Annotated in this window: 47 protein-coding genes and 3 tRNA genes (1 of these 50 running past the window's edge); 10 read left to right on the top strand and 40 right to left on the bottom strand. The window is 43.8% G+C overall.

The features are described from left to right. The 12 genes from BR06_RS0110965 to BR06_RS0110910 all read right to left on the bottom strand — a co-directional run. A protein-coding gene (locus BR06_RS0110965) for a response regulator (protein WP_034602996.1) crosses the window boundary here: on the bottom strand, positions 1 to 1,372 show its 5' portion. It extends 542 nt beyond the left edge of the window; only the first 1,372 of its 1,914 coding nucleotides appear in the window; the start codon lies at positions 1,370 to 1,372; the stop codon falls past the left edge of the window. Between the two features lie 101 nt (positions 1,373 to 1,473). Next, positions 1,474 to 1,839, bottom strand: a complete 366-nt coding sequence (divK, locus tag BR06_RS0110960; protein WP_031482886.1) for a DVU0259 family response regulator domain-containing protein — start codon at positions 1,837 to 1,839, stop codon at positions 1,474 to 1,476. 142 nt (positions 1,840 to 1,981) lie between these two features. Further along, positions 1,982 to 2,335 (bottom strand): DVU0259 family response regulator domain-containing protein, encoded by a 354-nt coding sequence (gene divK, locus BR06_RS0110955; protein ID WP_031482884.1) that lies wholly within the window; start codon positions 2,333 to 2,335, stop codon positions 1,982 to 1,984. 87 nt (positions 2,336 to 2,422) lie between these two features. Next, positions 2,423 to 3,316, bottom strand: coding sequence for a universal stress protein (locus BR06_RS0110950; protein ID WP_031482882.1), 894 nt, complete (start codon positions 3,314 to 3,316; stop codon positions 2,423 to 2,425). 58 nt (positions 3,317 to 3,374) lie between these two features. After that, complete coding sequence (hmcF, locus tag BR06_RS0110945; RefSeq protein ID WP_031482880.1) at positions 3,375 to 4,769, bottom strand: sulfate respiration complex iron-sulfur protein HmcF; 1,395 nt, start codon at positions 4,767 to 4,769, stop codon at positions 3,375 to 3,377. Positions 4,770 to 4,808: 39 nt separating this feature from the next. Next, positions 4,809 to 5,486: a sulfate respiration complex protein HmcE gene (gene hmcE, locus BR06_RS0110940; protein ID WP_031482878.1), complete on the bottom strand. Its 678-nt coding sequence runs from the start codon at positions 5,484 to 5,486 to the stop codon at positions 4,809 to 4,811. A 38-nt stretch (positions 5,487 to 5,524) separates the two neighbouring features. Continuing rightward, on the bottom strand, positions 5,525 to 5,656 hold the full coding sequence (hmcD, locus tag BR06_RS0110935; protein ID WP_031482876.1) for a sulfate respiration complex protein HmcD: 132 nt from the start codon (positions 5,654 to 5,656) through the stop codon (positions 5,525 to 5,527). Between the two features lie 20 nt (positions 5,657 to 5,676). Next, positions 5,677 to 6,849, bottom strand: a complete 1,173-nt coding sequence (gene hmcC, locus BR06_RS0110930; protein WP_031482874.1) for a sulfate respiration complex protein HmcC — start codon at positions 6,847 to 6,849, stop codon at positions 5,677 to 5,679. Further along, the gene (gene hmcB / locus BR06_RS0110925) at positions 6,849 to 7,904 is read right to left on the bottom strand and encodes a sulfate respiration complex iron-sulfur protein HmcB (protein ID WP_031482873.1); all 1,056 of its coding nucleotides are present in this window, start codon (positions 7,902 to 7,904) and stop codon (positions 6,849 to 6,851) included. Before hmcB ends, hmcC begins: the two co-directional genes overlap by 1 nt. Positions 7,905 to 7,923: 19 nt before the next feature. Then, a complete protein-coding gene (gene hmcA, locus BR06_RS0110920; RefSeq protein ID WP_031482871.1) occupies positions 7,924 to 9,588 on the bottom strand; it encodes a sulfate respiration complex hexadecaheme cytochrome HmcA in 1,665 nt (554 codons plus the stop codon). A 766-nt stretch (positions 9,589 to 10,354) separates the two neighbouring features. Next, complete coding sequence (locus BR06_RS0110915) at positions 10,355 to 10,801, bottom strand: hypothetical protein (RefSeq protein ID WP_051677021.1); 447 nt, start codon at positions 10,799 to 10,801, stop codon at positions 10,355 to 10,357. Between the two features lie 286 nt (positions 10,802 to 11,087). Continuing rightward, positions 11,088 to 11,161 (bottom strand) — tRNA-His (locus BR06_RS0110910). A gap of 261 nt (positions 11,162 to 11,422) precedes the next feature. Between BR06_RS0110910 and BR06_RS19740 the strand changes: the two genes are divergently transcribed. Continuing rightward, positions 11,423 to 13,591 carry a methyl-accepting chemotaxis protein gene (locus tag BR06_RS19740; RefSeq protein WP_051677020.1) on the top strand — a complete coding sequence of 723 codons (2,169 nt, stop codon included), beginning with the start codon at positions 11,423 to 11,425 and terminating at the stop codon, positions 13,589 to 13,591. Positions 13,592 to 13,708: 117 nt separating this feature from the next. Here the strand turns inward: BR06_RS19740 and BR06_RS0110900 are convergent, their stop codons facing one another. Then, the gene (locus tag BR06_RS0110900; protein WP_031482865.1) at positions 13,709 to 15,592 is read right to left on the bottom strand and encodes a sensor domain-containing diguanylate cyclase; all 1,884 of its coding nucleotides are present in this window, start codon (positions 15,590 to 15,592) and stop codon (positions 13,709 to 13,711) included. 333 nt (positions 15,593 to 15,925) lie between these two features. Between BR06_RS0110900 and BR06_RS0110895 the strand changes: the two genes are divergently transcribed. Next, complete coding sequence (locus BR06_RS0110895; RefSeq protein WP_031482862.1) at positions 15,926 to 17,524, top strand: sigma-54-dependent Fis family transcriptional regulator; 1,599 nt, start codon at positions 15,926 to 15,928, stop codon at positions 17,522 to 17,524. Positions 17,525 to 17,696: 172 nt separating this feature from the next. Here the strand turns inward: BR06_RS0110895 and BR06_RS0110890 are convergent, their stop codons facing one another. From BR06_RS0110890 to nifH, 11 genes are all read right to left on the bottom strand, one after another. Further along, a complete protein-coding gene (locus BR06_RS0110890) occupies positions 17,697 to 18,965 on the bottom strand; it encodes a radical SAM protein (protein ID WP_031482860.1) in 1,269 nt (422 codons plus the stop codon). A 46-nt stretch (positions 18,966 to 19,011) separates the two neighbouring features. Beyond that, positions 19,012 to 20,385 carry a nitrogenase component 1 gene (locus BR06_RS0110885; protein WP_031482858.1) on the bottom strand — a complete coding sequence of 458 codons (1,374 nt, stop codon included), beginning with the start codon at positions 20,383 to 20,385 and terminating at the stop codon, positions 19,012 to 19,014. Next, positions 20,378 to 21,763, bottom strand: coding sequence for a nitrogenase iron-molybdenum cofactor biosynthesis protein NifE (gene nifE / locus BR06_RS0110880; protein ID WP_031482856.1), 1,386 nt, complete (start codon positions 21,761 to 21,763; stop codon positions 20,378 to 20,380). The genes BR06_RS0110885 and nifE overlap by 8 nt, the downstream gene beginning before the upstream one ends. Before the next feature lie 10 nt (positions 21,764 to 21,773). Beyond that, entirely contained in the window at positions 21,774 to 22,235 is a 462-nt protein-coding gene (locus BR06_RS0110875) for a GNAT family N-acetyltransferase (protein ID WP_031482854.1), read from the bottom strand. Positions 22,236 to 22,244: 9 nt separating this feature from the next. Further along, positions 22,245 to 22,547 (bottom strand): (2Fe-2S) ferredoxin domain-containing protein, encoded by a 303-nt coding sequence (locus tag BR06_RS0110870; RefSeq protein ID WP_031482852.1) that lies wholly within the window; start codon positions 22,545 to 22,547, stop codon positions 22,245 to 22,247. A gap of 40 nt (positions 22,548 to 22,587) precedes the next feature. Beyond that, positions 22,588 to 23,733 (bottom strand): radical SAM protein, encoded by a 1,146-nt coding sequence (locus BR06_RS0110865; protein WP_031482850.1) that lies wholly within the window; start codon positions 23,731 to 23,733, stop codon positions 22,588 to 22,590. A 117-nt stretch (positions 23,734 to 23,850) separates the two neighbouring features. After that, positions 23,851 to 25,224, bottom strand: coding sequence for a nitrogenase molybdenum-iron protein subunit beta (gene nifK, locus BR06_RS0110860; protein ID WP_031482848.1), 1,374 nt, complete (start codon positions 25,222 to 25,224; stop codon positions 23,851 to 23,853). A gap of 16 nt (positions 25,225 to 25,240) precedes the next feature. Then, complete coding sequence (gene nifD / locus BR06_RS0110855; protein ID WP_031482846.1) at positions 25,241 to 26,881, bottom strand: nitrogenase molybdenum-iron protein alpha chain; 1,641 nt, start codon at positions 26,879 to 26,881, stop codon at positions 25,241 to 25,243. Positions 26,882 to 26,901: 20 nt separating this feature from the next. Further along, a complete protein-coding gene (locus BR06_RS0110850; protein ID WP_031482844.1) occupies positions 26,902 to 27,276 on the bottom strand; it encodes a P-II family nitrogen regulator in 375 nt (124 codons plus the stop codon). Continuing rightward, positions 27,276 to 27,623 (bottom strand): P-II family nitrogen regulator, encoded by a 348-nt coding sequence (locus BR06_RS0110845; protein WP_031482842.1) that lies wholly within the window; start codon positions 27,621 to 27,623, stop codon positions 27,276 to 27,278. Before BR06_RS0110845 ends, BR06_RS0110850 begins: the two co-directional genes overlap by 1 nt. A 47-nt stretch (positions 27,624 to 27,670) precedes the next feature. Further along, positions 27,671 to 28,501, bottom strand: coding sequence for a nitrogenase iron protein (gene nifH / locus BR06_RS0110840; protein ID WP_031482840.1), 831 nt, complete (start codon positions 28,499 to 28,501; stop codon positions 27,671 to 27,673). Between the two features lie 339 nt (positions 28,502 to 28,840). Here nifH and BR06_RS0110835 point away from each other — a divergent pair, with 339 nt between their 5' ends. The 4 genes from BR06_RS0110835 to BR06_RS0110820 all read left to right on the top strand — a co-directional run bounded on the left by BR06_RS0110835 (position 28,841) and on the right by BR06_RS0110820 (position 32,622). Continuing rightward, a complete protein-coding gene (locus BR06_RS0110835) occupies positions 28,841 to 29,956 on the top strand; it encodes a LeuA family protein (protein ID WP_031482838.1) in 1,116 nt (371 codons plus the stop codon). 146 nt (positions 29,957 to 30,102) lie between these two features. Next, positions 30,103 to 30,843, top strand: coding sequence for a molybdate ABC transporter substrate-binding protein (modA, locus tag BR06_RS0110830; protein WP_031482837.1), 741 nt, complete (start codon positions 30,103 to 30,105; stop codon positions 30,841 to 30,843). Further along, entirely contained in the window at positions 30,836 to 31,594 is a 759-nt protein-coding gene (gene modB, locus BR06_RS0110825; RefSeq protein ID WP_084154109.1) for a molybdate ABC transporter permease subunit, read from the top strand. The genes modA and modB overlap by 8 nt, the downstream gene beginning before the upstream one ends. Before the next feature lie 77 nt (positions 31,595 to 31,671). After that, entirely contained in the window at positions 31,672 to 32,622 is a 951-nt protein-coding gene (locus tag BR06_RS0110820; protein ID WP_031482833.1) for a hypothetical protein, read from the top strand. A 9-nt stretch (positions 32,623 to 32,631) separates the two neighbouring features. Here BR06_RS0110820 and BR06_RS0110815 read toward each other — a convergent pair whose 3' ends face one another. After that, a complete protein-coding gene (locus BR06_RS0110815) occupies positions 32,632 to 34,377 on the bottom strand; it encodes a uracil-xanthine permease family protein (RefSeq protein ID WP_084154107.1) in 1,746 nt (581 codons plus the stop codon). A gap of 350 nt (positions 34,378 to 34,727) precedes the next feature. Here BR06_RS0110815 and BR06_RS19735 point away from each other — a divergent pair, with 350 nt between their 5' ends. Continuing rightward, on the top strand, positions 34,728 to 35,561 hold the full coding sequence (locus BR06_RS19735; protein ID WP_031482829.1) for an EF-hand domain-containing protein: 834 nt from the start codon (positions 34,728 to 34,730) through the stop codon (positions 35,559 to 35,561). A gap of 111 nt (positions 35,562 to 35,672) precedes the next feature. On the opposite strand, the gene BR06_RS0110805 is transcribed toward BR06_RS19735, so the two are convergent. From BR06_RS0110805 to BR06_RS19730, 3 genes are all read right to left on the bottom strand, one after another. Continuing rightward, entirely contained in the window at positions 35,673 to 36,920 is a 1,248-nt protein-coding gene (locus BR06_RS0110805) for a BamA/TamA family outer membrane protein (protein WP_169738239.1), read from the bottom strand. Between the two features lie 417 nt (positions 36,921 to 37,337). Next, the gene (locus BR06_RS0110795) at positions 37,338 to 38,315 is read right to left on the bottom strand and encodes an HD domain-containing phosphohydrolase (RefSeq protein ID WP_031482825.1); all 978 of its coding nucleotides are present in this window, start codon (positions 38,313 to 38,315) and stop codon (positions 37,338 to 37,340) included. A 250-nt stretch (positions 38,316 to 38,565) separates the two neighbouring features. Continuing rightward, positions 38,566 to 40,851: a PAS domain-containing protein gene (locus BR06_RS19730; protein ID WP_051677018.1), complete on the bottom strand. Its 2,286-nt coding sequence runs from the start codon at positions 40,849 to 40,851 to the stop codon at positions 38,566 to 38,568. Positions 40,852 to 41,280: 429 nt separating this feature from the next. On the opposite strand from BR06_RS19730, the gene BR06_RS0110785 reads away from it, so the two are divergent. Then, a complete protein-coding gene (locus BR06_RS0110785) occupies positions 41,281 to 42,792 on the top strand; it encodes a hypothetical protein (RefSeq protein WP_031482821.1) in 1,512 nt (503 codons plus the stop codon). Positions 42,793 to 42,967: 175 nt separating this feature from the next. Here the strand turns inward: BR06_RS0110785 and BR06_RS0110780 are convergent, their stop codons facing one another. From BR06_RS0110780 to BR06_RS0110755, 5 genes are all read right to left on the bottom strand, one after another. Further along, positions 42,968 to 43,891, bottom strand: coding sequence for a formate dehydrogenase accessory protein FdhE (locus BR06_RS0110780; protein WP_031482819.1), 924 nt, complete (start codon positions 43,889 to 43,891; stop codon positions 42,968 to 42,970). 61 nt (positions 43,892 to 43,952) lie between these two features. After that, positions 43,953 to 44,687, bottom strand: coding sequence for a 4Fe-4S dicluster domain-containing protein (locus BR06_RS0110775; protein WP_031482817.1), 735 nt, complete (start codon positions 44,685 to 44,687; stop codon positions 43,953 to 43,955). A 47-nt stretch (positions 44,688 to 44,734) separates the two neighbouring features. Then, the gene (gene fdnG, locus BR06_RS0110770) at positions 44,735 to 47,773 is read right to left on the bottom strand and encodes a formate dehydrogenase-N subunit alpha (protein WP_156952703.1); all 3,039 of its coding nucleotides are present in this window, start codon (positions 47,771 to 47,773) and stop codon (positions 44,735 to 44,737) included. Positions 47,774 to 47,915: 142 nt separating this feature from the next. Further along, a complete protein-coding gene (locus BR06_RS0110760; protein WP_051677017.1) occupies positions 47,916 to 48,335 on the bottom strand; it encodes a winged helix-turn-helix domain-containing protein in 420 nt (139 codons plus the stop codon). A gap of 10 nt (positions 48,336 to 48,345) precedes the next feature. Further along, positions 48,346 to 50,034 carry an FmdE family protein gene (locus BR06_RS0110755; protein ID WP_051677015.1) on the bottom strand — a complete coding sequence of 563 codons (1,689 nt, stop codon included), beginning with the start codon at positions 50,032 to 50,034 and terminating at the stop codon, positions 48,346 to 48,348. 510 nt (positions 50,035 to 50,544) lie between these two features. On the opposite strand from BR06_RS0110755, the gene BR06_RS0110750 reads away from it, so the two are divergent. Further along, a complete protein-coding gene (locus tag BR06_RS0110750) occupies positions 50,545 to 50,829 on the top strand; it encodes a hypothetical protein (RefSeq protein WP_031482807.1) in 285 nt (94 codons plus the stop codon). 201 nt (positions 50,830 to 51,030) lie between these two features. Here the strand turns inward: BR06_RS0110750 and BR06_RS0110745 are convergent. The 6 genes from BR06_RS0110745 to BR06_RS0110720 all read right to left on the bottom strand — a co-directional run bounded on the left by BR06_RS0110745 (position 51,031) and on the right by BR06_RS0110720 (position 56,602). Then, positions 51,031 to 51,107 (bottom strand) — tRNA-Pro (locus BR06_RS0110745). A 330-nt stretch (positions 51,108 to 51,437) separates the two neighbouring features. Next, the gene (locus BR06_RS0110740; protein ID WP_031482805.1) at positions 51,438 to 51,788 is read right to left on the bottom strand and encodes a DsrE family protein; all 351 of its coding nucleotides are present in this window, start codon (positions 51,786 to 51,788) and stop codon (positions 51,438 to 51,440) included. A 229-nt stretch (positions 51,789 to 52,017) separates the two neighbouring features. Further along, positions 52,018 to 52,911: a M23 family metallopeptidase gene (locus tag BR06_RS0110735; protein ID WP_031482803.1), complete on the bottom strand. Its 894-nt coding sequence runs from the start codon at positions 52,909 to 52,911 to the stop codon at positions 52,018 to 52,020. Positions 52,912 to 52,975: 64 nt separating this feature from the next. Then, positions 52,976 to 53,920 (bottom strand): ornithine cyclodeaminase family protein, encoded by a 945-nt coding sequence (locus tag BR06_RS0110730; protein ID WP_031482800.1) that lies wholly within the window; start codon positions 53,918 to 53,920, stop codon positions 52,976 to 52,978. A gap of 285 nt (positions 53,921 to 54,205) precedes the next feature. Next, positions 54,206 to 56,263 (bottom strand): amidohydrolase, encoded by a 2,058-nt coding sequence (locus tag BR06_RS19725; RefSeq protein WP_051677014.1) that lies wholly within the window; start codon positions 56,261 to 56,263, stop codon positions 54,206 to 54,208. A gap of 262 nt (positions 56,264 to 56,525) precedes the next feature. Then, positions 56,526 to 56,602, bottom strand: a tRNA-Pro gene (locus BR06_RS0110720). A gap of 282 nt (positions 56,603 to 56,884) precedes the next feature. Here BR06_RS0110720 and BR06_RS0110715 point away from each other — a divergent pair. Beyond that, on the top strand, positions 56,885 to 57,367 hold the full coding sequence (locus tag BR06_RS0110715) for a hypothetical protein (protein ID WP_031482796.1): 483 nt from the start codon (positions 56,885 to 56,887) through the stop codon (positions 57,365 to 57,367). Positions 57,368 to 57,385: 18 nt separating this feature from the next. Here BR06_RS0110715 and BR06_RS0110710 read toward each other — a convergent pair. Next, the coding region (locus BR06_RS0110710; protein WP_031482795.1) for an IS3 family transposase at positions 57,386 to 57,671 on the bottom strand (286 nt) is incomplete at its 5' end.

The following is a 57,671-nucleotide window of genomic DNA, read 5'->3' as shown; positions in this document are numbered from 1 at the left end:
TAGTCGCAGCATCTATGCGATCTTGATCCTTTTTTCGAAGTCCTGATTCCAAGCGATATATACCACCATCTAGCGCAGTCAGCATTCCTTTGACTCCATGGGACATGGAACCAAGCATGAATCCGAGAGATGTCAGATGATCTTGCAAGCGGCGTATTTCGGTAATATCTGTGGACATTTCCATGACCTGAATAATTTCACCATAGGCGTCGCGTATAGGGGAAGACCAGACAATAACATTTTTTTGTTCACCTTTGCTGGTGGTTACCACTGTTTCCATCTGGTGAGATTCGCCATCTTCAAAGGTAAGTTTTACTGGGCATTCAGTGCAAGGCTGATCACCTTGCTTATATGTCTTGAAGCAATGTGAGCCGGGGGCTTCGACGAAATCTTCTTTAAATCGGCGATTGACTTCAGCAATGGTGAAATCTTTATTTTGAACTGAAATGTAGCATGGAGCTTCATCAAAAAGGCGTTCGAATTTGTGCTGAGTGGTAAGCAGTTCATCTTTAAGACGCTGCAATTCAGTCATATCGACAGAAATATCTAGTACAAGCTCAATCTCGCCCTCTTTGTTGGCGATAGGAGCAGTATAAACTGTAACGGGAATCTCTTCACCGTCTTTGCCAAGAAAAGTTTCTTTACTACGTTGTCCTTTTCCCGTTTCAAAGGTCTTTTGAACAGGACAGGCGTTGCCGGCAGAGTTGCGGTCTGAGTAGATATCAAAGCTATTTTTACCAACAACATCACCAAGGCGTTCTTTAAGAAGCTGGTTTGCTGAGACAATTTCTAAATATCTATTATGGATAGAAACAAGACATGGTAATTCATTGAAGAGTCCAGATCCCATTTCTACTTCACTTGATGCACTCGAAAGAGCTCCGCTGAGTCCTTCAATCACCTGACAAGCAGCATTTTGACGTTCTAGTTCAACGATGCGCTCGGTTTTTTCATCAACTAAGCGTTCTAAATTCTCGGTATACTCGCGAAGTTTAACTTTCATCTGGATCTTTTCCAGAACGCGTGTAAGTGAAATTTCCAGAACTTCGTCGTTTATGGGCTTGGTAATAAAATCAGCGGCATCCAATTTGAGGGATTCAATGGCAAGATCAAGATCTCCATGCCCAGTAAGCATGATTACCTCAATTTCAGGATTTTGGGATTTAACAGTTCTGAGCAGCTCCAGCCCATCCATTTGGGGCATTTTGATATCTGTAAGAATGATTGCAGGTTTGAAAGTCTTAAGACGTTCCAATGCCGCGTAACCATTTTCAGCAGTCTCGACAATATATCCGAGGTCTACAAGTGTGAGTCCGAGAAAGCGTCTGATACCTTCTTCGTCGTCTACAAGCATTAGCTTTTTGCTGTTCATCCCATCCCTCCAAAAACATAATGCGGCTCCGGGATTAACTCCCGGGAAAAAATTTCGCTACATAATCAGTAGCTATCCTTGCAGCAACAGAGCTGGTCAGGCTAGTCGTTCGGATCACCAAGAGCCTCTCTGACAATCTGAATAACGTCAGTTGGGTCAAAAGGCTTTTTAATAGTTGCCACAGCGCGTTTGATAGCCAAGTGTATGCCGGATAATCCGCTGATAACTATGACAGGTATATCTGAAAATTGTTCTTCTTGAGTCAGTCTACGGTAGAAGCGAGGACCCCATTCATGAGGCATTTCTAGATCAAGTGTAATTAAATCAGGCTTTTCAGCCATTGCTACGTCGTAAGCTGTAATTCCATCTGATGCGCGGCAGGTAAGGTAGCCGTGATCTTCAAAAACATTAATTAAGTAGTCAACGATGTCTGGATCGTCGTCAACGACCATGATTTTCTTGGGCATGCTTGTCACCTGTATGATAATTTGTCCGGGAGTTGAATCCCGTTGTGGGGAAAAGCGGGACCTTACCAGCGAGCCCTTTTAATGTAAAACCGACTGACATGCGAGTTATTGCATGTCAGTCGGTCTTATAATCATAAGATATTTAGCCAATTGTTTCTTTAACAATGGCTATCAACTGATCTGCGTCGAAAGGCTTAGTCAGTGTAGCAACTGCTTTAGGAATTGCGTACTGGTTAGCATTAAGACCACTAATTACGATAACTGGAGTTCTTTTCAAAGCTTCGTTCTGGCTTAGCTTACGGTAGAAGCGTGGGCCCCATTCGTTAGGCATTTCTAGATCAAGTGTGATCAAATCTGGAGTCTCTTTTTCAGCAACTTCGATAGCTACTATACCATCTTCCGCTGTAACGGTTTCATAACCGTTGTCTCCGAATAGTTCGCTCAAGTAAGAACGAATTTCCTGATCGTCATCGACGATTAAAATCTTCTTAGACATAATAATCCTCCTGATGAAGCTAGATTTACTGGCAAATATTAAATTCCGCATCCGTCCGAAATTAGTCGGATGCGGATTTTAGTTGTATTAAACTTTGTCCGGCTTGCTGACGCTGACGACCGGGCAGTTAGCCCTAACAATAACCTGTTCCACTGTGGAACCGATTTTTGCTTTTTCAGCATCAAGTTCGTGTGCGTGATGGGCCATAACGATCAGGTCCACCTGCTTTTCACGAGCAAGCTTGACGATTTCCACGTAAGGAGCTCCTTCCCAGACTTCGATATCGAAGTTCTTAAAGTCACCCATCAGCGGAACATAAGTTGCGCGGATACGTTTGCGGGCAGCAATAAGCTTTTCTTCAATCTGATCCTGGTCGAGAACCTTACCACTGATATCCAGTGCGTGGAAAAGGGTCAGGTCGCAGTCTAGTTCGCGGGCTGTGCTAAGAGCAAATTTAAATGCACTTGTAGCCTGCTTTGAGAAGTCAGTTCCAAATAGGATGTTGGAGAAGCCACCCCAGTAGGATGCGGACTCACGGTGTACAGTAAGGACAGGGCAGCGAGCTGCCTTGGCTACTTTCTGTAATGTGCTTCCAGGGTATCCTCTCTGGTACTTCGCGCTATCACCTGAGCTTGCGCCCATAACGATAAGGTCAGCATCCTGATTACGTGCTTCACGGAGAATTTCGCGTGGCGGCATTCCGGTAGCGAGCACGATTTTAGCATTTTCTGCACCAGCGAATTGTTTTGCGTAAGTGGTCTTGAGTTCTTCTTCAACCCAAGCGAGATAATCTGCATCCACTTCAATTTCTTCGCCGGTACGGACGTCGTTTACTACATGAGAGAAAGCCTTGGTAGGCACTCCCAAAACATGGAAGATCGTTACTTCCGAACCGTATCTTTTAGCCATATCGAAAGCTACGCGAGCAGCTCCGAAGCTTGCCGGAGAACCGGTGGTGGCTAATATAATTTTCTTAAACATGTGACACCTCGTTAGTTGCGGACTGTTGATGCTACACTCTTGCCAATAAAGGTCGGAGTTATTCTTCGTCCTTTGGCAACATATGCTCAGGCACATCCAGCATACCAATGATCAGCGGTTTAAGGAAGGACCAGCGAATTCCGATCTCATACTCTTCCTCAAGATCTCGAATAGCATCCCAGCAGTTATGACAAGGAGCAATAACCAGCTTACAGCCGGTGTCGATAATCTGATTCATCTTTGTACGTAGAGCAACGTTACGCTGCTCGCGGTACATGCCGATTCCGTTGAATCCGCCACCACCACCACAGCAGTAGTTGTGTTCTTTGGTAGGTGACATTTCAACGAAGTATCCAGGTTCAACGATATAACTGATGATTTCTCTAGTTACATCTTTAAGTCCCTGGTTACGCACGTAGTTACAGGAATCCTGCAACGTTACAGGCTCTTTGATTCTTTTTGCAGGATCAATTTTGAGCTTGCCTGTGCGAAGTGCTTCAGCCAACCATTCTACATAATGAATGTATGGAACAGGAGGCAGACCGTCTGGACGACCTGTCCAGTATGGTCCTTCGATAACAGTCGCACGATGTGCATGTCCGCATTCGGTTCCTGTTGCGCGCTTAGGATTTAAGCGTTCAATAGCGTCGTATACGTTCTGTACATTATCCTTACAACATTCCCAGTCACCTGCAAACATGGATAGGGAAGTTTGTTCCCAACCTTCTGAAGGTACGGTCCAGTTTTCACCGGCTACGTGGAAGAGGATAGCTGCTTCAGCTACATCTTCAGGGTAATGCTTAGGTTCGCGGGCATTACAGGTATACATGATGTCTGCATTCTGCTTGTCCACGGGAATTTCAAGACCTGGCCATTCTTCTTCGGTTTCTTCCGCCATCCACTCACAGGTTTCAACCCAGTCTTCAGTGGTAACGTCCATCTGCGCGCGATAAACGCGATGCATTCCGGAACCGATTTTAAGTTCCCAAGGAACGAATCCCTGAGAGTAAAGAAGGCCGCGTAGGTAACCAAACATGACACCCATGTCGATTCCGTGCGGGCAGTACATGCCGCAACGGTTACAACATGTACATTGTGACCATGCTACATCCATGCAGTGACGCATGAATTCGTTGGTAACTTTACCTTTCTTTTTAACAATTTCGCCAAGTGTTGACTGAATCTTGTATGACGGAACCTGCTGAGGAATCCGACCATTAACTTGATACAGAAAACAACTATTGGCGCAGAGTCCGCAATGGGCACAGATTTCAAACCAGGTTTTGGTCCTGGATTTCATTGTCTTCTGTATTAGCGCCCAGAGAGCGTCGGAATCAACTTCCAACTCTAACATCTCTGCGTAGTATTTAGTACCGCGACTATCAGAAAGAGTCAGCTTAAGCTGCTCATCTGTTTTAATCGGGGTCTTATTACATAATATTCCTTCAGGCATTGTGCTTCTCCTCTATGAGTCTGAATGAATCGGTTCCTGTTACCAGGACAGTGAGGAACCCTTCATGCCACCGCGTTTGATACCGTAATCCATTCCGAGCTGTGCGCGGGACATGAAAAACAGAACAACGTGGCTGAGCTTAGTGAAGGGCAGGCTCAACAACCAAATTTCACCAGTGATGATGTGGGCAGTAAGCCAGAACTGATAGTCACCGATTCCGTATCTAGCCAAAAGGCCAGTTACGAAAGGAGCTAGAGTTATCACCATCATCAGGTAATCATAGCCAGTAGTTAGAATTCTTACTTCAGGGAAAGCAACGCGGCGCAAGGTCAATAATAGACCGGCTACGACTGCTGCCCAAGTCAGGATGTCAGCTACACATGTTGGTAGAGCTGGCAGGCTGATACCGAGGTTCTCTTGTAGCATTACATTATGGGCGATCAGGAAAATCGGTGTAACCACGATCCCAATATGAAATACAAAGAACATCAGTGTGAATCCTGGACGAATCCTCCAGAGGCGTGCCCCTACAGGGTTCAGGAAGCTTATGATTGAATTAAACGCACCTTTCAACCCGTAACCCATGTGAGCGCGGTAAGCGACACGGTCAAGCTGCTGGTCGAGGCCCTTTATGTAGAGCACGATGCGCACCAACAGGCCACCGAAGCTGACAGCGAATGTCAGCCAGAGCATAGGCCCTGTTAGAAAATCGTACATGTTTTATCTCCTCAAGTATCGATCAGACTATTGCTAGTCTAGTCGTCGTTGTTGTTTCCACCCATCAGGAACTGCCAGAACAGAGTTACTCCGATAAGAGCTCCGCCCATGAGCAAGTACACGATACCTTTAGTGAAAGTGTAGTACTCTTGTAGGCTGAATATTTCCATTTGATTTCTCCTTACAGCGACTAGTGTTCGCCCTTGTAATCAGGATGCTCGTGGAAAATAGGCATCCGAGTGGTAATGAAGCGGAAGATAACCACACCAAGAGTGACTACGAAGACAGAGATTCCGATCTCCATCATGGTAGGGAAGTACCTTTCAGATGAAGGCAGGTGGTAGTTAAACGCGACAAGCGAAACGTTGAATCTGTTTAGAACGATACCAAGAACAGTGATAATAGCTGCTTTCTTGATAAGGCCTAAATTCTTTTCGCGCACACCGACAGCGTAGAGGAAACAAGGCAATGCAACAAATCCGAGCATTTCAACCATGAACCACAAGCCATAGCCTGAAGCCAGGTAATGCCAGTTGTTGCCGTATGCCAGTCCGATCATTTTAATGGCGAAGTATCCGAAGAGCACCAAGGATGCTGCTTTACCGAATCCAAGAACAACTCCGTCGTGGTGTTTGAGGTATTCCTCATCCATCATGTGGTGAAGTTTCTTATGGGAAAGGGTTCCTTCGAAGATTACCATTGAGAGACCAGCTGCGATACTGGACACAAAGAAGAACACTGGTAGATAAGTTGAGTACCATAAAGGGTGCAACTTAGACGGTGCGATTGTGTACAGTGCCCCCAAAGAGGACTGATGCAGAGTTGAGAGCACTACGCCGAAGATAGTCAGAGCCAGAGTCAATTTGACTACAACGGATCTGATTTTCTTCATGCCAAGCCATTCGAACATGGCTGGAGTGAACTCGATAAACAGTACTGTCAAATATAACATTACGCATAAACCAACTTCGAAGAGCAGTGATGTTGTTCCCTGCTGAACAAAGATTGGGTACGGCAAACGCCAAGGACGACCAAGGTCATACTGCAGAGCAAATACAACTAGAGCGTATCCGAGGAAGGCGGTTAGAATTGCCGGACGGACTGCGGAGTGAAAGCGTTTAAGTCCGAAGATGTAACACGCTGCGGAGGTAGTGTAACCACCAGCTGCAAGTGCAACACCACAGAGCAAGTCAAATCCGATCCAAAGTCCCCAAGGGTTGTTGTCATCAAGATTGGTGACAGCGCCGAGGCCTTTAGTGAATCTGAGAACAGTGATGACCAGACCCATAACAATGATTGCTCCAGCAATTACATTGAATGCGGTGAGGTTCGATTTAGATCCTGGATTGCCTGGATTCGACATTAGGATTCCCCCTCGCTGTTTTCGTCAGACTCTTCTTCTTTAGGAGTCAGAGCTTCTTCAACAGCTTTCTTGACCTCAACTTCGATCTGACGCTTGTTAGCGACATCAGCCTTTGAAAGGGCTTCAGAAAGGGTCTTTTCTGCCTGTTCGCTAGCCTTAGCGATAGCATTCGCAACCGCATCTTTTTTCTCTTCCGCAGCAACTTTGTCTTTGCGTTTGCTTATAGCGTAGATACCGCCGAGAAGCACAGGCCAGAGGCCGGCAACCATAGGTACAGAAGCTAGTGCGCCTGCAGTGAGTTCAGGTGCAGATTTGGTTCCCAAATCTTCGCGCATTCCGATCTCAGTGAAAGGTACTCCAGAGAGGTAAAGCCAGCTGGTTCCGCCCATTTCTTTCTCACCGTAAAGGTGATCAACGTAACGGTCGGGATTGCGTTCAATACGATTGCGAGCGATTTTGATGAGTTCATCTCTTTCGCCGTAAACGAGTGCTTCTTTAGGACAAGACTCAACACAGCCGGGCAATTTGCCTTCAGCTAAGCGAGGCGCACACATGGTACACTTCATTACTCTAGGAGTAAGAGGCTCGTCGTATTCGTAAGCTGGTATTGAGAATGGGCATGCTACCATACAGTAGCGACAACCTACACAGACTGTTTCGTCATAGACGACAGCGCCGTTAGGCAGTTTTTTGAATGCTTTTACGAAACAAGCTGAAGCACATGCTGGCTCCAAACAGTGGTTACACTGCGACTTGCGGAATAGAGGGCCTTTATCGGCCTTGTATTTATTGACTACAGTAAGAGTCTTGGCATCGGTTCTGCGTTTAGTGTCGAGCACTGACAAGTCATCATACTTCTTGTCCGGAGCGGGCAAGTCGTTGACCTTGTTACAAGCTTCTTCACATTTGCGACAACCTATGCAGCGAGTGGCGTCAAAAAGAACGCCGTTGCTGCCGGGGTGACCTTTAAAATCCTTACTAGCCGAAGCTATACCAGGAATTGAGGCCCCCACACAGGTTGTGCCTAGCATTCCGAGGAATGTTCTGCGTAACATTTATCAGTTCTCCTTCGGGCTAGCCGTTCTTTTTCGGTTCGTGACAGGATGAACAGTCGGTGGAAACAGGCTTCTTAAGTTCCATGCTTTCATGACATGTCATACACTGGCCGTGATAGGCTGCCTTAAGTGCTGGACGTCCATCTTTGGTCTTCTGTGACACGTTCGCGTGACAGCTTGCACAGGTTGGAGGAGTCTTAGATGCTGGGCTGTTGTGGTGACAGCTTGCACAGACAGTCAACGGTGTGCTGTGGAACGTATTAGCTAAGGAGTTGCCTTTCATGTTCTCAACTAAAGTGAGTACAATCTTACGGTGAGGAAGCTTGCTAGCCTTGTATTCGTTAGACATTACATCAATGTTTACGAATTCAGGAATGTCAGCAGTATCGAGCATTGCCGGTGAAGTAGGTCTTTCAATGATAAGAGCTGCTGCAACATCAGCCTTGGCGGAGGCATCTAGAGTTGCTGGGTCAGTGTCATTTTGAGGTACTTCGTGACAGACAGCACAAGTTGCTTCTGACTGAATTGTCTTTTTAGCCATGAGGTCGTGACAACCTGCACAGTTAGGATCTTTCTGTTTAAGAGCATGACAACCTACACAGCTCTGTGCGCTGTCTGGGTTATGCATTGCTTTATCAAGAGTAATGTAAGCACCTTCTTTAGAACCCTGCGCGGTGTGACATTCGGAGCAGGACTTTTTAAGAGTTTGGTGATGACAAGATCCACAAGAATCAGTGTTGTTTTCGTGTGCTTTGTGGTTGAAAGCGACAGGATACATTTTGCCTTTGACTTCAGTCTTAGCAGATGCATCTTTTGGTGCCGGAGCAGTCAGTAGGACAGCATCAGGCTGTTTTCTAGGCAGGCGAGGTAATACTCCACCCATCTTTTTCAGCAACTGAGCGTCGTCAGCTTTAATGTCTGCTGCTTCAGCAAGGCCATGACATCCGGCACACTGAACTGGGCCGAACTTTTTGGCTTTAGCTGTTGCTAATTCCATGTGACAAGTTACACACTGTCCGTGGAAAGCTTCAGAAGTGTTTAGTTTGACATCGCCTTCAGGTTTGGCTGTGTGACAAACAGTACAACTTTCTTCTTGTCCTTTCACGTATACGAGCTTTTTGGTGAGCTCATTGTATTCGTGGTGACAGCTTCCACAGTTTGTTTCCTGACCTGCATCATTCTTAATGATCTTTGAGTCCCAGTGACGGAAATGCAAGGTGTTATCCATGCTCGCTTTCGCGCGTTCCGCTTTGTACTCAGGGTCAGCTTGGTGACAACTGCGACATTCGCCGACCTGAGGGCCGGTTTTCTTGCCTGCAGCGGCATCCTTCACGTGACAGCTGATACAGCCGTTGTGATAAATTTCCTTGAGCTGGTCTGGAGTGCCGTCTTCATATCTCATGAATTTGAGTGAAGTGACATCCTTGTTTTTTTGGTGACATGCAGTACAGTCTTTACCCTGTTCTGCTACCGCCTTGGTGTGTGCATCGTGCAAAAACACGACTGCGGGCAATTCCAGTTTTCCCTGAGCGGCAATATCGTCGATCATGATTAGATCAGGACGCTGTTTGCCTTCGGCCTGCGGGGTTCCTACCATGCTCATAGCTTCCATGTGGAAACCGAGCACCCCAGCAAGGACGAGTAGAATACTGGACAATCGCAATAATTTTTTTCCGTTTGCCATAATTTCGATTCCCCTCTCTCAAAGCATTGGACTATGTAGCTGTATGCTACGAGTCCTTTGTTGCCCCGCCTCGTGTTTTCCGGGTCCCGCCGACTCAATTTCCCTCAGCGGGAGCAGCCAGCATTTAAAAAACCCGGGCACATCGATTCGACGCGCCTCATTACCTATCTATGTGGGAGGTATTAATACCTCCTTAACCGATAGGTATTTTTACCTGCTCGTTAGGTATGTTATTATTTATGGTCTCGTCAAGGGGGGTAGGAGTAAAAAACGCTTCTCTTTTTTTACTTTATTTCAGACTTGAAACGTCTGCAATCAAACCTGAGGAAGATGATGGAAATACTTGTTAAAGCCTGAAATCATTGGGTTGATATAGAACGGGTCATTGATGAGGGTGTGTTTTATTTATAAAATTATTATATTAATGCAATTGGAGCTATTTTTAAGGATAATTTCTAGTACGTTAAGAGTATTGTTGATCATTTTTTTATGGTTTTATTTTGCTGAAAAATAAGTTCCCAATGTTAAATAAAAGTAAAAATAAGTTGTCATTTGTAATTTTTTTCCTTTGGATATTGACATTATGGTTAGCCGTGAAATTCTGAAATAAGTGATAGTTGATACGTCAATCAGTCTAAGAATATAATATTTACGAGATTAAAATTGGTTTTTGGATTAGCCCTTAAACATAAAAAAAGGCTGGTTAACTATCAAGTTAACCAGCCTTTTTTTGTAGGGCAGTAGTGTTTTTTGCTATAATGGATAATTATTTTGAGTGGCTTTCTTGATTTAAACCGACTGTCTTTTGCGTGTTTTCAGCTGATTGATTTGTTTGTGGGGCTGCGTGTCCTGTCCGTTTTCTATCATATTTCTGTGCATCTCTTGAGAGGGGGATAATATTTGAGACCTCTCCGTGTTCATCATAGAATATTTTGTAGGACATTTGGTCGCCATTTGCTACAGCTTCAACCGGAGTACCTATAACTTCCCACAAGCCCAACGTGAAAACATCTGCAACTCCGTGGAATAGAGCTCTACCGGCTTTTGCTCCGCCTGAATATCCATCCCTAAATGAAAACACATCATACTCAACAGTTCCATCAGCTCTTTTAACGGTGCTGACAGGTTGTCCGAATTCTCCAAGCATCACAGATCTCGGCTGACCTTCGGTTATAATGGACATTTCTTTTGCATCATCTTGATTTGCAGCCATATATACAGAGCATCCGCTCGCTCCAAATAATATGAGCGCTATTGATAACATTAAAGCTATAGTTGTTGGTCTCATTGCGAATTACCCTCGGAGTTTATATATTAATTATTATAATGTATTATATTAAAATAGTGTATGTGATATTGATTTGCTAATTTGTATCGCTGAATAAGTCAAATAATTATTATTGAATGTTTGTAAGGGTAGTATGTTGTAGGTGTCTATAGTTACATAAAAAGGCTGGTTAACAACTAAGTTAACCAGCCTTTTATCTAAGCCATTTGGGTCGGGATGAGAGGGTTTGAATCTCAGCCCCCTTGAACCATATTCAAGGGGGCTGCCAGGCTGCGCTACATCCCGACTCAGGGCAGGATCTCCAAACAATGGTTTTTCATAAGTCAATAACGTCCAGAATCGTAAGAGAATAATGATTGTAATCGTATCGAATAATTCTAACTGGTTTATTAATTAGTAACTTGATGATCTGTTATGCTGAATAACAATATATTAGCACTTTTATTTAAAGTGCTAATGATATAAGTAATGAACAAAATATATAGCAAGTTTGTCTCATGGGGATATCGAGGGATTATTGCGAGTAATAATTTTATTGGGGGAAGCATGTTAAAAAATATCAATCTTCGTTGGAAAATCATGATGACTTTGGTCATAGTTGTTCCTGTTTTTTTGGGGATTACTTTATTTCAAGAAAATATTTTTATTGAAAAGATGCGTGAAGGTGCCGAAAAACAGGGGCTGGAGATGGCGTACAGCTACGCAAATAAAATCGATGGGGATATGAGTGAATCTCTTATCTCAGCTCGAGCCATTGCCCGCATGGCTGAAGGGTTGGCTGAAAATAAAGTATATGATTCACGGGAAGTGCTTGTTAAATCTATGAAAGGGTTTTTACAAAGTAATGATGGATATCTAGGGACATACATTTGTTTTGAACCTAATATGCTTGATGGAAGAGATAATGATTTTAAAAATGCCGAATATCATAATGTTGACGGTCGATTTGTCCCATGGGTTTATCGTGATTCTGGAAAGCTAGAAGTTGTAGCAAGTGCCAATTACGACAAAGATAATGGTGATGGGGTTTGGTATAGTTTGCCAAGGAAAACTAACCGTGAAGTCGTTATGGAACCCTGGGCTTATACGATTGGTAATGAAAAGGTTCTTATGGTCGATATGGTTGTCCCTATGAACATCAATGGGAAATTTATTGGGGTTGTCGGTGTTGATTTTCCTATGGGTACCATCGATAAATTTGTTCGTAACCTTGATGTCTTCGGCTCTGGCTATGCTTTTTTAGTTTCCAATCAGGGACGCTACATGGCTCACCCTGATAACAAAAAATATGTCGAAGGTAAGTTAAACTTTTTCGATGATAGCGAGATTTCTGATACCATCAAAGATGGAGTTAAAAAACAGGTTCTTCAGGGGAAAGTTTATACTCATTATGAAGAAACAGCTAAAGGGGCATCCTATTTTATATTTGTTCCAGTAGATATCGGTATATCAAAAACTCCGTTAATTTTGGGGTTAAGCATTCCAATGGATGAAGTTCTTGCAGATGCAAGAGCACTTCGTAATAAAATGCTTGGTATCGGAGTGGTTGGTATCTTTTTGATTATTGGTGTAATTATTCTTATTTCAAATTCGATTACGAAACCTTTGAATGAAACTGTTCTGGCTCTCGAATCCATAGCTGATGGTGATCTTAAAATTAATTTACCTGCAAACTCTACTGATGAAATTGGTCGTATGCAGGGTTCTGTTAATAATATGGCGGGAAAACTTGCGCAAGGCATTGCAGAAATTGAAGAGAAGCATGCCATGGCAGAAGAGAAGACTTTGGTTGCAGAACAGGCTGTTGCAGAAGCCGAAGAGGCCAAAGCCAAAGCAGAGCGAGCCAAAGCCGAAGGGATGAATATAGCAGCTGAGCGGTTAGAAACAGTTGCTGCACATGGTTCTAAGGCTTCTGAACAAATGCTCAACCAGTCCGAAGAAATAGAAAAAGGTAGTGAGATGCAGCGTGAGAGGATGGCATCAACTGCAACCGCAATGGAAGAAATGAACGCCACTGTCCTTGAAGTTGCCAAAAATGCCGGAGAGACTGCTGAGCAGGTAGAGAATTCTAAAAAGAGTGCACTTGAGGGTTCACGAGTAATTAATCAGACAATTGAATCCATGGGTAAAATACAAGGTCAGACTGAATCATTGAAAGAAAATATGGGTAAACTTGGTCAACAGGCTCAGGACATCGGAGCCGTTATGAATGTCATCGAAGACATTGCCGACCAGACCAACTTACTTGCCTTGAATGCTGCGATTGAAGCTGCTAGGGCTGGTGAAGCTGGTAGAGGGTTTGCTGTAGTTGCTGATGAGGTTAGAAAACTTGCTGAAAAAACTATGGGTGCGACCAAGGAAGTTGGTGAGTCCATAGGAGGAATTCAGAAGGTTGCTCAAGATAATATATCCAATATGGATTCAGTTGTAGAGAATATTACCTCTGCGACGGAACTTTCCAGAAGCTCAGGTAGTGTCTTTGATCAGATTGTCACTGATGTTGAGATTTCGGCAGATAGAATTCAAAGCATTGCAACCGCTTCGGAGCAGCAGTCCGCAACTTCGGAAGAAATTAACCGTTCTATTGATGATGTGAACCAGATTGCTATGCAGACTGCGGAAGCTTCAGCAGAAGCAAGTGCCGCAGCAGAGGAAATGGCAAACCAAGCAAAGGAACTGCTCGCAATTATTGATGACATGAAATCTGACAGTTAGATTGAATTTAAAATGTTGATTTAGTAAAACGGCCAGAAGTGACTTCTGGCCGTTTTTTTGTGGAAGAAATGCTCGTTGAAATGAGCCCTCTTCAGGGTGCAGTGTTTCATACTATTATTAACTTTTATTGCTTTCATCCTGTTCTAAGTTTTCTGATTCCGCGAATGCATACCCATTTTTACCCGTCTTTTTGATAGAATACATGGCTTCGTCAGCTTGTTTAATAAGTCCTTCGATGTCTTTTTGTGAGCAGGAAGCTGTGCAGACTGCTATTCCTACGCTGGCGCCCACCGTGACTTGATTGCTTTTATGAATGAATGGCATTGCTATCGATGTAACAATTTTTCCGGCAATGGTTTCCATATCTTCTTTAGAATTTAGCTCGTTCAAAACAATCAAGAATTCATCGCCGCCAATTCTAGCGACCGTATCTACTTTTCTCACGCAGGAAAGCAGTCTCTTGGCTGTTTCTTGTAGTACCGCATCTCCAGCATCATGACCTAGCGTGTCGTTTACGTTTTTAAAGCCATCAAGGTCTACGAACATTACTGCTGTCAGTAGTTCTTTACGTTGGGCTATGGCAAAAGCCATTCCAACCCTATCTTTTGCAAGTTTCAGGGTTGGCAAACCTGTAAGTAAATCATGTGTTGCCATGTGGCGTATTTGTTCTTCGGTCTCTTTTTGATTTGTTACGTCCCAGTTTACGCCAGTCATACGTATGGCTTTGTTCTTGGCGTCGCGTTCTACTTTAGCTGCAGCGTGGATATGTTTTATTTCTCCGGCCGAATTTACAATGCGGAACTGAGTATCAAATGTCCCTTTGCCCGCGACTGCGTATTTAAGTTTGGTGTCGGCTTCTTCCGCATCTTCAGGATGAAGGGAGCCACGCCACGTTTCGTAGTTGGGGTTAATGTCAGAAGGAATATCATATAGTTCAAACATTCTATCATTCCATGTGAGTGTGTCCGCAGCAATATCCCAAACCCAGATACCTATCTTTCCCGCTTTTGCGGCCAAAGTTAATCTGGCAGATGCATGTTGAAGTTCTGCAGTTGTATTTTCGTGGTTTTGAACTTCAAATTCTAGCGTTTTTTGAGCTGAATATGTACGCCACGCTTCCGTAGATGTTTTTTGGAGTAAGTGGACTACGAAAGCAATAAGAATTGCCATTACAGTTCCAACTAATAAGACTATTGATGGATGATGGCTTTGGCCGTGGTGATCGAAGAACAATTCTGTAGGGCGGCAAGTGATAGTAAACTGATGGTCTATTATTTTGGTTGATGTGGTTTCATCAAAAGAGTTTTTCTGAAGTTTATTCCATTCTTTTTGTTTGTAAATAGGGATGCCGTTTATCTCAACATTTACACCGTAATATTTGTAATCATTAAATGTGTCTTCTGTTCTAAAAATATGGTCCAGCCATGGCTGTGTTCTGAACACTGCGGATATGAAACCATCAAAAGTATGGTTAATATATATCGGGAAATATACAATAAACCCTTTGCCCCCCTGCACGAGTTCAATGGTGTCAGTCATAGTCGTAGTTTTGCTCATTTTTGCCTTTTCGAGGGAGATGCGCCTGTTTTTTTCAAAACCTAGGTCAAGACCTACCGCTTGCTCATTTCCACTCATCGGGACAATCCACGTAACACGGAAATTTTTGTCGACCCATCCTATAGCCTGGAACCCGGGTAGGTCGTGAATGTAATGCCCTGCATCGTCGAGAAAGCTAGCCTTAGATGTTCCTTCGTTAAATTCCCACCGGTCGACAATGCGCTGCAAAGCAGGAATTCTGGACCGAAGATCAGCCTGAATATCGGCGGAAAGTTTGTCGGCATGTTGCTTCACAAGATTTCTAGTATCTGCCCGATCGGCTTCTCTAAGCGTCCACCAGAAAACTAGAGTCAGAGTAAAGAGTAGTATACCAATAAATACAGGTAACCATGTTGTATTAAGCTGGGGTTCTGTGGATAACGGCTTGTTTGAATTTGTCTGCATAAATCTTCTAGATTAACCCATTTTATATGTGTGCGATATGTTTATTTTAAAATCAATTAGAATATTAGCATATAAATTACGGCTTTCAAAGTGACTTTAGTAAGCAATTCCTTGGTAATATTGTATTCTACATTTTGAATCAATTTTTTTGTATACCAAATTACATGGCATATTATTTTTTGTAATGTGCTCGATAAAGTTTGCAAATATGTAGACTACAGTTTTGTATTTAACATATTTGTCAATCTTTGTTTGGGTTCAAAAATATAAAAGCCTGTAATAGTTGATTAATTTTAAAGCTTAAATATGGCACCTTGCTTGCTTAGTAGAGGTATGTATCCAAATTTACACGGACTGAAACTTTCGGCATTGCTTGCTATCTGCCAAGCTATAGATCAGGCATTGAATCTTGAATCTGCTTTGGACGGAGTTCTTTGCATAATGTCCGAGAAGCTGAGTATGCAGCGGGCGACTGTAACCTTGCATGACCCGGAGACAGGACAGCTGTCCATCAATGCATCTTACGGGCTTACTCATGAGGAACGGCAGCGCGGGGTTTATCGGCTGAATGAAGGGGTTACCGGGCGCATTTTTCAGACTGGTGAACCTTTTTATGTTCCTGATATTACGAAGGAACCTTTGTTTTTGGATAAGACAGGCTCGCGCAAAATTCAGCGCGGTCTTATATCATTTCTTGGAGTTCCTATACTTCTACATGGTGATTCAATTGGCGTGCTGAATGTTGATCGCTTGTTTGATGACGAAGTTGCATTTGAAGAGGATATCGATTTCCTTAAAATTGTTGCTACTCTTATTGGGCAGTTTATTAGCCTTAATGAGAAGGTTAAGGAGCGTGAAGCTGTTCTTAAAAGAGAGAACACGTCTCTCAAGTCGCAGATATCTAAAAACAACAAAGGCCCTTATATTGTCGGACAGAGTTCGTCCATGGTCGAAGTTCAGAGACAGATAGAAAAAGTTTCACCTACGCGGGCTACTGTATTGCTTCTTGGAGAATCCGGTGTCGGTAAAACTTTGATTGCTCGCATTATTCATGAACTGTCGGACAGGAAGGGGCATCCGTTCATTAAAGTGAACTGTGCATCCATTCCCGAAAATCTATTGGAATCAGAACTATTCGGTTATGAAAAGGGTGCTTTTACCGGAGCAGTCGGAACTAGATGCGGGCGCTTTGAAGAAGCAGATTGCGGTACTATTTTCCTCGATGAGATTGGCGAATTTCCTATGAATCTACAGGCTAAGCTTTTGCGTGTGTTGCAGGAGAAAGAGCTTGAACGTTTAGGATCTAATCGAACTCGTACAATTGATGTTCGCATTCTAGCCGCTACGAACCGTGACCTCGGTGAACTTGTTGAGCGCAATGAATTCAGGCTTGATCTTTATTACAGATTGAATATTTTCCCTATTCTGGTCCCGCCATTAAAGGAACGAAAGGAAGACATAACTGGATTGCTTAACCACTTCCTTCAGAAAATGTCGGATGATTATGGTCGGCAGATGTTTTTCACTCCGGCGGCTTTGGATGCTCTAATTACATATGATTGGCCTGGTAATGTTCGTGAGATGCAGAATCTCATAGAGAGATTGGTTATCATGTCTGACAGTGAGTATATTACTCTAGAATTTTTGAAGTCCTACCTCGCTCCCGGACAGAGTTTTGTGCAGAATTCGATTGGACATGAATCAACTAATACCTGTGATGAGCCACCGCATTGCACTTCGCTTAAAGAAGTGGAGCGAAACGAAGTGGTAGCCGCATTAGAGAGAAACGGATGGATTCAGTACAAGGCAGCAGATACTCTTGGTTTGTCTGCTCGGCAGATGGGCTACCGTGTTAAGAGATATGGGTTAGAGTCTATGATTGCAGAAGGGCGTGCTCGTCTTAGACGCATGAAGGATGGAGTTGAAGTTTAGAAGTTTTTGATGGTTGTTGGTGTGCTTATTTAAAAATACCCGGCTAAAGATGATTCTTTTTCCGGGTGTTTTTATGCTTTAATTTTAGTGTTTTAAAATAATATTGCTCAAGTAAAAGCCCCGTCAGACAATAAGTCCGACGGGGCTTTAAGCATCTACTTTTTATATAAACCTAACCGCAACTAGTACCCGTCCCAGTACAACATGCTCCTGCTATTCCGCCTTTTCGGCTGCTTAGCTTACTTATGTCGCCTGTTGTGTATACTGCGCTTAGCGCATCTTCGATGAATCCGCTTACCACATGGCATTCCATGCCGCTTTCTTCAAGCAAAAGCTGTGGAGTCTGACCTACTGCGGCGCTTAGTACCGCTCTACAGTCTTTGAAAGCCGCAGCCAGATCAGCCCAGCGTTTCGGGCCGCAGCCAGATTTTGGGGCCTGACGTTCTTCGATTAGGTGGAATCCTCCTGAATCAGATTCTCCCCATATATAAAAGGACTTAGCTTCACCTAAGTGCTGATTAACAAGCAGTCCTTCGCGGCTGGCAACTGCCACATACGGGCGCGAGGCTAGTGGATCGATAGGCTTGAGTTTTGAGCAAGCCTGCAATGTTCCGCAAAGTGATGCTGACTTGTCATCACCGAGAAGTCCTACTGCGTCAGCGCGGCAACGCTTACAGTGAGTCATCTGCTTGATAACTTCGCCTGCTTCTTTGCGCAGCGGTCCGATTATATCATGCTTAGGCTCCATAACGTTTGCAAAAGGAGTGTCAGCAGTCGGTTTAATGGGGATCATGTTCTGAATATCCGCTCCAAGCTCCGCCACAACTTTTGCAACTTCTACTATGTGATCTTCGTTTATGCCCGGGATAACGATGGAGTTAACCTTAACGATTATCCCACGCTCTTTAAGTCCTTTGATCGCTTCAAGCTGGCGTTCGAGGAGTATTTTGGCTCCCTTTTCACCGCGATAAACGACATTGCCATCTTTCACCCATGAGTAAATTTTTGCGCCAATTTTAGGATCTACTGCGCTGATAGTAATTGTAACGTGGGATACTCCAAGTTCAGCTATATCATCCAGATAAGGCAGGATTCCCATGCCGTTTGACGACAGGCAGAACAGAAGGTGTGGGTGCTTTTCATTTAGCAGACGCATGGTTTCAATTGTTTCTTCAGCGTTTGCGAATGGGTCGCCGGGACCGGCAATACCTGCAACTGTGATGCGAGGCTCTTTTGCTAGCACTTTATCCATATATTCTGCGGCCTGAAATGGTTTCAGAACTCCGCTGGTTACGCCTGGGCGAGATTCGTTTACACAATCATATTTTCTATTACAGTAGTTGCACTGAATATTACATTTGGGTGCGATAGGTAGGTGAACTCTGCCGCACGAACCGGCTGTTTCCTTATTGAAGCATGGGTGCTTGCTTGTATCTTTCATTAGTTTGGCTCCTACTGTTTATTCAAATTCGCTTTGGATTTTATGTTTACAAGTATCCGTAGCCGATATCACTGTCAGTCTGCTTCTTTTCAAGCACTGCATTTACAATCTTGTCGAACATTGAGAGTGCTCCGCCATATCCAAGGTGAAGGATGCGCTGACCACCGAAACGGTCATGAATTGGGAAGCCGACGCGGATAAGTGGAATGTTCCATGCTTTGGCATATTTATACCCCTTGGAATGGCCGATCATAAGGTCCGGTTTAAGTTCACCGGCTTCATCAGCGATGTCCTGGAAATCGACACCTTCGCGAATTATCGGCATTTTGCTTGCGACGCCATCAGTTACTGCTGCGATAGATTCTGCCATGCCTCTGCCGCGTGCTCCGGTTCCTGCGAGGATGACATCAACTCCAATCTCGCTAAGGAATGCACATAGCCCGGTGACTAAATCTTCTTCGCCGTAAACAACTGCGCGTTTGCCGAACACGTATTTGTGTCCATCAACATATGCGTCGATTAAACGGCCACGTTCGAGTTCGTAACGGCGGGGTGTGGGGGTTCCGGTGATGTCTTCGAGGGTATCGAAAAGAACATCGGTTTCACGCAGTCCCATTGGGATACCTATGCGGTGGTTTTTTACTGCGAAATTCTTTTCGAGAGCAACTCCACCTGTTCTTGGTCCAAGACAACGACCGAATTCAATTGTCCCGCTTGCGGCTGACATATTCTTGATGTCTGCGATGGGTGTTCCGCCGGATGGTATTTTTACGTAATCCTCAAGTGCGGGGCCATCCAGTGTTTCAGAAATATCTGGTAGAATAGTGGATTTGACTCCGAAGTGGTCACAAATATCTTTCAGTTCACGAACATCTTCGCAGGAGATCATGTTTGGAAGAATGTTTACGCTTCCATCAGCTTCTGCTTTTTCAGTACAAAGCTGTTCAACCATGGAGCATACAGCCCCGTGCCAGCCATCAGTATGTGTGCCGTTGTAGCTTGCAGTTGAAACTCTGACGATTTTAGGCAATTTAAGGTCACCAAATTCCTTATGGAATTCATGCAGAATCATTGGAACGTCATCACCGATGGTTTCGGTCAGGCAGGTTGTTGCCACTCCGATCATTTCCGGTTCGTACTTCTTCATGACGTTCAAGATGCCCTTTTTCAGGTTCGCTCCACCGCCGTAAACTGCAGCTTTTTCCCCGAGTGCTGAGGAAGCAATATCCACCGGTTCGCGGAAATGACTGATAACGTAACGTCTCATATATGTTGCGCACCCCTGTGATCCGTGAAGGAAGGGGATGGAACCTTCAACTCCGCGGAAGGCCATTGCTGCACCGAGTGGTGTGCAGAGTTTGCAGGCATTGGTGGTGGAAACGAAATTAGGTCTTTCCACTTTGTTCTTAACTTTACTCATTGCCTGCCTCCTTTTCGATTGTATTAATTTTATTTGCGCGTCTTGGTACAAATGACCAAACCGGGCTCATTACTGAGGAGTGAACTTCACGGGCGAAGTTGAGCATTCCTTCGAATCCTTCAAGAGCTTCTTTGCGTTCGTGGTTATGATCGCAAAATCCTACGCCCAGTTTGTATGCGATGGGCCGCTCTTTGACGCCGCCTACGAATAGATCAACGTCCTTTTCTTTGATGAAAGCTGAAAGCTCGAGCGGGTTGGCATCATCAACAAGGATGGTGCCGGGATCGGAAATCCTTTCCAGCTCGGCGTAGTCTTCTTTGGTTCCGGTCTGTGAACCGACCATGACTACCTTCATGCCTAGGTGCCTAAACGCTTTTAGTAAGGAGAAAGCTTTAAATGATCCGCCAACGTACATGGCGACTTTTTTGCCTTCTAAATCCTTACGGTAGCGGGCGACTTCCGGCATGAGCTTCGAAAGCTCTTCTTTAACGAGCTCTTCAGTGCGTTTTACAATGTTCGGGTCGATATCCTTAAAGAAATCAGCCACCTGATAGAGGGAGTCTGCCATATCTTCTATGCCGAGGTAGGAGACTCGTATAAAAGGTTTGCCGTACTTTTCTTCCATCATTTTCGCCAAATCGAGAGTCGCACCCGAACACTGTACGAGATTTAAAGCCGCACCATGACTGCGGCCAACGTCCCTAACGCGCCCGTCGCCAGTAATATTGGCAACGACTTCAACGCCCATACGTCTGAAATATTCTCTGATAATCCAAATCTCTCCAGCGAGATTAAAGTCGCCTAAAATATTTACGGAGACTGGAGATACATCAGAAACATCTTCGGTACCAACAAGCTTGAACATGGCTGTACAAGCAGCCAGATATCCTTCGCGCTTACTTCCTTTAAAGCCTTCAGACATCACGGGAAGAACTGGGATTCCTTTCTTTTCGCTCATCTGTCTGCATACCGCTTCAAGGTCATCACCGATGATTCCGACTATGCAAGTAGAGTAGACGAAAGCTGCTTTCGGACTGTGACGATCAATAAGTTCATCAAGAGCCGCTTCAAGTTTCTTTTCGCCTCCGAAAATAACGTCCACTTCCTGAAGATCGGTGGAAAAGGATTGTCTGTGGAGTTCCGGTCCGCTGGAAAGAGCTCCGCGGATATCCCATGTGTAAACAGCGCAACCAATGGGGCCGTGAACAAGATGCAGCGCATCAGCTATGGGGTAGAGAACAACTCGCGATCCGCAGAAAACACATGCACGCTGGCTGACTGCCCCTGCTAGGGATTCACGGTTGCAAGCGATATCTATGTCGCCCTGTCCGGTTCTGTGGATCTGATCCTTTCTTTCTTCTAATATGGCATTAGTCATGGCTTTACCTTTATGAGTGACGCTTTCTCAGACAAATGAGACGGGTAGATTCCCACCCAAGATTTTTATAGAAATTAAGTGCCGGGAAATTTTCGCTGTCTGCGAGCAGTTGCAACCGTGTTGCTTTATGCTCTCTTGCGTATAATCCGACAGTATTCATCAGCATTGCTCCAATACCGCGTCCTTGCCATTCATTATGAACAACCACATCTTCGACTACGAGCGACAGCCCGCCTTCCGCTGTGGAAATAAGAAACTGCCCGGAACACATGCCAACCACCATTCCGCGGTTTTCAGCGACTATAATGCACCCCTGATTGCTTTCTAGAAGCATCTCAAGTCCTCGAAGCTGCGTACCTCTATTTGCTGTGAAGTCTGTTTCTATGGAGAAAAGCATCTCCAGCAGCATTACGAGGCTGTTCAAGTCTTCGTGGGTTGCGGGGCGTATTATAGTTGTGCTTGGCATGATCATTTTCGCTTCTTAGGAAATTAAGTATTTAGCACAAGGTTCGCCGTCTTCGAGGCTATCAAGGATTTCGTCGATAGCTTCTTCTGAATCAACACCTTTGAACCACCAGTTTTCAGGCTGAATAACGAGAACCGGACCAGCTTCACACTGCTTGAGACAAGTGGTTGCAACAACAAGAGCATCAATGCCGCGATCAATTGTTTCTTCTTCGATATACTGTAAAAAACCTTCAGTCTGTTTGTGGCAAATGCCTTTAGGATCTCCGCCTGCTCTAAAACTCTGACAACAAAGGATCATTTTTTCTGGTGTAGCCATTTTCTAATCTCCTATTAAAATCTTTATTTTTTACGGTTTGTTACTTCTTACACTTTTTCTTTTTGCCGCCACCGTAAATGGCATCAACCATGCCTTCTACGTTTTCGTCGGTGACTTCGACGCGTAAGCCGCTTTGGCTTAAAATTTTCTTTGGACTGTCGCCGGCACTTGCAGTGAGCAGGATGAAACAGTCATTTAGCAATTCACTCAGCTCTTCCCATCTTGAAGATCCACTGCCAGCTTTTGGAGCCATGCGTGTTTCAAGGAGGCAGGCCAAACCATCTTCGCGCGGTCCATAAATCAAAATTTTTGCAGCGTGGCCGAGGTGCATGTCGACATCCATGCCGTTAGAACTAACTGCCGCGACATTTGGTCTTTCCTTAGTCGGCTTAGGCAACATGTTTGTTTCTTCATCTTTTACTAAGGAACCGCATTCATCCCATTCGGGCATAAGTTCCATGTATTTACCTGCAAGGTCGCGTGCTGTAGCCATCATTTCGCTACTAGTTGTTTCAAGCGGAGCAGACTGATCATCATCGTTAGCAATGAAAGGAGTGACAGCCATAATGTCTGCGCCAAGTTCTTTCATGGACTGAGCTATTTCACCGATGTGCTTAATGTTTTCGGGGTAAACTGTGGTGTTAATTTTCACAGTCAGTCCGGCTGCTTTGAAAGCCTTCACTGCATTAGCCTGTTCGCTTATCAGTAATGATGCCGCTTCCTTTATGGGCATATTCTTCTTGGAAGGCCTGATCCAAGCATAAAGTTCTTCAGCCATTTCGGGGCTCAGAGCATCTACAAGAAGGGTGACATGGGACATGCCTAGTTTCGCGAGTTTTTCCGCGTGAACATCTCCCCCTATTCCAAGTGTGGTCATGCAAAGGGACATGTCCGGATACTTTTCTTTGACCAGTTCCAAAGTCTGAAAAGTTAATTCGGGGATAACTAGGGGATCACCGGGACCTGTGATCCCAACAACTCCAATTTCGCGTCCATCTGCGATAACAACTTCAAGCCAGCTGAGTGCTGCTTCAGGCCGAATTGCTTCCTGAATTTTTTCAACAGAACTGTAGCGAATTCGCGAATTTGCACGAGGCGCAACTGGCAGGTGAATTCTATCTACAGACTTACGGGCAGAAGGACCGAAGCAAGGATGTGATGAGTATGTTGAACTTGAATCTGTCATGGCGCTATGTTCCTGCTTAAAAAATTATTTGTTCAGCCCGATAAAAGTTTTTGAGGGGGGTCTGGGGGGAACCTTTTTTCAAAAAGTTCCCCCCAGCCGCCGGAGGCATTTCTTCTCTTAAAGTACGAGTTCGAAGCTTTCTTCTGGTTCGTCACGATCTTTGCGATCGAGTAGAAGATTCAGAATTGATTCGAGCAGACGGAGTCCGCCTTTGTAGCCTACAGTCGGGAAGTACTGATGTCCCTGACGATCAAGGATCGGGAATCCCCAACGGAGGAATGGAATATCTTCGTCACGGGCAACATACTTTCCGTATGAGTTTCCGATGAGGAGATCGACAGGCTCATTCTTGATCCACTGGTGGAGCTGGAATAGGTCGCCTTTCGCTTTAACATTAACTTCACCCGGCATATCGGCAGTGATTTCTCTGATGCGTTTCTCGAATGCTTTACCCGGTGTTCCTGTGATGACATGAACTGGGATCATGTCGATGGAACGAAGGAATTCACACATGGAGATGAGCTGATCTGGATCACCGAAGATAGCTACCTTTTTGCCGTAGAAGTACTGGTGCATGTCGGAGATAAGGTCGACAAGCTGACCGCGTTCGTTAGCAATTGAATCTGGAACACTTACGCCTGCTACGGTGCGGAGAACGTCTACGAAACGGTCAGTTGCAGCGAGTCCGAAAGGCATGTCCAGAACGGTGCAAGGTACTTTGCACTTAGAGTCGAGCCAGCGTGCTGCGTCTGCGGAACACCATTCGCCTAGTGCGAGAGTTCCGGTTGCGCCGCCTGTGTCCTTAAGCTCTTTCATTGTTACGCCGCCTTCAGGGAACATCTTGTATTCGCCGGTCAGGGGTGAATCAAGCACTCCTGAAGTATCGGGGAACAAAGTTATTTTGATGTCCATCATTGAGGCTAAACGTTTAATTTCTTTCATGTCAGAAGGTTCAACCCAGCCCGGAATAATATTAACTTTTCCGTTCTTTGGTGTGCCTGGAGTTGCAAGCTGAGCCATGGCTTTAACCATGTTGCTGAACCCTGTGACGTGTGAACCAACGTAACTTGGAGTTGGTGCTCCGATGACGAATTTACCTTCAGGTATTTTCCCGTCTTTCTGAGCTTTATGTGCAATCTGCTTGAGGTCATCACCAATTGTTTCTGAGAGACAAGTGGTGTGAACTGCGATTACTTCAGGTTCGTAAACGGTGAAGATGTTTTCAATCGCCTGTAGCAGGTTTGCCTGTCCTCCGAATACTGATGCGCCTTCTGTGAAGGAACTGGTCGAGGCTGAAACCGGTTCTTTATAGTGTCTTGTTAAAGCTGATCTATGGTAAGCACAGCAACCCTGTGAACCATGGCTGTGCGGCAAACATCCGTGGATGCCGAGAGCTGCATACATGGCTCCGATTGGCTGACAAGTCTTGGCCGGATTGATCATCAGGGCCTTGCGTTCACTAACTTCTGTGGGGGTGTGTCTGAGTAACATTTTCTATTCTCTCCTATTATTCCCACACGAACGTAGCGGTGAGTTCGGGGTTCTCCTGCCAAGGAGCTTTCATGTAGCTCCAAACCTTGCTGTTAACCAAGCGGTCCATTTCATGATAGAAATTAACTGCTCCTTTGAATCCTGCGTATGGTCCGCCGGAGTCATAACTGTGGAGCTGCTTCATAGGAACACCCAGCTTCTGGATTGAGTATTTTTCTTTAATACCCGCACAGAAAACATCAGGTTTCAATATTTCAACAAGTTTTTCGGCTTCGTACTGGTTCAGGTCATCGATAATGATGGATCCGTTATCCATATCTCTGTTTAGTCCGTCATACTCTTTGAACTTGAATCCGGCAGCTTCGAGAGCTTTCACTTCGTCTGAAGTTTTACGCGGGTTGTAGAGTTTCTCGTCTGCTTCAATTGTGAGTTCTTCTATATTACGGGAATCTGAGTCTACTTTTAAACTTGGAATGACTTCACGGCCTTCATAATCATCGCGATGAGCGAATTCGTAACCGGCGGAGATAGTTTTCATACCCATTTCAGCGAACAGATCCTGATAGTGATGTGCACGGGATCCACCGACGTAGATCATTGCTGTCTTGCCTTCGGTGCGAGTGCGGACTTCAGCAGAGATTGCTTCAACTTCAGGCATTTCTTCTGCGATAACGTCGTTTATTTTTTTGATGAGAGCTTCGTCTCCGAAGTATTCACCAATTTTGCGTAGTGACTTGGCGGTACTTTTTGCGCCGATGAAGTTTACTTTGATCCATGGAATGCCGTACTTAGTTTCAAGCATATCTGCGACGTAGTTGATGGAGCGGTGACACATTACGCAGCTGAGGTCCGCATGCTGAGCGGATGCAAACTGGTCGTATGTGGAGTTACCGGAGAAAGTGGATATGTTTGATATTCCACATTTCTTAAGGATGCGGTCGATTTCGAAACCGTCACCACCAATGTTATATTCACCGAGAAGGTTGATTTTGTAGTCGCCTTCTTTAGGTGTAGTGTTTTCACCAACGAGGTGAGTAAAAACCTGATTGTTTGCTATATGGTGACCAGCTGACTGAGAAACTCCCTTGTAACCTTCACAGGAGAATGCAAATACGTTGCAATCTTCATATTCAGCAGACATTTTTCTTGCTACAGCGTGAATGTCATCACCGATTAAACCAACCGGGCAGGTTGCGAAAATACAGATACCTTTAGGGTGGAACAGGTCGTAAGCTTCTCTGATTGCAGCTTCTAGTTTCTTTTCTCCACCGAAGATGATGTCCTGATCCTGCATATCTGTTGTAAGGCAGTATGGGATGTAATTATCGCCGTCAGGGCCTGCATCTGTCTGGTTACGTCTAGTCAGCCATGCATAAAAACTACATCCTACAGGACCGTGAACGATGTTTAGGATGTCACGGGTCGGTCCCATGATAACGCCCTTACAACCTGCATAAGTACAACCACGCATGGTGATAATGCCGGGAATGGTACGAACGTTTGCTACGATTTCAGAAGAGGCTGCTTCGCCCCCTGATGCTTCATTGATCATTATCTGCTTGGCGCGTTTTCTAGCCACCTTCGGAGGATACTTCGAGAGTATCTCTTCCTTGATATCGGTGGGATTCCACTGCACCATTTTCTTAGTTTTAGTCATTTTCCTAATCTCCTTGGTGCTTAAACGATGGAACTTTCGCCTGTTTCGGCTGTTCTTACACGGACCGCATCTCCGAGAGATGTTACAAATATTTTTCCGTCGCCGGGTTTGCCAGTTTGGTTAGCTTTGATGATGGTTTCGACAACTTCGTCGACTGCATTGTCCGGCACTACGACTGTCAAAATACGTTTAGGGTAAAGTTTCCCTTTTTCGCCGAGCATTGCTGCAGCTTCTTCATATCCGCTTTCAGCTCCTTCAAGAAGAGCTGTGTTTACGAATCCTTTTCCTCGTCCCTGAGCTTCGTGTGCGAAGAAGGCATCTACGCCTGCTTCGTCTAAAGCTGCTTTGGTGCGGTTCATCATGTTCATCCGCACTACTGCGACTATTTCCTTCATTACGCGTCTCCCTCTGTGGCTCCTTCTTTTACGCCGGAGCTGATAGTGTAGACATCGCCAACTTCTGAAACAAAGATCTTACCGTCTCCGAAAGCTCCTTTGGTTCCTGATCTTGCAGCGTCCATGATGGTGTCGATTACAAAGTCTTTGTCGACAGCCTTAACTACACTCATGAGCATAGTTTTAGGGATTTCGTCGTAAGTCACTTCGCCGATTTTGATGCCGCGCTGTTTACCGCGGCCAGCTACTGAATATTTTGTGACGGCTGGAAATCCATTGTCCATGAGGGCTGCTAGGACGTCGTCTGCTTTTTCGGGTCTTACAATTGCTCTTACCATGATCATAATCTTGTTCTCCTATTCTGGGTTGTGAGTAGAGTTATACAGAGTGGGACTTAAGCTACTTCCATCAAACCAAAGTCGAGGAGAAGCTGTTCGAGTTCTTCAATTTCAAGGGGCTTTGGAACAACAAACATTGTGTTGTCATCGATTGCTTTTGCGAGGCCGCGGTAGGCATCAGCCTGCGGAACCTGATCATTCCATTCGATGACAGTTTTACGATTGATTTCTGCGCGCTGTACGTCATTATCGCGAGGTACAAAGTAGATCATCTGTGTGCCGATTTTCTTGGCAAGTTCTTCGATCATCTCTTTTTCGTTGTCTACATTACGGGAGTTACAGATAAGACCACCAAGGCGGACGCTACCTGACTGTGCGTATTTCATGATACCTTTACAGATGTTGTTAGCTGCATACATGGCCATCATTTCACCGGAAACAACGATGTAAATTTCTTCTGCTTTACCGTCACGGATAGGCATTGCGAATCCACCACAAACAACATCACCTAGTACGTCGTAGAATGCGTAGTCGAGTGCTTCAGATTCTTCATATGCGCCGAGGTTTTCGAGCATATTAATGGAAGTGATGATACCGCGACCAGCACAACCAACTCCTGGCTCAGGACCACCGGACTCAACACACCATGTGTCGCCGTAACCGGGCTTGCGGATATCATCGAGTTCTACGTCTTCACCTTCTTCACGAAGAGTATCGAGAACTGATTTCTGAGCTAGGCCACCGAGTAGGAGGCGGGTGGAGTCTGCTTTAGGGTCACAGCCAACTACCATTACTTTTTTTCCCATGGTTGCTAAACCAGCTACTGTGTTCTGAGTAGTTGTGGACTTGCCGATTCCGCCTTTTCCGTAAATTGCTACCTTTCTCATTTTTTTCATGACTGCTCCTCCAAGGGGTTATTTTTAGGTTTAAATTTTCGTTGATGCTGACTCTCATAAGGCAATACGCGTGCCAAACTTGATTTATGATATTAAGTGTCTGAAATGTATATGTTTGTGTGTAGAAATACACTTTGTAAGGAATCTACACAAAACGTAGGAACCTACACAAATCACATACGAAAATGTATCTTCCTACAAAAGTGTGTTTTTTAAGTTGAGGCGGGAGTCTTTCAGTAAGTGTTGTTATTTAAGCATGATATAGGATGAGATGGACTTGGCATCGTACGTGCTTAGTAAGTGTATCTACTAAACTACAAGGAGCCAGCCATGTTGATAGATACAACACTAAGAGAAGGCGCACAGTTGTTCGGTGCTTACTTTAATATAGATACTCGCAAGCGCATTGTTTCAGGGCTTATGGCTCTAGGTGTGGATGAGATAGAACTTGGATGGGTTGGACAGGATGATTTGCTTGAACTCGCCGAGTATGCCCGTTCATTAAAAGGGAATGCAAAGCTCAGCGTATGGAGCCCCTGCCGTGAAGCGGACATTATTAAAGTTTCCATGCTCCCGATTGATCGTATCAATATAGGTGTTCCCGTTTCAGACCTTCATATAGAGAAGAGGCTGAGCACTGATCGTGATGGATTGCTGAAGAAGCTGACTCATACTGTAAAGGTCGCACTAGATAACGGCATCGAATATGTCTCTATCGGTCTTGAAGATCTATCAAGGGCCGATGAAGGTTTTGCACTGACAGTAGCTTTGCTCGCGAAAATTTCAGGAGCATCACGGGTTCGTCTTGCAGATTCACTTGGCCAGCTTACTCCAAAAACTACTGAACATTTGGTGCAGCTGTTCAGCAGCCAGATCAACATCGATTTTGCGGTCCATTGTCATGACGATTTCGGCATGGCGACAGGGAATGCTGTAACTGCTCTTGCTTCGGGCGCAAAATATGTAGACGTCAGTGTGCTGGGGATCGGAGAGCGGGCCGGCATTGCTGCTACTGAAGAACTAGTTGCATACCTTGCTCTCAAAAATGATAGCCATAAATATTCTACGGAAGCGTTAATGGATCTCTGCAGCTTCGTATCAAACGCAGCTGGAGTTCCTATTGCGCGCACAAAAGCCGTTGTTGGTACCGATATTTTTGCGTGTGAATCTGGTTTGCACGCCCATGCATTAAGCAAATCACCCGAATTATTCGAACCATATAATCCAGAGCGTGTGGGCAAAACCCGCAAGCTGGCAGTTGGAGGTAAGAGCGGTAGAGCTGCGGTCGTTTCGGCATTAAGCGATTGCGGTTTGGACTCGTTCATCCGGGATATTTCCGGGCGAGATCTTTCCGCCCTTACACAAGCTGTAAGGAAACTATCATGTGAACTTGAGCGTCCGCTTACCAAGGGGGAGCTGTTGAATCTGACTCAGTCAGAAAATTAAAGAGAAATGGTAATACCTGATGTAGGCGTCAGATTGTCCTAATAATTAGTCGCGGGCGGCGGCTTCTATTTTTCGAGTGTATTAAAGCTGTTTTTTGATTACAGCGACCTGTGGAACTGGGTGCAGGCAAACTTTGGAGGATCCATATGACCTTATTCAAAAGAGTTCTACTTGCCCTTTTATGGATTTGTTTAACCTCTCAAGCGGTAAGTGCTGCAAGTCTTACCGTTGGTTGCGCTGCAAATTTCACAGGAGCTATGAAACAACTTGCTGTGATGTATGAAAAGGAAACAGGTAATGAAATCCTTTGCTCTTTCGGCTCAACAGGAATGCTCTATGGACAGATTACCAACGGCGCTCCTTATGATTTATTTTTTGCGGCCGATGAAAAACGCCCGGATCTTTTATATACTTCCGGCCTAGCTGAAAAGCCGTTGTTGTATGCAACAGGAAAGGCGGTTCTCTGGTCTTCCGATAAAGGGCTGGCAGAGGCTCTTGATTGGAAGGAAGCGGTTCTTTCATCTAAGATAGAACATGTTGCTATTTCTAATCCTAAGACAGCCCCATACGGATCTGCTGCTCAGGAAGCACTGATTAAGGTCGGTCTTCTTGATAAACTTACACCCAAGCTGGTGTTCGGGAAAAGTGTCGGAGTTGCGTTTCAGTTTGCATATTCCGGTTCCGCAGAGGCCGGATTTATTGCTCTTTCGCAGGCTCTGTCGGGTAAAGGTATGGAAGGTAAATATTGGGCTATTCCCGAAGCTGGTAAGGTTAAGCAGTCCGTGGCCATTATTAAATCAGGTAAAGTTTCTGAGTCCGGCGCATTCTTGGCATGGATGAAAACTCCCTCCGTCCGCGAGGTTATAAAGGAGTATGGCTATGAGTAATATGGACTTGTCATCTTTATGGGTGACCGTAAAACTTGCCTTAGTGGTGACTCCGATACTTCTAGTTATATGTTTACCGCTTGCGCACAGTCTTGCGCGCGGAAATATGCCGGGTAAACGCTTCATTGAAGCGGCCTGTAATCTTCCTATGGTTTTACCACCAACCGTGCTCGGCTTTATATTGCTTTTTGTTCTTGGGCCGCAGTCGTTTATCGGTGGAACATGGAAATCATTGACGGGTTCAAGTCTGACTTTTTCTTTTAGCGGGCTGGTATTCGGCTCCATTCTATATAGTTTACCTTTCGGAATCCTTCCCATGCGGGCGGCCTTTGAAAAGGTTGATCCGGGAATAATAGAAGCTTCCCGAGCTTTAGGGATGAATCCGTTTCAGACATTTATATATGTCACGCTACCTAATGTTGTGGGCGGAATAACTGCCTCAGCGGCCCTTATTTTCGCACATACTGTGGGAGAGTTCGGGGTAGCTCTTATGATCGGAGGCTCTATTCCAGGCTCAACACGCGTTGTTTCCATAGCCATTTTTGAACATACAGAAACCCTCGATTATGGTGCGGCAGGTATGCTTTCGCTTACTCTTCTTGTTATCAGCTATGGAGCTTTGCTGCTCATAGGCAGGCAGAACGGTGGGCATCCTCTGTCTGTTTCACCAAATACAAATTGCAGACAGGTTTATGCTGAAAAACATTCAAAATGCTACCGCAAAAAAGGGCCGCTAAGCCTTAGCGCTTAGCTGGTTTTAAATATTTATTTAGATAGGCTTCCTACGGAATCGTCTGTGTTTTTTACTTGTTACAAGTGGAGATTGATATGAATATATGTAAAACAAAATTGGGTGATGTTCCTGTTGCTGGTCCGGTAGAAATGCACATTAACGGTGCGGTAAGTATCTGTTCACCATCTGGAGAATGCGTGCTGAAAACTCCTGTTGGTGATCTTGTTCCGCAGTATTCTACTGACGATCTTAGAAGGAAGACTGTTCAGGCACTATCCTTTTTTGATTCAGGACTTCCCAAATCTATTCCACTCGAAGATAAGACTATGGTTACAACTCCACTTGGCAATATGTCAGCAGAACTGGTTACTTTTCACCCTAGTGGCGGGATAAGTAGGATCTTTCCTCTTAATGGAAAATTGTCAGGCTATTGGGCACAGGAAGATGAAGCAAAATTGGCTGATCCTATAACAATCGATACTCCGCTCGGTCCTATTACTACTAAGATTATAGGGCTTAGTTTTTATGAAAATGAAGCTTTGCGCAGTATCACATTGTGGCCGGGTGAAACTATCCACGTTCCTACTCCTGTTGGATCTGTTGAAACTAGAGTTGGAGTGAGCTTTTCATCTGATGGAACGATGGAGTCTGTAGAGCCGGGTGTCCCTTCGCTTATTGATACATATGTAGGTAAAATTCTTGCCTACGATTCTGACGCAGTAGGGATTCACGGGGATTCTAATTCATTGGTTTTCGGGAAGGATGGAAATGTTGCCCACATTGCGACAACCCTAACCAGCGTTATCGCACTAGATAAAGATGGTAAAAAGTCAGTGTTCACCCCTGAACACCGTGAAAGCATCTGTGGTGAAGGTGAAACTGAGGTGGTGCCTATGCATATTGAGTTTACCGAAAAGTCAGTTATGATTTCTCAGAACCCGGATATGCCTCCCATTTGTGTTCCTGTTGAGGGGCATAGCTTTTCAAGTCAGCCTTGCTTGCCGGGTTTGGCGCAGCCTTTAGGGTTTATGCCCTGCTCGATCTAATGTGTTCGATTAGCGATTAAGAGCTAGTTCGAAACTGATGTATGTATAACCGGAAATTGTCACATGGTTAACTTTAGTTGCAATTTGTCCTAGAATGGCTAGGCCCAGAGCGTTCAGTTTCTCGCCGCCAAGTTTTTCTGCGCAGAGTATTTCTCTAGCCGCAATCGCATCTGCTTCAGTCGCAAAGCGAACTCCTCCCGAAGCTTCTACAAGGAGACTCGTTTCATTTTTTCTTATAACGAAGGAGACAGGGCCATCATATTGGATGGCCCTGCACTCATCACAAATGTAAATAAAGACTTCTTCACAGGCCAGCTCCAAATATTTTCCGCATTTTTCATTCAGCTGCAGCTTAGATATCTTAAGTGTCAGTAACCGCATTAGCTCTGTAAAACTATCCATATTAGAACTAACCGTGATTCGCAGTCCGCGTTCTGTTCCGAAAAGAGTTACGATGGTAAGCACTACCGCGACCAGACCACCTAGAGCCACTCCATTTTTAACAAGTGGGTCTAAATAGTGGGGGAATGCTCCGGGAAAGAATTTGTCGCTTGAGGCAATAAGACCCGCGCATAGTGATAATCCTACGATTAGTCCATTGCGATGGTTCATTTCTGCCGTAATAAGTTGCATGCCCGCTGAAAAAAGATGCGCAACCAGAACAACTCCTACGCCTCCAATGACTGCATGCGGCAGGCTTACGAATAAGAGCACCATCTTAGGGGAAAAGGAAACGGTAGCTAATATTAAAGCCGCAATGGCGGCGACCCGTCTGGTCGTGACCCCTGTCATGTCCATAAGCGGAATGTTTGATGAGTGTGAAGATGAGGGTATTCCGCCTGAAAAACCTGCCAATAACATTCCAACTGTATTTGCGTATAATCCGCCTTGAAGGGCATCATAATCGATGTTTCTTTTTTCGGGGGCAGCTATCTGCTGTAGTGCCATGGCATCACCTGTATATTTGATGCTGGTGGCTAGTACCGCCAGAAGAAAAGTGAATGCAATCGCCCAGTGTTCCGGCTGATTCATTTGGATTGATATTCCCGGCCATTCTGCTTTTGGCAGTCCGATCCATGGAGTCTTAGATAGATCGGGGATTACCGGGAGTCCTGCCAAAATAGGTATAGTGCATCCTACAAAAATACCGAGAGCCAATCCCCACGGACGCAATTTTTTCCTACCGAACCATTCTACTGCAAGCATTACAAAAATAGTTATAGCCCCAAGAGCAATATCAACGGTGACGGGCCAATGATTTATGCTGCTTGTGTCTGTCCAGGTTGCAATTGAGTCTTTTAGCAGCCCAACTACAGCAAGCATAATAATCACTCCGCCAACAGTCGGAGTTAGGATATGGCGCATGAATCGTATCAAGTAACTAAAAGCAAATTGAAATGGTGCAGTCAATAAGACCATACCGGCTAATAGTTCCGGCCCTCCAAGTGCAAGAGCTGAGTGTGAGCAGGACATGAATGCTCCGGATGTTCCCATAAACATCGGCGAGCCCAACCCTATTTTTTTGCCGCGTATCAATTGTAATAGAGTTGAAGCCGCAGCACAGAGGGATGTCGTGAAGATCATGTAGTGAGCATTTCCCACAGATAAATTAAGCATATTTGCCAGCATTACCGGCACTAAAATAATTCCAGAGAAAAGGACTATCACGTGCTGAGCTGCCAGCATCATAACTATCCATATGGAAGGTCTTTGATTTCTAGGTGTTTGATCCGTAATTTTTTCGGTTAATTGCATGTAGAAGGCCTAGCATAAGAGTTTATGGCTTCATACTATAAAGGCAGTTTATACCGCCCAGGGGGTGCAGATAGGGATGTTTGATAGCTTTTACGGGTGGTCTAATTTTAATTTTTTAATTTTTTAATTTTTTTTAATTTTTTTAAGCTCATATATTTATATTAAAATATAACGATAATAGGGTGTTCCAGTTTGATGTGGACTGTCTTGCTTTTATGTTTATTACCGACTTTATAGGTCTTAACTTTTCTTAATAAAATATGGGATGCATCTTGCTCGTACTCTAATCAGGGATAAATGTGGCACTTTCTGCCACTTTTAACAGGCAAATTGGAGCAAGGAGGACGGCCATGAGTATTTCAGGTGTTGGCAGTTACATGAGTTCGGAAATGTCTTCTGAGATGATGTCCAAAATGCGTGAGTCGCGTGAGGGCGGGAGTAAAGAAGATTTCGTAAGCTCGATATTTGGAGATAATGACGGCGACGGAAACGGCTTACTTAGTCTTGAAGAATCAGGTATGGGCGAGGATATGTTTGCCTCTGTTGATACAGATGGTGACAGTCAGGTCTCAGAAGAAGAAGTTTTAGCTGATATGGAAAAGCGCCACGAAGAAAAGGCGCTTATGGGCGAGCTTAGCGTGATGATGCAGGGTGGTGGTAGTGGCGAACAAAGTGATCTATTAGATTCTTTCATGGATGAGCTTGATCTAGACGGCGACAGCCTGATCAGCATGGAAGAAAGTGGTTTATCTGAAGAGCTGTTCAGTGTGCTTGATGGCGATGGTGATGGCAATATTTCAGGTGAAGAGTTAGAGGCCTCAACGGCACCACCTCCGCCACCGCCTCCTGCGGAAGACAGTTCTGACGTTACCGCAAGTTCTGAAGTTACTGCAAGTTCTGCTTCGTCTACCTCTGAGTCTGAGAGTGAAACAGAATATGATGAGTATGATCTGAATCAGGATGGCGTAGTTTCAAGTGAAGAATTGCGACAGGCTTTCATAGATGGTGATCAGAGTCTCGCAGGTGTTTTTGGACAAAATGAGAGTCAAGGAGCTGAAAATACTGGAGCTACCTCCCAAAGTGATGGCGCTGACGGTCAGTCTCCACTGACAAGAATGGCAATGCGCGCATATCAGGAACAGAATAACGAAGCTTACACAGGATCTCAGGGAGCAGTTGTCTAGTTTTACTTTGCTCTATAGATAACGGCTTGTTATTGCGGAAAGTAAAAAACTCACGAATGAAATATTCGTGAGTTTTTTGTTGTTTGGTAAAATGAGTAAAGGTGCTGCAAGTTAAAAAGTCTGCGCTATATTGACTCTAATTCGCCATGTTTCCGGTGAAAATGCGGTGTCGATGCGGCCTAAATATTTATTCACCAGCGCTGCAACGCCAACGCCTGCATCGTATTTCATGTCTTGGTGAAGCTCGGATATGGACCACATAGGAGCAACTCGTCCTAGTTCTCCGAATATTATGAACTGAATCCAGTCCACCTTGGCAATGGTCATATTCTTAAATGGATTCCATTTCGGGATATAACGATATTCTGCGCTGTAATATATAGCGGCTTTGTCCCAGAAACGGTTGTTGTCAAAGCCGCGCATGCGGTTGAGTCCACCTAGAGTAGCTCCTTCAAATGAGGGGGGCAGATTATCAGACAAAACGGCTGCGGTCCAAAATCCTAATGCAAGAACTTGCTGCCGCGCATATTCTGTTTCGCCGAAAGATATGAATTTGCTATATTCGAAGTCTATGGAGGTCCAAGAGCTATCGTTAGTCAGAGCGCCTATGCCTTGAGACATTTGCAGTCTTTGCTTACTACCCGTTGTCGGGTTGAGCGGAAAGTCGGTATTGTCATAGCGGATTGCTATTTTACCGCCTGCTGTTTCATAATTCTGCATCCCGTCGATAACATCATCAACACTTTGCTGACGATAAAAAGGGGTCAACTCAAAGTAGGTGAGACCTCCTTTCATTGGATTCCAGTCTTCGCCGCCGGTTGCGCCGGAAACTAACAATCCGTCTTTTAGAGCATAGGTTGCGATGGGGGTATCTTTGGCACCGCCCCATGGAAATATGTATTTGAACGTCGCTTCCAGTCTAGTGTCGTTTCCGCGGCCGCGATATCTGTCATCAACATTTGAATCGTTAGAACCACCTCTGGTTCCTTCGCTCGGGCCGTCGAATATCCACAGGTCCGGTGAATTTTCATAAATAGCAAGTGAGTCAAGGAATATGCGGTTTGAAAAGAAAAGCTCATGGTTGTTAACTACTCCAATCCCTGAAAAAGCGCCGTCAGTTGATAGATACGCGGTTCCACCAATACTCATCTGGCCTTTTTGGAAGCCTGAAATTCCACCTGCCACACCTAATGCGAGACCTATCTGATCGGATCTGAAAATGTACGGAGCAATAAGTGCACGTGTTCCGTTTGCATCAGCTTCACCTGCTTGTTTAAGTATGGCAGGGCCGAAGGCAGCCTTTCCAGCAAGGCAAGGGATGGCTGTGAATAGCATTGCTGTGAGTATGACAATGCTCATGCAGAATGATGGAAAATTAGTAAGTGTTTTTTTCAAGTTGGGTAGCTTTTGATGCGTTATAGTTGAGTCTTGGGTACGGGGATATTCTCTCCGCATTTTGAGCATTTTATCGATTTGTTCTTATGTCCAATATCAACGAGTTGAATATGCCCACATTTTTGGCACTTGCGCTTCTGCTTAAAAGCGGCCTTGAGAGATGAGTATATTCCCCACATAATTGCATCCTTTTAAATATTCCCTGAGGGAAAAGGTTCGTTTCGTTTTGAGGGATAATTTTGCCACAAAGCAGAACGATTAGATATTACTTGTTGGAGAAAAAAACGGAGATGTAATTAATTCTCTAAGGGGAGGAGGAAAAAGGGGGGAAGTAGCTAAAAGAGCTGAACTAAATTGTTGGGCAGCTGAGTCTCCCAATAACTAGCGTATGAATTTACTTTCGCACTCTATAAAAGCATCGACGACCATGGGATCAAAGTGGTTGCCTCGCCCTTCAAGGATAATGGCGTAGGCTGCTTCATGAGTAAAGGCTTCTTTGTATACACGTTTTTGAGTCAAAGCATCGTATACATCGGCGAGAGCAACAACTCTTGCTGCCAGTGGAATGTCTTCGCCGGAAAGTCCATTGGGATAGCCTGACCCGTCAAATTTTTCATGATGATTGAGCGCAATATCTGCAGCCATTTGCAGGTAGTTTGCGTTGGGGTAACTCTGGGCACACTGATTGAGGGTTTCATAGCCAACCTGGCTGTGCTTTTTCATTTCATTGAATTCATCGGCAGTGAATTTTCCGGGTTTGCGCAGGATTGAATCTGCAATGCCTACTTTGCCGATGTCGTGCAGGGGACTGGTTAGGAAAATATCTTCAACGAAGCTCTGTTGGTAGGTTTTGTCCAGTTTTCCTGTGTTTAGCAGGTTTTCTGCCAGTATTTTTGAAAAATGACGAATACGGTCGAGATGTTCGCCTGTATCTGAATCTCGTGATTCAGCCAGCTTCGCTAATGAAAATATTACAATATCACGTGTTTGCAGGTTGATAATTCGCATGGCTGGTCCGAGTCTGGCAATGACTTCAGCTTTGCGGAAGGGTTTGACTATAAAGTCATCTACACCCTTGGACATGGCATTCGAAAGGTCTTCCATAGAGCTTTTGGAAGTTACCATGATAATGTAGGTGTAATGAACACTTTCTGCTTTTCGGATCTTTTCGCATAGAACAGGGCCGTCCATTCCTGGCATAACCCAGTCCATGACGATGACATCAGGCTGTTCTGACTGCCATGCGTCCCAGCCTTCATCCCCGTCGTTGGCTGTGACTACTTTATGCCCAAGCGCAGAAAGGAGTTTCCCCATCTTCGCTCTGCTAACAAGGTCGTCGTCAACAACCAGTAGTTTCATATTGTCTCCAGTTTCGTAATCTTAAATAAAATTTGAAGTAAACATATTGAGGCATTTATATCCTTTACTAAACACCAAAGTTAATTGCCTGCTCGAGTCGATGACTACTGCCACAGAGGTATTAATTTTGCAATTGTAATGTCTTTTAACTATTTATAACAAAGTTAAATTAAAGTTAAAAAATTATTTTAAAAGAACTGTCAGCATTATCTACAACTCTAAGCGACTCTAATGCCAACAAAACTCAGGATTAGGATTCACCTGTAGTTTCGCATGAATCCGCTACAGGGAGTCTAATTATGAATCGGGTGTTCATTCCTAAAGTTGATTCGACTTCCATAACTCCATTGTGTTGATCTGTAATAATAAAATATGAAACTGACAGCCCCAATCCTGTCCCTTTGCCAACATCTTTTGTTGTATAAAATGGATCGAAGACTCTTTTTCTGACCTTATCATCCATGCCTGGGCCGTTATCCTCAATTTCAACGATTATTTCTCTGTCACCATTTTTAACTCTAAACACGAACATGGGTGATATTGATGTATAATTCTTTTCCGCCATAGCTTCAGCACCATTTTTCAGAATATTCAAAAAAACTTGCTGTATCTCATTGCCGAGGCAGCATACTTTTGAAATTTCAGGCTCATACTCTCGTTTGATTATGACTTTTCTAAAATCGTAATCGTTTTTTAAGCTATAATCGCTGGCGGCCAATTCTACTGTTTTATCTAAAAGAACAGCAAGGTTATGGAACTCAACATTCTTGTTACTTTTCCGGCTGAATTGAAGCATATTCTGTACTATTGTTGAGGCGCGCACTCCTGCTGTTTGAATACTTTCGAGCATTGAAGTTATTCCCCGGTGAGCGAAGTATTCTCTAATGTGTTCCAGGTCCGTGCCGCATTCTTTTGCTGCAGATGTGTTCTTTTCAATATCCGTATAAATACGATTTTTAATATTTTGAACAGCTCCTAGTATTCCTGCAAGCGGATTGTTAATTTCATGCGCCATGCCAGCTGCCAAGCCGCCAACCGACATCATCTTCTCAGTCTGAACCATTATTTGTGCTGTCTTTTTTTGTTCGGTTATATCCACATGGGTGCCGATTAGCCTTATTGGTGATCCATCTTTAGCTGTAACAGCAACTTTGCCGCGGCTTAAAATCCATTTCCATTTTCCATCTTTTGTTCTCATCCTGAATTCTAAAGAAAAGAGGTTTTCCCGGTCATTTTCAGAGAAATTTTTTACGTAATCTCTTAGAAGTTTTTCGGCTCGTCCCCTGTCCTCAGGATGCACCAAACGGCTCCATGTTTCATAAGTATGGGGTAGTTCATAAGAATCGTAGCCTAGCATTTCAAAATATCGAGGATTAAAGTAAGTCTTGTTTGTTTTTAAGTCCCAATCCCAAAGCCCATCACTTACTGCACGAAGGGCCATATCATAGCGCTCTTCGCTGTCTTTAAGGCTTTTTTGAATACGTTTTCGCTCTTCCAACTCGGCTTCGAGGTCTCTAGTGCGCTGCGCAACCTGTCTTTTAAGCGTCCGATTCATTATAGTGAACAATATAATAATGAGAGCAAATAATGCCGTTCCAAGAAGTGCCCAGCGCTTGACTTTATTTGGGTTGAAACCTTGCTCATATTGGACTGACAACCACGTATTTTGTATTGCAGCTACATCTTTATGAGACATGGCTTGAACTGTTTTTGAAATGATTGAAGCAAGCTCGGGCCAATCACTGCGAATTCCCATAGTTAATTCAAGGTCGTTGAATTTTGCGGGGGCTGCTATTTTAAGATTGGAAAGCCCATAGTGACGAATAAAGCAGGCAACCACCGGAAGAGCATTGATAGTCGCGTACGATTCACCGGTAGCTACTTCTTTGAGGGAGTCCAACGTGGGGGTAGGGGTTTTTATTATTTTGAGATTGAAGGATGGATAATTTTTTTCAATTTGTTTTTGCAGGATGAATCGTTCTTGTACACAAACTCTCTTTGCGTCTAGGTCGGCTAGGCCTCCTACAAAATCTGCGTCGCTACGTGTTACTATAACCCAAGGTAAAGTTTGGTATGGCACTGTGAAGTTCATATTTTTTTTGCGATCAGCGGTGGGCTGAATTGCGGGGACCATGTCCACACCTTTCCGCTCTTTAATGTCTTTCAAAGCATCGGACCATGAAATATCCTTTTGAGTGATATATTTGAATTTTATGCCGTATGCTTTGGATATAATGTCGAGGTAGTCTATGGCGATCCCTGATACTCCATTGTCAGTCATCATAAACGGGGGCCAGTTTCCAACTCGTGTGATTACTTCTTGATTATTTTTGAGCCAGACGAGTTCAGCCTCAGAAAGCTGGACTCGCTTTTTGATGGCTTCAATTTCGATGTTACTTGTGCGGCCAGTTTGTTCTTGAGGATCTCCAAACGAAGACTCTGCGGGGATCAATAGTATAAATAAGAAAAATATAAAAATTAAGTCACATTTATAATATATATTTTGTTTTTTAAGTTTGGCGCTTTTTTTTATCATTTATTTCTTTTTCGAAAGTTTAAATAGCGACTTTATATTATGACAGAATTTGAATGTTTAGCACGTAGAAAGAATACCATAGCCGAGATAAAAAATAAATAACTATCACTTAAGAAAGTGGGCTATCTCTGATGTGGTAAAAGTATTTAAATGGATGTCTTGAAAGGTTTTGACCACTATAAAAAATTTAGAAATTTGTTGAGGCTGTAACTGTTTGCTTGGGTTGATTATTGCTATCACGGATGCGTTTAAAATTGCAATTATATTGTGTGGGAATAATCTATTGTTTAGATTGGAGGTTAAGAGATTGGGTGGTGGAAGTGTTGTTAGTGCATAATCTAAGTGGTTTTAACTCTGTGATTATTGGCAAAGTAATTGATCAGTTTATTATGATATAATCTTAAATCAATATGGCGAGAGTGATTGACAATGAATGATATGAAATCGACTATCAGTATAGCTGGAAAGAGCATCTTAATTTTCGGAAATGAATCAAGTGAAGAATGTGTATATCAAGATTTAGTAGACCAGCTTAGAAGGTATAACATATTTGAATCTTTGAACTGGATCGGCAAAAAATCATACCATTTATCAAATTATGATAATGTTAATAGCATTTTAGCCTATGTTTCAATGGTGTTAATAAAACACTGTAATGATCATCGCACAAAAAGTATTGATGATAATGGGCTATTAAAAGTAGTGGAGAGTTACGTTTGTCTTAAAGATCCCCTGTCAGAAGATGGTGATGGAGTAGCATATTTATTACGTTATGGAGCTGTGTGTTGGGATTATGCACGTCCAATTATGTATACCATTCCGAGAACATATCTTTTGTTTTCGAAGTTGTGGGGGGAGTGCAGTAAAGTCACTATAGACCTTAAAAATGATATTGAAGAAATAACAGGGCTAAAGTTAGAAGATTTGCTTTATATGGCCTTACTATTTCATTCTAGATCAAAAAATGGACATGTTCTTAAATATAAAGATTCGAATGTTTCATTGTTGAATGATGAAAATCAAAATTTGTTTTTTAAATTTGTATCCTGTGAATATGAAACCTTTAGGAATGAATGCAAAGAAATTCGGACTGGGTATGAAAAATATTCTTTTAATCCTCTTTTAAAGTTTCCTCTTATCAGGTCGCAAAAAAGGCCATATGAGCTTGATGTTAAGCCGTACTTAGTACCCGTTCCAGATCTGCTACTGTATCGCGTTACCAATGGTCTTTTTTTTGATTTGGCTGAACGCTATAGGGGAAGAAAGAAGGATAATCCTTTTAGAACATCATTTGGATATGTTTTTCAAGATTATGTAGGTGAATTGTTGAAAAGAACAGTTCCTGAACATCAAGTTCTTCCTGAGTTTAAGTATGATAAGACCAATGATTCTCCTGATTGGTTGCTGTTGGATGGAGATAAACTAGTGGTTCTTGAAGTGAAGCATCCCATACTATATTTGAATGCAAAGCAATTTGGAGAATCTGCTACTGTCAAAAAAGATTTAAAACAAACTATTGGGAAAGCTGTTATTCAGTTGTATAAATTTGAAGAAGCTATAAAAAGTAGTAATGACATCAAATTGTCTCGTTTTAAACAATGTAAAATTCAACGATTAATAGTTACCTACGATAGTGGATATTTTTTAAATTCATTTATAAAAGACTGCTCTGAAGAAATACTGAAAGATAGTATTGGTGTTGTTCCTGATAATTTTGACTTCCAAGCTATTTCAATAGATGATTTCGAGTATCTTATAGGGGGATATGGGAAGTATTTGTTTTCTTTTTTAAAGAACAAAGTATGTTCTAAAGAGCATCGAGAGATGGATTTCAGGGAATATATTTATGCTCAAAACAATTCTGATCAATGTAAGAATGAATTTTTAGAAAGTGTGTTTGATGACTTTTTATCAAGACAATGCCGGCGGACCTCAGAATAGTAATCCGATATTCCAGTTTTACATTTTTAACAGATTTCTTACTCGATTTCATAAGAAAAAGGGCTAACTAATTCCTTAGTTAACCCTCTTTTTATCTCTTTCAATAATACGAATCTGTAGATCCAAGCACACACCTAAGCGCTTTTGTGCTCAACTTCATATTCCATCAAAACCCTTACAAAGAATTCCACAAAGTCTCAGCCATAGGCTCATAACCTTCTTCCTGCGCTTTAACATCAAGATGCACTAAACTTAGCGGTGCAATGCGCGGATCAGGCATTTCTGTTAAATCGCGGGTGTCGATGGTGACGTAGTATCGTTTGCAGGTATCGCAAATATCAGCGCGTTCTGTCTTTGTTTCTTCTGACTGAAGGTAGCTCAGCTTTTTATAATCTTCGCTATCACACCATGGACAAATATTTCTTTTGATGCGCCATTGGTGATCGCAACATGAGCAATGCATCCAGCGTTGTCCACCATGGCCTGCCATGTATTCGGCATTTTCGGTTATTTTCTTCTTAAGTAATGACATGTCCGGGAAGCAGCCGCAGATCGGACAATATCCTTTATTCCAAACCATGTTTTCGATTTTTACTGCGGCTTCATCCTTCATGCGATTCATGAAAGGTTTGAGCGAAAGTGAACCTAAAATTGTAAGTATTGTGATATCCACACTTGCTTCTTTTGCAAAAACTTCGATAGCGTTGTTATCTTCTTCCCATACGCATCTTGCTAAGTCATTGAGACTGTCTGAATCTTTCAAAGCATCGATTATATCTGTAACCTTATCGGCTATTGCGGGCATTCCTTCAGCAAGGGCCGAAGCCATATTCCAAAAAATTTTCGAAAAATAATTGTCTAGGCTAGGCATATCCATACCTGCGAGAATTGGAACTCCCTGTTCAAAGCGTAGAGCATCAGCTTCGGGGGTTTTAAAGTCATTCCATTTTTCGAGCAGAATGCGGCCGTCTTCCTGCGCCTTTAGTATTGGACCGAAGGCATCAAAAATATTTTCTAAAGCGGGAGTTTGCTCACGCAAAGCAAGGAGTCCAGTTAGTACATCGTGCTTACTGGTTGAGGGGGACTGAATATTTTCCATAAAATTTACTCCTGCTTAAAACGGGGCCTGAATAAATTCGGGCCCCGGGTTATAATTTCAACTATCCGAAGATACGCTTTGCGGGCTTAGTCATGCCGGCAAGGAAGTTCTTGCGCGACATAGGTTGTCCGACTGCCGAATTGTCAGCAGTTACAAACTCATAGTAGCGTTCTGGCGTATCCATAATCAAGTAGACGATGTTTACATCGTCAGCATCGACTATTGAAGCTCTTGGGTATTCTTTTTTGACTTTCACAAGAGTTTTCTTAGCCAAAGCTAACATATCAGCGCGGTCTCCGTAGTTCATGGTTCCGGTCGGGCAAGTCTTTACACACATAGGTATAAGTCCTGCCTGCTGACGATCGATACACATATCGCATTTCATCATCATTCCAGTTCCAGTATTACGGCGTGGAACATTGTAAGGACAAGCTTCGGTAACTTCTTCGCACTCATCTTCTTGCAATTTCTTGCAAAGATCAGTGTAGATAATAGCACCGGTTTTTTTGTCCTGAACAACTGCACCTTCCACGTAACTATTGGCAACTTCCAGACAAGGAGCATCAAGGCAATGGCGACACTGGTCGGGGAAGAAATACCACTCGACCTTGCCGTCTATGCGATGCTCGCTGAAACGTACCAATTTATAAGTTGAAGCGTTCAAATCAGGTGGATTCTGATGTGTTCCGCTTTGTTTAGTAGCTGTCGTAGGTAGATCGTGCCATTCCTTACAGGCTATCTGGCAACCGCGACAAGCCGTACATCTCGATGTATCGACAAAGAATGCTTTAGGCATTTTTTACTCCGTATCGGACGGGTCTACTGACCCGGCTTAGTTGCAAATTACACAAGCTCTGTGACTTTTTTAGCCTTGCTAACATTAACAAGACAGGCCTTATACTCAGGAATAGTAGTATTTGGATCACCTACAGCCGGAGTCAGACGGTTGGTTGCGTCACCAACTCCTTTTGTGGTCCAACCAAAGCAGAACGGCATACCCACTTCGTGGATAATTTTGCCTTTAACTTTGAATGGAGTCATACGAACAGTAACCATTGCAACAGCTTCAACTTTGCCTCGAATACTTTCCACGACAACAACTTCGCCATTGTCGATGCCTTTTTCTTTGGCTAGTTCGGGACTCATTTCAACATAAAGCTGTGGTTCAGCTTCTAGGAGCGTTGGTACGTTACGGGTTTCACCGCCACCACACCAATGCTCTGTCATGCTGTAAGTGGTAAGAACTATTGGGAATCGTTTATCACCTGGTTTTGCAAGCTTATCCATGTCGCTCTTAACGCTTTTGTAGCAAGGGCTACTGAGCTGTTTGGAGAACGGATGACTTGTGATCGGAGTTTCCACTGGTTCATAATGATCAGGGAAAGGACCATCTTGTAGGCCGGGACCATACAACTGTCCGTGTCCTTCTTTGCGCATGATAAATGGATAGCGTCCTTTACCTGTTGCATTTGGTGGCCATCCACCATCAGGAACATCTCCTTCCCACTTCTTGCCGTTCCATTCGATAACAGCTTTTGCTGGGTTCCAAGGCTTACCGTTAGCATCAACTGAAGCACGGTTATAAAGGATGCGGCGGTTAACAGGCCAACACCATGCGAAGTTCGGGAATAAACCAATTTTCGCCTGCATTGGAGTCTGAGATAGATCGCGGCGTTTAGCTTTATTACCACCTTCTTCAGTGTAACTTCCAGAATATAACCAGTTGTAACTTGAAGTTGAACCATCATCACCAAGAGCTACAAATGAAGGAACCTGCTGCCCCTTTTTGTACTTCTTGCCTTTGAATTCAACATCCTTGGTGAACCTACCGTTAATTCGCTGAGCAATATCTTCTGCGTCATAGAAGGAAGGCCAGTCGAGTGTCAGGATAGGATCTGGATATGCACCATTTTTAGTGCTGTATAGTTCACGAACGCGGTTAATAATATCCACGTACATGTTACCCATACTTCTGCTTTCGCCCATTGGTTTACAAGCTTCATAATGCCACAGTAGCCAACGACCACTGTTACTAATGGAACCTGCTTTTTCAGCACGCTGAGCGGAAGGAAGGAGGAATACTTCTGTCTTATTTTTAAGAGGATCTACACCTGGGCGATGCCAGTTATCCGATGTCTCAGTGTGATGCAGTTCAGCTACAACCAGCCAGTCCAGATTATCTAGACCTTTACGGGCTTTGTTGGAGTTCGGCACACTCTGAGCAGGGTTTGTACCGAAAACAAATCCACCGCGGATTTCATTTTTGTACATACGGTCAAATAGGAAGATGTATGAGTAATCTTCACCATCATCCGCTTTAGGCAACATTTTGTAAGCGAAACCATTCTTGGTAGTAGCGTTATCGCCGCGCCATGATTTAAGCAAACTAGCCATATATTTAGGCTTATGCTGCCACCAGTTAGCACTTTCCGGGTCGTGACTAACAGGGGTTGTGGCTTTGGTGTATGCTTCAAAGGTAGGCATGCTAGCTTTAGGCACTGGCAAGTATCCGGGCAGAATGTGCCACAGAATACAATGGTCAGTAGAACCCTGAACATTAGGCTCACCGCGCAGAGCATTGATACCACCACCCGCGACACCAATATTACCAAGAAGAAGCTGAAGCATTGCACTGGTGCGGATATTCTGTACGCCGACAGTATGCTGGGTCCAACCCAAAGCGTACATGATGGTTCCAGCTTTATCTTTCTTACCAGTCGCTGCAAAAGTCTTATAAACTTTAAGAAGATTCTCTTCGGATACACCTGTTGTCTTGGAGACATTATCAAGGGAGTAGCGTGAGTAATGCTTCTTAAGCATCTGGAAAACACAACGAGGATCTTTCAGTGAAGGATCGCGCTTTGGTACACCCTTGTCATCAAGCTCGAAAGCCCATTTTGACTTGTCGTATGTACGTGTTTTTTTATCATAGCCGGAGAACAAGCCATCTTTGAACTCGTAATCTTTACCTACGATGAAAGCAGCATTTGTGTTGTTTGCAACATACTCTTTAAAGTAGAGTTTGTTGGAGAGAACGTAATTAATCATTCCGCCCATGAACGGAATATCAGTTCCTGAACGGAGAGGTACGTGGAAATCACTTCTTGCGGAGGTACGCGAGAATTTAGGGTCCACATGCATAACAGTGGCGCCCTTGTCTTTGGCCCGAAGGACCCATTTAAATGAAATTGGATGATGTTCTGCTGCATTACTACCAATAATCATGATAGAATCTGCATTCTCAATATCACACCAGTGGTTTGTCATCGCACCACGCCCGAACGACTCTGCCAGAGCCGCAACTGTTGCGCTGTGTCAGATCCTTGCCTGATGATCGAAATGCACCAGGCCAAGACCGCGCACGCCCTGATGGACTAGTGCACATTCTTCGTTATCCATCTGGGATGAACCGAGATGAAAGATTGATTCTACACGGTTAACTTCCTGCCCTTTAGCATTGTGGGTTTTGAAGTCTTTATCGCGAGTTTTTTTAACGTTTTGAGCAATTCTATCAAGCACCCAATCCCACTCTTTTTCTACCCATTTATCGCTGAAAGGAGCGCGATATTTAGGTTTCTGTAATCTGTGGTGACTGTTGTGCATGGAGAGCATTGCTGCGCCTTTTGCACAGAGAGAACCTTCACTGACCGGGTAATCTGGATCGCCTTCAGTGCTGACAATTTTACCGTCCTTGACGTGGGCGATAAAGTGACAGCTGACCGCACAGAATGGACAAATAGAGATGACTTCTTGAGCCCCTTCTATTTTAAGTCCGGCGGCATAAGCCTGTACTGGGGATAAATCTAATCCCAGCTGGCTTAAACTGATGCTTGCCACTCCTACCCCGGCAAGCTTCATAAAGCCGCGCCGTGAAATATTCATGGGGAACCTCCGCGTTTGTACCTGACAAATAACTGCATATAGCGAGCATTCGTCTGATAGTTGTGTTTATTCTCGCATACAAGAATATTAACAAAATAAAGTCAATGATTCCAATATGTTAATAAAAACACATATGAAGGCGTCAAGCTTCTCCGAAGCTTTTTGAACGCCATGGGAAAATTTCATCTGCCCGCGTACGAGCGTCGCTTTCGACCTTTCTGAACCATTCAAAATACTTGTCCCGCACAAGTCGGCCTGCATCAGTCAAACGGTAACCACTGCGCCGACTTCCAACCCTCTCAATCAGTTGAAAACCAAGGACCTGTTCGGTCTGTTTGATTTTTCCCCAAGCGGCTCTATAGGACATGCCCATAGCCTCGGAGGCTTTTTTCAAAGAACCGCATTGCTCTATCTTATCTAGAAGGAGAAGACGCCCGTAGCCAAAGAAGACTCCTTCGCCGCCTTCGAGCCAAAGGTGAAGGCGGATTGTAGGACTATGCGAATCTATCGCGGGCTGATCGTTTAAGTAATCGAACTCTGGATTAGCTGTGACTTCTTGCATTTCATCCTCCTTATTTTCCGAAAGGACATTTAGGGAACGTACAAGTTTTGCATTCCATGCAATATCCGCCATCGGCGAATGCTGTGAGGTCTTTGCGTGTTAAAGATTGTCCTGCGAGCATGCGAGGTAGAACTAAATCAAGGCTGGTACTTTTAAAGAATAATGCACAGGCAGGAACTCCGATGATCTGGACTTCACCTGCGCGGGCGAGCAGAAGCATTGTTCCGGGGAGAACTGGAGCACCATAAAGAATGTCAGTGACTCCGGCATCCATTAAACCATGCCTAGTCACATCATCTGGATCAACGGACATCCCGGCTGTGGTGATAATCATATCGCAATCATCTTCCACGAGAGCTTTAGCTGCATCACGAATGCGGTCACGGCTGTCCGGCTCGATTAATGTTGTGACAACTTCACTGCCGAGTGCTTGCACTTTTGCCGTGATGATAGCTTCAAATTTATCTTCGATAAGTCCGTTAAAGACTTCATCACCAGTGATGAGCAGCCCTACTTTTGCTTTGCGTAGCGGGGCAATTTTAAAGAGAGGTGCTCCATCTAGTGAAGATACAGCTTTAGAAAAATTATTGCGTGAAATATAAAGAGGGATGGCCCTTGTTCCTGCAAGGCGAGTACCTTTCTTAACGAGAGTTCCATTTTTACGGGCAGCGACCATTACGTCTGGTACGAGGTTAAAGCCCGTCATCATATCAAGATTGGAAACTAGAATTCCGTCCTCATCAGCTATCAAAGTAACTTTGCCTTCACGAGGTGGCCCTTCCTGTACAATGCCGTCTCCGGACATGATGCGACCGAAAGTTTCCGCAGCTTCATTTTCGTGGATCCACTCGCCCTCGGGAATGTCACCTTCGTCAACGTAAATATGATTCTTCCCGATCATCTGGAGGCGACAAACATCTCCGGCACTGAAATTGTGATCTTTAAAGAACTCTGGTCCTTTACTGTTACCGGGATCAATGCGGGTCATATCGTGTACGGCTGTTTTGCCCACGGCTTCGCTAATAGGGACTGATTTAAGTCCGCGGGGAAGTGTTTCGACTTTTAAGTTCTGAGAAACTTCCCGCTCGAGATACGGTCCTTCCCCCTGACAGGTTCTACATATGGCACCGAATGAGCCGGGGTAAGCATCTCCGCAAAGTGGGCAGGTAGTAATTCCCCCCTTGCTACGATGTCCCATAACTTCCGGTTTCATCTGAATTGCTTCGAGGGTGCAAAAAGAAGCACCTGCACGACGAATTTCATCCTGCAGTTTTTCTGTGTCCTGTTCTTTTTTAGGCTTTAGCTTGTAGAACCAAGATTTAACCTCAGGCCAAGCGTCTAGCTTTGTTGGGTCAACACGAATGCGGACACCTTTGCCTGTATATTTATCGTAGAGTGACAAAGCATAGACACCGAGATTTTTGATCTTGAGCCAGCCATTACCGACACTGCAAAATGTGAGCATCTGCACTGCGTCCGGTAAACACCATGAAGTCTCGCTGATAGCATCAAATATTGTGTCCTCAGGGAGATGCTTGCGTGCTTCTTCCATCATATACCCCCCAAGCATCAAACCCGGAGCAGGGTATCCATGAAACCGTCTTGCGGCTTCAAAGAACTCTTCATAGGAATAAGTTCCGATTGAATCGTCATGTGAAGGTATGTTTGTTTTTGGTGTTATTGTGGTCTCGAGATTCATGCTGGTCTCCATAGATAATCTTTATTATGTCACGATGGACACAATAAAGATTATCTATGGGTAGCCGTCAATGCACTGCTCTATTAGTGTTGTTTTGGCACTAAAGTGGGTAAAATATATTGTTTGTGAAAGATAATGTTCTTAGGGAGTTTGGTGGGATTTGGAAGTGTGGAGGTATGAAATGCTCAAAAGAATATCTCTGAGGCATTACCATCGTGCTATTAATATAAAGTGTAAGATTTACGGGAAGGGTCTTTTTTAGCCCTGCTTCCTATCTTCAACGATCATTAACCGTCTCCCTGCTATTATCTTCATTAATCAAAAGCCCAACATATGTTCTTTTGCATTTTGCACCCAAGCTGTGCTGGCAAACACGTAAGCTCACCTGTGGAGATCTGGAAATGGATCTTAACAGTAAAACTTTTCCTTATGGGTCCTTGCGTCCGTTCTTGAGGCTGAGCTTAGAACCATGATTGACATGAATTTGTTGGGCAGCCTATCATTGTTAGCATGATCGACAAGGCATCTGCCATAGAAACTATTCTGCGCAAGCTCAAGAAAACTCAGGTGGGGCGAGGGCTGGACATGCGCACGTACAAGCGGGATCGTTCCTTGGTTATCATGCGTACGGGGGACGACTCGTTTTCTGTTGCTCAGGACGGGTTTGCAAAAGAGCGTTTCGCGACGGATTTTAAAGGGCTTAAAAAGCTTCTAAAAAAACTTGTTAAGCAAGAATTTCCACGTAGCAATAAGATTCGCATCTATGAGATTGATGGGGACGACTTGTGTATATGATGGGCGTGAATGTTTTATTCTCCAGTACATCAACTTATCTGAAACAGATTACGAATCCATTAATGTTTACTCGAGTTTTGCTAAAGATATTAAGCCGTACGGATGTCTTGCGATCTACGAATTAAAGTTTAGGATGGACATTTTTTGTTCCCCACAAGAAAAAGGGTTAACTAAATAATTAGTTAACCCTTATATTCTCAGTGGTCGGGGCGAAGAGATTCGAACTCCCGGCATCCTGCTCCCAAAGCAGGCGCGCTACCAAACTGCGCCACGCCCCGACTGATGTGTTTGCTGCACTAGCGCTGTGCACAAGAAATGGAATAGTTTAAACTTATATACTTGGCAAGCTTTTTTTGCATTGTTTCTAGGGTTTTGAGAAAGTAAAAGAGCAGAACAGTTACTTCAAATTGCAGATTTGGGATTTGATAGATTTAATTATGAATATTTTCCGAAGGTAAAAGTAAAAAGGTTAACTAATTTCTTAGTTAACCTTTTTACTTTTGTGCGCGGATCGAACATGTCTGAAATTTCAATATAATGTTTGTAAAGCAGTGTGGCGGAACCTGATCAATGAAATTAATAAATGAAATTCTAGCTTAGAACATCTTTTAGAAATTGAAGACCTTCGCTTCTGATGCCATGTCGATCAGATGAGGCCCTCCGTCCAACTGCATATTTGAATGGAAGTTGGCTTCATCTAGTCCGCGATTGTTAGCACATGGTGTGCATACGCCTGTCTTAACTTCATTTTCTACCAAATATGGCAGATAGTCTTGCGGACAATCTCCGGTAATAGTTTTCTGGGTCAGGTCGCGCCCGGAAATTGCCCAGTCGACACCGCCATCAATGAAAAACATATCAACGTTATGTCCCTTAGCATGAGCAATTTTTGCAAATTGGAAACAACGGGTTGCCGCTTCATTATCACTTTTGCTCAGTACAAATAGAAAATTAGCCATAGTATCTCCTTATGATTCATATTTATTATTTGTAAACTAACAGCGTCGTAGCATAATAGGTCTGCATAGGTATAGTGTAAATGAGATTACCAAACTGCGTACGGACCGGCTGATGTGTTGCTACACTAGAGCTGTGCCCAAGAGGTGGGATGGCTGAACATATATATATGGAAAGTTTTTTTTACATTATTTATAGGGTGTTGAGAGGTTAAAAAAAACGGATATTTGATTATGACTCACTCATCTTGAAGAGTGGTTCAGCATCGATAGAGACTCCTTGCACAAAGACACCTAAATGCAGATGTGCGCCGTTAGCTCTGCCTGTAGCACCTGAAAGGCCAATCTGTTCCCCTTTTCTTACGATATCACCTTGTTTGACTAATACTTTAGACATGTGCGCAGATGCGGAAATTATCCCGTTTCCGTGATCAATGTACACACAATTGCCCGCATAATAGAATTTCCCCACCAAAGTGACGGTGCCTGCGGCTATGGAATGGATTGGTGTTCCGAGATATGCTCTAAAATCTAAACCCTTGTGGCGTCGTTTCGATTCACCGTTAAACACCCTGTGCAATCCGAATCGGCTGAGCATTTTGCCTTTGACTGGTAAGGCGAAAGGAAGCTGCCACATACGTTTAGGAGAATATGTTCTAATTACTTTGAGTGCTAATTCGCGCTCGGATTTGGTGCGGTTCAAAACTTTCTGGGGAGGTTTGATCATTTTGGGCGCTACAGTCAGGGATTCCCGTTGGTATTCGTGCTGAACAATATGAATTGTTTTGTGGAGACGATGTGTTTTGCCACTGCTATCTGCTTGAATCACAAGAGGGAGGTCTGCCGGTGTGGTGCGCAAGCTTGTTCCTAGTATGACAATAGCGCTGGAGATTCCTTTTTTTGTGGTGATGGTGGGTAGGATTGGTTTGTCGTTCCAGAATATTTCTAACTTATCTAATTTATCTAATTTTTCTGATGAAGATATTTGGACTAAAAAAGGTTGTCCCACCCCTACAGATTTAGGAATGTTTATTGAGATTATGTCTTCAGTACTTGCATGGCAAATAGTTGGGTAAATTAGTATGAGCAATAAGAATAGGGTGTAGCGTAGCGAGCGAGTAAACACGTGTATGTTTTCCTTAAGTGAAAGAATAGGTCGCAAATTATCAAATCGATAAATTCACTATTATTTAATTATTTGCACCTGTGGTTTTCTCTATAATGTAATTAGCCATCATAAGGTCGAGGTGGGCTCCACCGCCATTTTTGAAAATGGTAATTTCTGTTTCTGATTTCCGTCCTAGCGATGGGTTCTTGATCATATCGTACAAATCGCCTTTGATTGAATTGGCCGTAATTATACCCTTCGCAATTGGAATAGTCAGTTCTCCAATATGGTTGATAGTAGTTTTGCGGCTGTCTACAAATAGTGATCCGGTAGATATTAATTTGTCGTCAGCCTCACGCATGTCAGATTTGTATGCGCCTATCAGGTCGACATGGGTTCCCGGTTTGATCCATTCATACTTTAGTATAGGTTCATGAGTCATCGTGGCTGTTGAAATTATATCCGCTTTTTGGGCTGCTGCAGGTAAGTCCGCAGTGAACGATACTTTGATATCGTTGTCAGTGAATTCTTTTGCGAGTTGTTCCGCTTTTTCGACACGACGCGCCCAGATGATAATATTTTTCAAATTTGGGAATGCGGCTCCGTAAGCTTTTATCAGGCTACGAGCTACTGTTCCAGCTCCTACTATCAGCAGGGTTTCACTGTCTGGACGTTTAAGAAGAGATGCCCCTAGTACAGAGTCTGCGGCTGTTTTAAATTCAGTAATAAGTCTACTTTCGATTATGGCTGTTAGCTGCCCATGCTTGTGATTGAATATCAGCATGGCCCCTTGAACTGATGGTAGATTAACTTTTGAATTCCCCGTAAATACAGTGGTTGATTTTACTCCATATCCTAGGCCTTCGATATAGGCACCACGGCTAAGCAGGGTGCCCTCTGATGGGCCAAGAAAAATGTCATTAACTTGTGCTTCGGGAAATAAATGGCCTGATCGCAATGCTGCAATAGCGTCCAGCCATGTCAATTTGTCTATAGTTTCATCGTAGGTAATGAAAGGCGTGTTCAAAATTTCTCCAGACAATATATCTCTATATTTTTAAAAAACTAAGCAAGGAACAAAGCCTTGAAGTTGATTTTTATGTAGCAAAGTATGCTATGGAGATGCGTAGATCAACAAAGCATATTTCATATCCCTGTCTGCAACTGATTGCAATAATATACAGTAATATATTGTGTGGTAATATATTACTGTAGCTTTCACTCTAATCCACGTTGAAGGGTGATTTTAGAGCTTCGGAAATAACGGGTACACAGCCGATTTGCGAGGTAACTTGAGAAGGGGAAAACTTTCTCAGCCTTGTTTCATATACACAACTTTTCCATCACAGATGGTTGTTTCTATTTCTAAGTTGAAAGATTCATTTTCTAGCTCTTTAATATTCCCTGAAAGGATCACCATATCAGCCAGCATGCCTGACTTTATTTCTCCTTTTATATTTTGACAATATTCAGAAAAAGCAGCCCCGGTTGTATAAGCGCCAACAGCCTCATCTAAGGTTACAGACTGGTCTCTGGCTCCTTCGTACCAAGGTTTACGGGTCACCGCGTGGTTGATTCCGGCTCTTGGATCGCAGGAAACTATGGGCCAGTCACTGCCGAAAACAAGCGTTGCGTTGTCCACTAAAGCTTCCTTCCACGCAAAGGCTGTATTCCATTCCGACTTCGGGACGAGGTCATGCCACATGGAAATAGGAGGTCTTTCATGCAATGGCTGCATTGAGGCTATCACATCCAGTTTTCCGAATCTGGGTAAATCCTCCTGACTACAGGTTTCAATATGCTCCACTCGGTGCGGAATTCTGTAGCCTCTTTTTTCATCAATGTTTTTATTGATGTCCCGTGTTTTGGATATGGCATTAAGCATAGATTTAACCGAGCCGTCTCCTATCGAATGAGCCGCAACCTGAATCCCGAGCCTGTCCGCGAAAACTAGAATACGGTCAAGATCACTCTGATTGAATTCCGGGATACCTTGCGACGGGGTTTTGTCTAGACGGTAGGCTGTATCCTTTTCAATCACTCCATCCATAAAAATTTTCAATGTGTCTAGCCGAACTTTTGCGTGATAGCCCATATGTTCTGGCATGCTGTTCTTTTGGTGGGGATTAGCCCTTTTGGTATGATGCTCTATATGTTTTTTATGAATAATGTCGGTTAATTTTTGAGAAACTTTCAGCACCTTGTCCATCATTGGATGATCTTCACCATGTCCGCCTTCGCTAGCCATTATTTTTACTTTTTCATGCCTGTCCGTACCAGCATCCTTGAGTAGTTCCAAAAGGTAGTCATGCAATTGCGCCGCCGTTATTTCTTTATTGCGGGCTTTAGTGAGAAGGTCACGTGTGGCATATCCTATAAGTACATCATGCAGCATATTGTGGTCTGCAACAGAGGAAAATGAAGAGCTGACGCGTATAGGTAAACGGCCTTGTTGTTCCAGTTCAAGGAGCAAAAGGAGAAATGATAAATCTTCTGCTGGTTGAGACAGTGCCATGCGATGCACACCGGTAATGCCGTATGCGGAGAGTTCTTTGCACACAGTTTCTAAATCGGAAAGTTGGTGCTCAATAGAACGGGGATATTTGGCTTGCAGAGGACCTTCAAGCAAAGCATAAACATCAGGTTCCCTGAACTCGCCTGTGGGGATTCCACCAGAATCAACGCTAATCTTTTGTTCCAAACCAAGTTCTTCAATCAGGTGCGGATAAGGGGGCATTTGGCGTAGTAGCTCTGCCCCTTCTAACGCTTTTGTGTTGGCCCATGCAGTGTGCAAATCATGGGCAAAAACAAGAAGCGGCTTGTCACTTACTATTTCATCAAGCGTCTGGCGACAGGTCTCGGCAGGAATTATTGGGTCATCAAAATAATGGAGCCCGAAGACATACAGAATTGGTGAGCTTGAGTTGTCTTTCGCATATTTAATTAATCGTTCTTTAAAATCATCAGCTGTTTCCACATCTTCAATAGTTAAAGTACCGAGTCGTTGCATCGCTACGTCCAAGTGCAGGTGAGAATCGACAAAACCGGGTGATACTGAATTGCCCTTTGCGTCCAGAATCTTGGTTGCAGTACCTGTAACCTGATCAATTTCATCAGCCGAACCGACTCTGGTAATAATGTTTCCTGCAACTGCGATATTCGCTTCACGTCCATCATTTAAAAGCGCGTTTTTGATAACCAGATCAGCCTCTGCATTTGGATCGTATTCACATTCAGGTTCTATGCGAGACTTCGCATCCGGCTCAATATCCTCAAGGCTTAAATCTCTTTTCTCCACCCCCAGCAATTCAGGGTAGCTTCTTGTAAGAGTCTGAATCAATGCTATTTCCGATCTTTTAGGGCACTTCATATTATATTCCTTTAGGCTTCGGTTTTTATATTTTGCAGTGAATCTGCTTTAGAGTTTAGAAATTCCAATTATATTTCAGGGCAAAACTTATGCAAATCAGATTGAAACTCGATTTCTATAGAGACTAGCATGGATGGTTGAAACTTCAAGGGGCAATATTGATCAGTGGAGATGGCAGTGTGTGGCGGAGTCGAAGAGATTTGAAAATTTCCCAAAAGAAAAAGGGTTAACTAATTTCTTAGTTAACCCTTTGTATTCTCAGTGGTCGGGGCGAAGAGATTCGAACTCCCGGCATCTTGCTCCCAAAGCAGGCGCGCTACCAAACTGCGCCACGCCCAGGCTGTTGTAAATTGCTACACTAGCGCTGTGCACAAGAGAGGGGGGAGTTTAAACTTATGTGGTTGGCAAGTTTTTCTATATTGTTTATGGGGTTTTGGGGGAGTGAAATGTCCGAATGGTGGTTTTTGATTGTGGTCTAGCCTCGGTTAAGGCTGGCCTTTTTGTTTTTGAGGAGAAGGGTATGTGAATTTGGGTGTGATTGTTTTTTTCTATTGTTTATCATGTCTTTCCTGTAGTCTCGCGGGGACTGTTATTCTAGAAAAAATATAATTTGAGGTCATCATGAAAAATATATTAAAATTATTATTATTGTCACTAATTTTACTACAGGGCTGTGGGATTGTTGCCCGCCAACAGAGAACCAATGCTATTAAAGACTTAAAGCCCGGAATGGATTATGACCAAGTTGTTAGCATGATGCAATATACCAGTTTTGGATATGAGGTGGACGAGGCTGGGCATAATATTAGGGTGTTGCCACTTGATAGAACTCCAAATGGTTCAACATGGCTTGGCTTATGCTTTGAAGGTGGAAAACTAGTTAGTTGGAAAGATGATTTATATGTAAAAGGTAGCATATTTGGCGCAAGAGTGGCTAATCCAGAAGCTGCTTGCCGTGGACATGTTGCGGGCAGTGAAAGTTCAATTATTTTAGATGAAGCTGCGTCAAGTGTTCCTGTTTGGTATTCACCCTCCGGACGCAGAGAAATAATTTTGACGCATGGTGAAAAAGATTTTGTTGGAGGTGAAATGCTACATAAATAACGGACAGTCCGTTTTAGGTTAGGCAGCTAGTTTTTGTTTACGGTAATATTCCTGCTCAAATTGTTCTGGTGAAACATAACCGATGCCGGCATGTCTTCGTTTCCTGTTGTAGAAGATCTCAAGGTAGATAAAAATATCCTGCCTTGCTTGTTCCCGAGTTTTGTACGTCGTGCGATAAACACGTTCCCTTTTCAGTTTACTGAAAAAATTCTCTGCTACTGCATTGTCCCAACAGTTTCCCCTACGACTCATACTGCTTATACAGCCGGATCTGCGAAGAGCCGATGAAAAAGAAAAGCTTGTA

This window comes from Maridesulfovibrio frigidus DSM 17176 (assembly GCF_000711735.1).
GTDB classification, from domain to species: domain Bacteria; phylum Desulfobacterota; class Desulfovibrionia; order Desulfovibrionales; family Desulfovibrionaceae; genus Maridesulfovibrio; species Maridesulfovibrio frigidus.
This window is presented reverse-complemented; position numbering and strand designations above follow the sequence as displayed.

Excerpts from the sequence above, each read along its gene's own strand:
- BR06_RS19735 (WP_031482829.1), top strand. The coding sequence starts at position 34,728 with ATGAGTATTTCAGGTGTTGGCAGTTACATGAGTTCGGAAATGTCTTCT.
- hmcE (WP_031482878.1), bottom strand. The coding sequence starts at position 5,486 with ATGTACGATTTTCTAACAGGGCCTATGCTCTGGCTGACATTCGCTGTC.
- nifK (WP_031482848.1), bottom strand. The coding sequence starts at position 25,224 with ATGTTACTCAGACACACCCCCACAGAAGTTAGTGAACGCAAGGCCCTG.
- BR06_RS0110875 (WP_031482854.1), bottom strand. The coding sequence starts at position 22,235 with ATGATCATGCCAAGCACAACTATAATACGCCCCGCAACCCACGAAGAC.
- BR06_RS0110715 (WP_031482796.1), top strand. The coding sequence starts at position 56,885 with ATGAAAAATATATTAAAATTATTATTATTGTCACTAATTTTACTACAG.
- BR06_RS19740 (WP_051677020.1), top strand. The coding sequence starts at position 11,423 with ATGTTAAAAAATATCAATCTTCGTTGGAAAATCATGATGACTTTGGTC.
- BR06_RS0110865 (WP_031482850.1), bottom strand. The coding sequence starts at position 23,733 with ATGACAGATTCAAGTTCAACATACTCATCACATCCTTGCTTCGGTCCT.
- nifE (WP_031482856.1), bottom strand. The coding sequence starts at position 21,763 with ATGACTAATGCCATATTAGAAGAAAGAAAGGATCAGATCCACAGAACC.
- hmcF (WP_031482880.1), bottom strand. The coding sequence starts at position 4,769 with ATGCCTGAAGGAATATTATGTAATAAGACCCCGATTAAAACAGATGAG.
- modA (WP_031482837.1), top strand. The coding sequence starts at position 30,103 with ATGACCTTATTCAAAAGAGTTCTACTTGCCCTTTTATGGATTTGTTTA.
- BR06_RS0110895 (WP_031482862.1), top strand. The coding sequence starts at position 15,926 with ATGTATCCAAATTTACACGGACTGAAACTTTCGGCATTGCTTGCTATC.
- BR06_RS0110775 (WP_031482817.1), bottom strand. The coding sequence starts at position 44,687 with ATGCCTAAAGCATTCTTTGTCGATACATCGAGATGTACGGCTTGTCGC.
- BR06_RS0110850 (WP_031482844.1), bottom strand. The coding sequence starts at position 27,276 with ATGAAGGAAATAGTCGCAGTAGTGCGGATGAACATGATGAACCGCACC.
- BR06_RS0110950 (WP_031482882.1), bottom strand. The coding sequence starts at position 3,316 with ATGTTTAAGAAAATTATATTAGCCACCACCGGTTCTCCGGCAAGCTTC.
- BR06_RS0110740 (WP_031482805.1), bottom strand. The coding sequence starts at position 51,788 with ATGGCTAATTTTCTATTTGTACTGAGCAAAAGTGATAATGAAGCGGCA.
- BR06_RS0110780 (WP_031482819.1), bottom strand. The coding sequence starts at position 43,891 with ATGGAAAATATTCAGTCCCCCTCAACCAGTAAGCACGATGTACTAACT.
- BR06_RS0110915 (WP_051677021.1), bottom strand. The coding sequence starts at position 10,801 with ATGGCTGCAAATCAAGATGATGCAAAAGAAATGTCCATTATAACCGAA.
- nifD (WP_031482846.1), bottom strand. The coding sequence starts at position 26,881 with ATGACTAAAACTAAGAAAATGGTGCAGTGGAATCCCACCGATATCAAG.
- BR06_RS0110785 (WP_031482821.1), top strand. The coding sequence starts at position 41,281 with ATGAATGATATGAAATCGACTATCAGTATAGCTGGAAAGAGCATCTTA.
- BR06_RS0110835 (WP_031482838.1), top strand. The coding sequence starts at position 28,841 with ATGTTGATAGATACAACACTAAGAGAAGGCGCACAGTTGTTCGGTGCT.
- divK (WP_031482884.1), bottom strand. The coding sequence starts at position 2,335 with ATGTCTAAGAAGATTTTAATCGTCGATGACGATCAGGAAATTCGTTCT.
- hmcD (WP_031482876.1), bottom strand. The coding sequence starts at position 5,656 with ATGGAAATATTCAGCCTACAAGAGTACTACACTTTCACTAAAGGTATC.
- BR06_RS0110870 (WP_031482852.1), bottom strand. The coding sequence starts at position 22,547 with ATGGCTACACCAGAAAAAATGATCCTTTGTTGTCAGAGTTTTAGAGCA.
- BR06_RS0110815 (WP_084154107.1), bottom strand. The coding sequence starts at position 34,377 with ATGCAATTAACCGAAAAAATTACGGATCAAACACCTAGAAATCAAAGA.
- modB (WP_084154109.1), top strand. The coding sequence starts at position 30,836 with ATGAGTAATATGGACTTGTCATCTTTATGGGTGACCGTAAAACTTGCC.
- BR06_RS0110755 (WP_051677015.1), bottom strand. The coding sequence starts at position 50,034 with ATGAATCTCGAGACCACAATAACACCAAAAACAAACATACCTTCACAT.
- BR06_RS19725 (WP_051677014.1), bottom strand. The coding sequence starts at position 56,263 with ATGAAGTGCCCTAAAAGATCGGAAATAGCATTGATTCAGACTCTTACA.
- BR06_RS0110760 (WP_051677017.1), bottom strand. The coding sequence starts at position 48,335 with ATGCAAGAAGTCACAGCTAATCCAGAGTTCGATTACTTAAACGATCAG.
- BR06_RS19730 (WP_051677018.1), bottom strand. The coding sequence starts at position 40,851 with ATGATAAAAAAAAGCGCCAAACTTAAAAAACAAAATATATATTATAAA.
- BR06_RS0110805 (WP_169738239.1), bottom strand. The coding sequence starts at position 36,920 with ATGAGCATTGTCATACTCACAGCAATGCTATTCACAGCCATCCCTTGC.
- hmcB (WP_031482873.1), bottom strand. The coding sequence starts at position 7,904 with ATGTTACGCAGAACATTCCTCGGAATGCTAGGCACAACCTGTGTGGGG.
- BR06_RS0110890 (WP_031482860.1), bottom strand. The coding sequence starts at position 18,965 with ATGAAAGATACAAGCAAGCACCCATGCTTCAATAAGGAAACAGCCGGT.
- BR06_RS0110900 (WP_031482865.1), bottom strand. The coding sequence starts at position 15,592 with ATGCAGACAAATTCAAACAAGCCGTTATCCACAGAACCCCAGCTTAAT.
- hmcC (WP_031482874.1), bottom strand. The coding sequence starts at position 6,849 with ATGTCGAATCCAGGCAATCCAGGATCTAAATCGAACCTCACCGCATTC.
- BR06_RS0110885 (WP_031482858.1), bottom strand. The coding sequence starts at position 20,385 with ATGAGTAAAGTTAAGAACAAAGTGGAAAGACCTAATTTCGTTTCCACC.
- BR06_RS0110820 (WP_031482833.1), top strand. The coding sequence starts at position 31,672 with ATGAATATATGTAAAACAAAATTGGGTGATGTTCCTGTTGCTGGTCCG.
- divK (WP_031482886.1), bottom strand. The coding sequence starts at position 1,839 with ATGCCCAAGAAAATCATGGTCGTTGACGACGATCCAGACATCGTTGAC.
- BR06_RS0110750 (WP_031482807.1), top strand. The coding sequence starts at position 50,545 with ATGATCGACAAGGCATCTGCCATAGAAACTATTCTGCGCAAGCTCAAG.
- nifH (WP_031482840.1), bottom strand. The coding sequence starts at position 28,501 with ATGAGAAAGGTAGCAATTTACGGAAAAGGCGGAATCGGCAAGTCCACA.
- BR06_RS0110795 (WP_031482825.1), bottom strand. The coding sequence starts at position 38,315 with ATGAAACTACTGGTTGTTGACGACGACCTTGTTAGCAGAGCGAAGATG.
- hmcA (WP_031482871.1), bottom strand. The coding sequence starts at position 9,588 with ATGGCAAACGGAAAAAAATTATTGCGATTGTCCAGTATTCTACTCGTC.